The 47,805-nt window shown below is 41.3% G+C and carries 52 protein-coding genes and 2 pseudogenes; 23 read left to right on the top strand and 31 right to left on the bottom strand.

What is annotated here, in order from left to right:
- Positions 1–49 precede the first annotated feature (49 nt).
- The 4 genes from HWQ58_RS15130 to HWQ58_RS15145 all read right to left on the bottom strand — a co-directional run bounded on the left by HWQ58_RS15130 (position 50) and on the right by HWQ58_RS15145 (position 2,992).
- The gene (locus tag HWQ58_RS15130; RefSeq protein WP_292863818.1) at positions 50–331 is read right to left on the bottom strand and encodes a type II toxin-antitoxin system RelE/ParE family toxin; all 282 of its coding nucleotides are present in this window, start codon (positions 329–331) and stop codon (positions 50–52) included.
- Between the two features lie 112 nt (positions 332–443).
- The gene (locus tag HWQ58_RS15135) at positions 444–680 is read right to left on the bottom strand and encodes a 2Fe-2S iron-sulfur cluster-binding protein (RefSeq protein ID WP_292863821.1); all 237 of its coding nucleotides are present in this window, start codon (positions 678–680) and stop codon (positions 444–446) included.
- 93 nt (positions 681–773) lie between these two features.
- On the bottom strand, positions 774–2,258 hold the full coding sequence (gene cobQ / locus HWQ58_RS15140) for a cobyric acid synthase CobQ (RefSeq protein WP_292863824.1): 1,485 nt from the start codon (positions 2,256–2,258) through the stop codon (positions 774–776).
- Positions 2,259–2,587: 329 nt separating this feature from the next.
- A complete protein-coding gene (locus HWQ58_RS15145; RefSeq protein WP_292863828.1) occupies positions 2,588–2,992 on the bottom strand; it encodes an Npun_F0494 family protein in 405 nt (134 codons plus the stop codon).
- 194 nt (positions 2,993–3,186) lie between these two features.
- On the opposite strand from HWQ58_RS15145, the gene HWQ58_RS15150 reads away from it, so the two are divergent.
- Positions 3,187–3,624, top strand: a complete 438-nt coding sequence (locus HWQ58_RS15150) for a peroxiredoxin (RefSeq protein WP_292863831.1) — start codon at positions 3,187–3,189, stop codon at positions 3,622–3,624.
- Between the two features lie 76 nt (positions 3,625–3,700).
- Here the strand turns inward: HWQ58_RS15150 and HWQ58_RS15155 are convergent, their stop codons facing one another.
- The 6 genes from HWQ58_RS15155 to HWQ58_RS15180 form a co-directional block, all read right to left on the bottom strand.
- On the bottom strand, positions 3,701–4,102 hold the full coding sequence (locus HWQ58_RS15155) for a hypothetical protein (RefSeq protein ID WP_292863834.1): 402 nt from the start codon (positions 4,100–4,102) through the stop codon (positions 3,701–3,703).
- Positions 4,103–4,142: 40 nt separating this feature from the next.
- Positions 4,143–5,030, bottom strand: coding sequence for an ABC transporter permease (locus tag HWQ58_RS15160; RefSeq protein ID WP_292863837.1), 888 nt, complete (start codon positions 5,028–5,030; stop codon positions 4,143–4,145).
- A gap of 109 nt (positions 5,031–5,139) precedes the next feature.
- The gene (locus HWQ58_RS15165) at positions 5,140–6,159 is read right to left on the bottom strand and encodes an ABC transporter ATP-binding protein (RefSeq protein WP_292863841.1); all 1,020 of its coding nucleotides are present in this window, start codon (positions 6,157–6,159) and stop codon (positions 5,140–5,142) included.
- Between the two features lie 135 nt (positions 6,160–6,294).
- Complete coding sequence (locus tag HWQ58_RS15170; protein ID WP_292863844.1) at positions 6,295–7,275, bottom strand: choice-of-anchor A family protein; 981 nt, start codon at positions 7,273–7,275, stop codon at positions 6,295–6,297.
- Positions 7,276–7,820: 545 nt separating this feature from the next.
- Entirely contained in the window at positions 7,821–8,324 is a 504-nt protein-coding gene (locus tag HWQ58_RS15175) for a DUF2059 domain-containing protein (RefSeq protein WP_292863847.1), read from the bottom strand.
- Positions 8,325–8,430: 106 nt separating this feature from the next.
- The gene (locus HWQ58_RS15180; protein ID WP_292863850.1) at positions 8,431–9,903 is read right to left on the bottom strand and encodes an aminotransferase class I/II-fold pyridoxal phosphate-dependent enzyme; all 1,473 of its coding nucleotides are present in this window, start codon (positions 9,901–9,903) and stop codon (positions 8,431–8,433) included.
- Between the two features lie 193 nt (positions 9,904–10,096).
- Between HWQ58_RS15180 and HWQ58_RS15185 the strand changes: the two genes are divergently transcribed.
- Entirely contained in the window at positions 10,097–10,414 is a 318-nt protein-coding gene (locus HWQ58_RS15185; protein WP_292863852.1) for a hypothetical protein, read from the top strand.
- 60 nt (positions 10,415–10,474) lie between these two features.
- On the opposite strand, the gene HWQ58_RS15190 is transcribed toward HWQ58_RS15185, so the two are convergent.
- From HWQ58_RS15190 to HWQ58_RS15200, 3 genes are read right to left on the bottom strand one after another with little or no spacing between them, the layout of a single operon-like run.
- Positions 10,475–13,372 carry an AAA family ATPase gene (locus HWQ58_RS15190; RefSeq protein WP_292863854.1) on the bottom strand — a complete coding sequence of 966 codons (2,898 nt, stop codon included), beginning with the start codon at positions 13,370–13,372 and terminating at the stop codon, positions 10,475–10,477.
- A 37-nt stretch (positions 13,373–13,409) separates the two neighbouring features.
- Positions 13,410–14,984 (bottom strand): trypsin-like peptidase domain-containing protein, encoded by a 1,575-nt coding sequence (locus HWQ58_RS15195; protein WP_292863856.1) that lies wholly within the window; start codon positions 14,982–14,984, stop codon positions 13,410–13,412.
- A gap of 60 nt (positions 14,985–15,044) precedes the next feature.
- Positions 15,045–15,356 (bottom strand): CU044_2847 family protein, encoded by a 312-nt coding sequence (locus tag HWQ58_RS15200; RefSeq protein ID WP_292863858.1) that lies wholly within the window; start codon positions 15,354–15,356, stop codon positions 15,045–15,047.
- A 759-nt stretch (positions 15,357–16,115) separates the two neighbouring features.
- On the opposite strand from HWQ58_RS15200, the gene HWQ58_RS15205 reads away from it, so the two are divergent.
- Positions 16,116–16,823 carry a M15 family metallopeptidase gene (locus HWQ58_RS15205; RefSeq protein ID WP_292863860.1) on the top strand — a complete coding sequence of 236 codons (708 nt, stop codon included), beginning with the start codon at positions 16,116–16,118 and terminating at the stop codon, positions 16,821–16,823.
- A 5-nt stretch (positions 16,824–16,828) separates the two neighbouring features.
- On the opposite strand, the gene HWQ58_RS15210 is transcribed toward HWQ58_RS15205, so the two are convergent.
- Together HWQ58_RS15210 and HWQ58_RS15215 are read right to left on the bottom strand one after the other, a co-directional pair.
- Positions 16,829–17,302: a TspO/MBR family protein gene (locus HWQ58_RS15210; RefSeq protein ID WP_292863862.1), complete on the bottom strand. Its 474-nt coding sequence runs from the start codon at positions 17,300–17,302 to the stop codon at positions 16,829–16,831.
- Between the two features lie 90 nt (positions 17,303–17,392).
- Positions 17,393–17,866 carry a TspO/MBR family protein gene (locus tag HWQ58_RS15215; RefSeq protein ID WP_292863864.1) on the bottom strand — a complete coding sequence of 158 codons (474 nt, stop codon included), beginning with the start codon at positions 17,864–17,866 and terminating at the stop codon, positions 17,393–17,395.
- A gap of 335 nt (positions 17,867–18,201) precedes the next feature.
- Between HWQ58_RS15215 and HWQ58_RS15220 the strand changes: the two genes are divergently transcribed.
- Positions 18,202–18,783, top strand: coding sequence for a hypothetical protein (locus HWQ58_RS15220; protein ID WP_292863866.1), 582 nt, complete (start codon positions 18,202–18,204; stop codon positions 18,781–18,783).
- A 120-nt stretch (positions 18,784–18,903) separates the two neighbouring features.
- Here the strand turns inward: HWQ58_RS15220 and HWQ58_RS15225 are convergent, their stop codons facing one another.
- Positions 18,904–19,074 (bottom strand): hypothetical protein, encoded by a 171-nt coding sequence (locus HWQ58_RS15225; RefSeq protein ID WP_292863868.1) that lies wholly within the window; start codon positions 19,072–19,074, stop codon positions 18,904–18,906.
- A 192-nt stretch (positions 19,075–19,266) separates the two neighbouring features.
- Here HWQ58_RS15225 and HWQ58_RS15230 point away from each other — a divergent pair.
- The 3 genes and pseudogenes from HWQ58_RS15230 to HWQ58_RS15240 all read left to right on the top strand — a co-directional run.
- A pseudogene (locus HWQ58_RS15230) lies at positions 19,267–19,440 on the top strand (DUF433 domain-containing protein); the annotation flags it as partial.
- Positions 19,441–19,467: 27 nt separating this feature from the next.
- Positions 19,468–19,575: pseudogene (locus tag HWQ58_RS15235) on the top strand (chorismate mutase); the annotation flags it as partial.
- A gap of 410 nt (positions 19,576–19,985) precedes the next feature.
- Positions 19,986–20,402, top strand: a complete 417-nt coding sequence (locus HWQ58_RS15240) for a response regulator (RefSeq protein ID WP_292863870.1) — start codon at positions 19,986–19,988, stop codon at positions 20,400–20,402.
- A gap of 6 nt (positions 20,403–20,408) precedes the next feature.
- Here the strand turns inward: HWQ58_RS15240 and HWQ58_RS15245 are convergent, their stop codons facing one another.
- Positions 20,409–20,801: a DUF6335 family protein gene (locus HWQ58_RS15245; RefSeq protein WP_292783360.1), complete on the bottom strand. Its 393-nt coding sequence runs from the start codon at positions 20,799–20,801 to the stop codon at positions 20,409–20,411.
- 487 nt (positions 20,802–21,288) lie between these two features.
- On the opposite strand from HWQ58_RS15245, the gene HWQ58_RS15250 reads away from it, so the two are divergent.
- From HWQ58_RS15250 to HWQ58_RS15270, 5 genes are all read left to right on the top strand, one after another.
- The gene (locus HWQ58_RS15250; protein WP_292863871.1) at positions 21,289–22,386 is read left to right on the top strand and encodes a DJ-1/PfpI/YhbO family deglycase/protease; all 1,098 of its coding nucleotides are present in this window, start codon (positions 21,289–21,291) and stop codon (positions 22,384–22,386) included.
- A gap of 211 nt (positions 22,387–22,597) precedes the next feature.
- Positions 22,598–23,296, top strand: coding sequence for an SRPBCC family protein (locus HWQ58_RS15255; RefSeq protein ID WP_292863873.1), 699 nt, complete (start codon positions 22,598–22,600; stop codon positions 23,294–23,296).
- Between the two features lie 292 nt (positions 23,297–23,588).
- Positions 23,589–23,978: a hypothetical protein gene (locus HWQ58_RS15260; protein WP_292863876.1), complete on the top strand. Its 390-nt coding sequence runs from the start codon at positions 23,589–23,591 to the stop codon at positions 23,976–23,978.
- A 257-nt stretch (positions 23,979–24,235) separates the two neighbouring features.
- Entirely contained in the window at positions 24,236–24,577 is a 342-nt protein-coding gene (locus HWQ58_RS15265) for a cupin domain-containing protein (protein WP_292863879.1), read from the top strand.
- A 267-nt stretch (positions 24,578–24,844) separates the two neighbouring features.
- Positions 24,845–25,132 carry an FAD binding domain-containing protein gene (locus HWQ58_RS15270; protein WP_292863882.1) on the top strand — a complete coding sequence of 96 codons (288 nt, stop codon included), beginning with the start codon at positions 24,845–24,847 and terminating at the stop codon, positions 25,130–25,132.
- Positions 25,133–25,164: 32 nt separating this feature from the next.
- Here the strand turns inward: HWQ58_RS15270 and HWQ58_RS15275 are convergent, their stop codons facing one another.
- Entirely contained in the window at positions 25,165–25,326 is a 162-nt protein-coding gene (locus HWQ58_RS15275; protein ID WP_292863885.1) for a hypothetical protein, read from the bottom strand.
- 348 nt (positions 25,327–25,674) lie between these two features.
- Here HWQ58_RS15275 and HWQ58_RS15280 point away from each other — a divergent pair, with 348 nt between their 5' ends.
- Together HWQ58_RS15280 and HWQ58_RS15285 are read left to right on the top strand one after the other, a co-directional pair.
- Entirely contained in the window at positions 25,675–26,247 is a 573-nt protein-coding gene (locus tag HWQ58_RS15280) for a PEP-CTERM sorting domain-containing protein (RefSeq protein WP_292863888.1), read from the top strand.
- A 644-nt stretch (positions 26,248–26,891) separates the two neighbouring features.
- Complete coding sequence (locus HWQ58_RS15285) at positions 26,892–27,269, top strand: DUF6632 domain-containing protein (RefSeq protein ID WP_292863891.1); 378 nt, start codon at positions 26,892–26,894, stop codon at positions 27,267–27,269.
- A 406-nt stretch (positions 27,270–27,675) separates the two neighbouring features.
- Here HWQ58_RS15285 and HWQ58_RS15290 read toward each other — a convergent pair whose 3' ends face one another.
- On the bottom strand, positions 27,676–28,047 hold the full coding sequence (locus tag HWQ58_RS15290) for a hypothetical protein (RefSeq protein WP_292863894.1): 372 nt from the start codon (positions 28,045–28,047) through the stop codon (positions 27,676–27,678).
- A gap of 386 nt (positions 28,048–28,433) precedes the next feature.
- On the opposite strand from HWQ58_RS15290, the gene HWQ58_RS15295 reads away from it, so the two are divergent.
- From HWQ58_RS15295 to HWQ58_RS15305, 3 genes are all read left to right on the top strand, one after another.
- Positions 28,434–28,688, top strand: coding sequence for a hypothetical protein (locus HWQ58_RS15295; protein WP_292863897.1), 255 nt, complete (start codon positions 28,434–28,436; stop codon positions 28,686–28,688).
- A 101-nt stretch (positions 28,689–28,789) separates the two neighbouring features.
- Positions 28,790–28,966 carry a hypothetical protein gene (locus tag HWQ58_RS15300; RefSeq protein ID WP_292863900.1) on the top strand — a complete coding sequence of 59 codons (177 nt, stop codon included), beginning with the start codon at positions 28,790–28,792 and terminating at the stop codon, positions 28,964–28,966.
- A gap of 284 nt (positions 28,967–29,250) precedes the next feature.
- The gene (locus HWQ58_RS15305; RefSeq protein WP_292863903.1) at positions 29,251–30,567 is read left to right on the top strand and encodes a Gfo/Idh/MocA family oxidoreductase; all 1,317 of its coding nucleotides are present in this window, start codon (positions 29,251–29,253) and stop codon (positions 30,565–30,567) included.
- A gap of 81 nt (positions 30,568–30,648) precedes the next feature.
- Here HWQ58_RS15305 and HWQ58_RS15310 read toward each other — a convergent pair whose 3' ends face one another.
- From HWQ58_RS15310 to HWQ58_RS15320, 3 genes are all read right to left on the bottom strand, one after another.
- Positions 30,649–31,512 (bottom strand): alpha/beta fold hydrolase, encoded by an 864-nt coding sequence (locus HWQ58_RS15310; protein ID WP_292863906.1) that lies wholly within the window; start codon positions 31,510–31,512, stop codon positions 30,649–30,651.
- Between the two features lie 303 nt (positions 31,513–31,815).
- Complete coding sequence (locus HWQ58_RS15315) at positions 31,816–32,043, bottom strand: hypothetical protein (protein WP_292863909.1); 228 nt, start codon at positions 32,041–32,043, stop codon at positions 31,816–31,818.
- Positions 32,044–32,186: 143 nt separating this feature from the next.
- Entirely contained in the window at positions 32,187–33,809 is a 1,623-nt protein-coding gene (locus tag HWQ58_RS15320; protein ID WP_292863912.1) for an apoptosis inducing factor family protein, read from the bottom strand.
- 596 nt (positions 33,810–34,405) lie between these two features.
- On the opposite strand from HWQ58_RS15320, the gene HWQ58_RS15325 reads away from it, so the two are divergent.
- Both HWQ58_RS15325 and HWQ58_RS15330 read left to right on the top strand, forming a co-directional pair.
- Positions 34,406–34,633 carry a hypothetical protein gene (locus tag HWQ58_RS15325; RefSeq protein WP_292863915.1) on the top strand — a complete coding sequence of 76 codons (228 nt, stop codon included), beginning with the start codon at positions 34,406–34,408 and terminating at the stop codon, positions 34,631–34,633.
- Positions 34,596–34,889 carry a hypothetical protein gene (locus HWQ58_RS15330; protein ID WP_292863918.1) on the top strand — a complete coding sequence of 98 codons (294 nt, stop codon included), beginning with the start codon at positions 34,596–34,598 and terminating at the stop codon, positions 34,887–34,889. Before HWQ58_RS15325 ends, HWQ58_RS15330 begins: the two co-directional genes overlap by 38 nt.
- Before the next feature lie 210 nt (positions 34,890–35,099).
- On the opposite strand, the gene HWQ58_RS15335 is transcribed toward HWQ58_RS15330, so the two are convergent.
- From HWQ58_RS15335 to HWQ58_RS15375, 9 genes are all read right to left on the bottom strand, one after another.
- Positions 35,100–35,510 carry a peptidoglycan-binding domain-containing protein gene (locus HWQ58_RS15335; RefSeq protein WP_292863921.1) on the bottom strand — a complete coding sequence of 137 codons (411 nt, stop codon included), beginning with the start codon at positions 35,508–35,510 and terminating at the stop codon, positions 35,100–35,102.
- A 259-nt stretch (positions 35,511–35,769) separates the two neighbouring features.
- Positions 35,770–36,609, bottom strand: a complete 840-nt coding sequence (locus HWQ58_RS15340) for a VOC family protein (RefSeq protein WP_366838011.1) — start codon at positions 36,607–36,609, stop codon at positions 35,770–35,772.
- A gap of 153 nt (positions 36,610–36,762) precedes the next feature.
- Entirely contained in the window at positions 36,763–38,130 is a 1,368-nt protein-coding gene (locus HWQ58_RS15345) for an NAD(P)/FAD-dependent oxidoreductase (RefSeq protein WP_292863927.1), read from the bottom strand.
- A 158-nt stretch (positions 38,131–38,288) separates the two neighbouring features.
- Positions 38,289–38,534 (bottom strand): hypothetical protein, encoded by a 246-nt coding sequence (locus HWQ58_RS15350; RefSeq protein ID WP_104905120.1) that lies wholly within the window; start codon positions 38,532–38,534, stop codon positions 38,289–38,291.
- Positions 38,535–38,573: 39 nt separating this feature from the next.
- Entirely contained in the window at positions 38,574–39,239 is a 666-nt protein-coding gene (locus tag HWQ58_RS15355) for a heme-copper oxidase subunit III (RefSeq protein ID WP_292863957.1), read from the bottom strand.
- A gap of 183 nt (positions 39,240–39,422) precedes the next feature.
- Positions 39,423–41,078 (bottom strand): cytochrome c oxidase subunit I, encoded by a 1,656-nt coding sequence (gene ctaD / locus HWQ58_RS15360; protein ID WP_292863933.1) that lies wholly within the window; start codon positions 41,076–41,078, stop codon positions 39,423–39,425.
- A 7-nt stretch (positions 41,079–41,085) separates the two neighbouring features.
- Positions 41,086–41,991, bottom strand: a complete 906-nt coding sequence (locus HWQ58_RS15365; protein ID WP_292863936.1) for a cytochrome c oxidase subunit II — start codon at positions 41,989–41,991, stop codon at positions 41,086–41,088.
- 32 nt (positions 41,992–42,023) lie between these two features.
- Complete coding sequence (locus tag HWQ58_RS15370) at positions 42,024–42,629, bottom strand: DUF2231 domain-containing protein (RefSeq protein ID WP_292863939.1); 606 nt, start codon at positions 42,627–42,629, stop codon at positions 42,024–42,026.
- Complete coding sequence (locus tag HWQ58_RS15375) at positions 42,626–43,120, bottom strand: DUF2231 domain-containing protein (protein WP_292863942.1); 495 nt, start codon at positions 43,118–43,120, stop codon at positions 42,626–42,628. Before HWQ58_RS15375 ends, HWQ58_RS15370 begins: the two co-directional genes overlap by 4 nt.
- 791 nt (positions 43,121–43,911) lie before the next feature.
- Between HWQ58_RS15375 and HWQ58_RS15380 the strand changes: the two genes are divergently transcribed.
- The 4 genes from HWQ58_RS15380 to HWQ58_RS15395 all read left to right on the top strand — a co-directional run bounded on the left by HWQ58_RS15380 (position 43,912) and on the right by HWQ58_RS15395 (position 47,647).
- Positions 43,912–44,724 carry an SDR family oxidoreductase gene (locus tag HWQ58_RS15380; RefSeq protein ID WP_292863945.1) on the top strand — a complete coding sequence of 271 codons (813 nt, stop codon included), beginning with the start codon at positions 43,912–43,914 and terminating at the stop codon, positions 44,722–44,724.
- A 166-nt stretch (positions 44,725–44,890) separates the two neighbouring features.
- Positions 44,891–45,829 carry a cation diffusion facilitator family transporter gene (locus HWQ58_RS15385; RefSeq protein WP_292863948.1) on the top strand — a complete coding sequence of 313 codons (939 nt, stop codon included), beginning with the start codon at positions 44,891–44,893 and terminating at the stop codon, positions 45,827–45,829.
- A 73-nt stretch (positions 45,830–45,902) separates the two neighbouring features.
- Entirely contained in the window at positions 45,903–46,439 is a 537-nt protein-coding gene (locus tag HWQ58_RS15390; RefSeq protein WP_292863951.1) for a hypothetical protein, read from the top strand.
- 5 nt (positions 46,440–46,444) lie between these two features.
- Positions 46,445–47,647: a glycoside hydrolase family 15 protein gene (locus HWQ58_RS15395; protein WP_292863954.1), complete on the top strand. Its 1,203-nt coding sequence runs from the start codon at positions 46,445–46,447 to the stop codon at positions 47,645–47,647.
- The last annotated feature ends 158 nt before the right edge of the window (positions 47,648–47,805 follow it).

Below are 47,805 nucleotides of genomic sequence, written 5' to 3' on the forward strand. Positions count from 1 at the left end.
TGCTAGATGCAAGTTTTCAGCTTACCTGCTTTGTATACCAATTAGATAGCTAGGGGTTGAAAGGTTTAGATTCTTCATCTGGCCAATTAAAACAAATTCGCCATTGCTTATTTATCCGAATGCTATATTGACCTTTTCGATCACCCTCTAAAGACTCAAAATGGTTGCTCGGTAGTTTCATAAGAGATTCTTTGTTAGTAGCGGCTTCTAATATATCAAGTCGTTTATATGCTTGATCTGTAAAAGCCTGAAACTCTTTTACCCTCTCACCTAAAGCAAAGCGCTCCGTCCTTTTATCTTTAAATTTGGGATATCTGTCTGACGGAGACATAAATTACTAATGGTAAATATTATGCTTTACGTAACTCATAATTTACTCTATTTACGATAGCACAATTAATATCCGCATAGCATATCAGTCCTTCTCAATAGCAGGGGCGACATTACCAAGTTGGATCACTAAACAAATTAATCGTCAATTCCTCGCGCGGCGGTACTGCGTTGATACAAGCGCGAACGACCTCTCCATCCTCTAATTCGACGGTGCAAGCGTGACAAGATCCCATGAGACAACCGGTGGGAATAAATACCCCAGCCCGGTCTGCTACATCTAAGAGGGCTTCTCCCACTTCGGCATCTACTGTGACATCATCTGGTAAAAAGCGGACACGAACAACCATCAATGTTACGCATTTAATAGAGTTGTCATTTGTCAGTAGTCCTTTGTCATTTGCAAATGACCAATGACTAATGACATTTCAACGCATTTTAACTTAAGACAAAAACTGACTTAAGTCTAAATGGCTTTCAACTTCAATGGCTAGAGAGTCCAAAATCTGCTCTCGCTGTTCTCGGTAGTTAGCAACACCGGTGGGCAAAGATTTTAAACCCCGCTGTTGACGGAGGCGATTTAACCAAGCGCGTCGCCAAGGCCCATTGTCAAAAAGCCCGTGGAGGTAACTTCCCCACACTGATTGACAACTATCTACTAACCCTAAATTAATATCGTCAAATAGGGCATGGTAAGATTGGGGATCTATTCCTTGCTGTTCGATGCGCGATCGCCCTTGGTGGATTTCAAAGCCATTAACTGGCAAACCTTGTTGGGGATAATTTGAGCTAACTTGACGCTGGCGGGCGATTTTTTGTCCTGTAATTACAGTTCTGATTGGTAAAAGATTTAACCCTTGAAATCTGCCAGCTTGTCCCTCTATCCCTTCTGGATCGGCAATGATTTGACCGAGCATTTGATAGCCACCGCAGATACCTAAAACCGTTCCCCCAGAAGCAGCATAGTTTTGGATAGCTTCTGCCATACCGCTTTTTTGCAGCAGTAGCAAGTCAGTAATTGTGGTCTTTGTACCTGGGATAATCACAGCATCAGGATGTCCCAAATCTTGCTTAGGACTTAAGTATTTAATTGAAACTGTACTTTCTGATTCCAGTGGGTCAAAGTCGGTGAAATTGGCAATTCTTGGTAAGCGGATGACGGCAATGTTGAGGTCAGTTTGGGCTTTATTCGACGACGATTGACGTTCTAGCAGGTCAAGGGAGTCTTCTGCTGGAAACATTTCTTGCAAGTAAGGTATAACACCGATAACGGGGATCTTTGTGCGTTCTTCTAACCATTTTATCCCCGGATCTAAGAGCGATCGCTGTCCTCGAAACTTATTAATTACTATACCTTTAATTAAGGCGCGTTCATCTGGTTCCAATAACTCTAATGTGCCAACAACATGGGCAAAAGCACCACCCCGATCAATATCAACTACTAACATGGTTGGCGCATTCAAATATTTTGCCACCCGCATATTAGTTAAGTCGCGGTGCTTGAGGTTAATTTCCGCTGGACTACCAGCACCTTCACAAACCAGCATGTCAAATTCTGTTCCTAAATGCTGTAGCGATTCTTCAATTGTCCGCCACCCCAGTTCAAAATATTGCTCGTAGTAATCTGAGGCACTCACTTTGCCTACAGACCTACCTTTGATAATTACTTGGGAAGTCATATCCCCTTGGGGTTTGAGTAAAATTGGGTTCATTTCTACCCAAGGCACAACTCCCGCCGCCCAAGCTTGCACTGCTTGGGCGTAGCCAATTTCTCCACCACTGGAAGTGACATAAGCATTTAAAGCCATATTTTGACCTTTAAAGGGAGCCACTCGCCAACCACGCCGCGACAGAATGCGACAAATAGCTGTAGTTAAAAGTGATTTCCCTGCATGGGATGTTGTTCCCACTACCATAATTGATTTCATAGTTGCTATCACTTAGTTTTTCAAGATACAAAGTTAATTTTTAGGAGCGAACAACAGGGGGAGCAGGGGGAGTGGAAAAGCAGGGGAGCAGAGGGAGTGGAAAAGCAGGGAGGCAGAGGAGAAAGTTGCAGTAAGTTTTCCCCTCTGCTCCTTTACACCTCTGGCTTTTATGCCCAATGCCCAATGCCGCATCCCCTATACCTAATGCCCACTATAACCATCACAAATTTCAATTAGATGGTTATGGTAAAGACTTCATGAATAGATGTGATGTTTCCGTATATATTGTTCCCTTTGATTCCCTAATCCTAACTCTTGGATTCTTTATTCTAAAAGGGTATCCGCAACCAATGAATCACAGCATCATAAAAACGATCGCGCCATGAAGGAGTACGCCAATTTTTTCCCTGGTACTGTTCCACTAACTGGCGTCCCAAGGGAGTGAGGCGAAAACTATCTGTAATCCCCTGACCATCAACTTCTCGCCGCAATACACCCACTTGAATCAGCCAGCCTAAGGTGTTATCACAGGCTAATTCTGATAAAGGGCGTTTAGTATAGCCCTGCTTGAGTCCATTTTCTAGGGCGATCGCAGTTAATGATACACTCTGGTGTGCCATCACTTCAAATAAAGATAAATTGAAGGGCGAACACACTAGCGATCGCTCGGCTCTTTCTACTGTGCTTTGAGGATAGACAAAAATATTTGGGTTTTCGGAATCAACAGCAGCCATTGTGTGTGGGGAGAAATTTTTCTTCTAATAAAGATTAATTTCAGAATATATTTTTTCTTGTATCAAATACCCCATTAAACCAAAATTAGTTACCGAAAGTATATTTAGGCTATTTTTTAGTAATTATATTTAATCATTATAAATTAATGTAAAATTTCAAGTGCATCAACAATCTGAAACAGGAAAAGTTTATTATGCCTCTAGCAGTTGGTACGGATGCACCTGCATTTACCGCCAAAGATACAAACGGCAACACAGTCTCTTTATCTGATTTTGCCGGAAAGACGGTTGTTTTGTATTTTTACCCCAAAGATGATACGCCAGGCTGCACCAAACAAGCCTGTAGTTTCCGGGATGCCCAGTCTCAATATCAAGGTAAAGATATTGCAATCTTGGGAGTGAGTGCAGATGATGAAGTCTCCCATCAAGCATTCACCCAAAAATATAATTTGAATTTTCCCCTACTGGCTGACAGCGATAAATCCCTCATCAAAGCTTTCGATGTGGATGGCGGCGGTTATGCCAAGCGCGTCACTTATGTAATTGACCCCAGCGGCAAAATTACCCATGTTGACGCTAATGTAAATACCAGCAACCATGCTAGCGATATTTTAGCTGCGGTTGGACTGTAGTTTTTTACCTGATAATTCAGGATTTTTTAAATAGTTTCAACCCCAAGTCCTAAAGGCTTGGGGTTCTTTGTTTGATTCAGTTACCTGATGGTGGAGTCACCGATGGCGATGTCACTGATGGTAGTATAGTCGTTGGCAAATTATTGAGGGTTGGTTGCTGTTCTTGACCTTGAATTAGTCTTTGTTGCCTTGCTTTAAAGGCTGCTGCTGCTGAGTCTAGTTGTTGGTTCTGTTGGTTAGAATCCCAGTTGAGATTCCCGAAATTTGCCCGATGAATCAGATCAAACATATTGAAATTGTCTGAGTTGGAACGGGAGAAAGGATCGGTATTTTGGTCTGTTGTACTATTACTGGGGAAGGCATCCGTTGGGCTGCTGATTTGAGCGGAACTTGGTTGAGCCATGATCATGGAAGCAAAGCTAATTCCTGCCGCCGTAGCTACAAAGAGTCTAGTAATTTGTAAAAATGGTTTTTTCATGTGGTTTTGATCCTACCTAAAATTTATCTATTTTATCCTTTTAAGCAAGAGTCCGCCGCAGTTGGGGTTGAATACTCACTAAGGCGACTAGGGCAAAGCCAAACAACACCAGCAATGCTCCCCCAAAGGTAACATTACCCCAAGGAGCCTGCATCACTACACTACCTAGCCCCCAACTACTGTGGAAATAGAGATAGCGGATTGGTTCGATCGCATAGCTGAGAGGATTTAGGGTAGCCACAACCTGTAACCACTGAGGCATGAAGGATAGAGGTGCTAAAGCAGTACTAGCAAACAATAATGGTAGGTTAGTGACGAAAATCACTGCAATCAATTCAATGTGTCCGGGTAAAGCGAAAGCTAAACCGAGGGAGATAGCTGTTACACCCAAAGCTAAGAGTAAGACAATTAGAGCGATCGCACTTAAACCCGCTATATTTGGTAGTCCAGCGCCCAAAAATGCTGCTGCTGCAACGATTACCGCTGCTTGCAACAAACTTTGGCTGATGATGAAAATTGCCGAAGCAAAAACAATGGAAAACCGTGATGCTAAGGGTGCTACCAGCAAACGATTCAAAAAGCCGAACTCGCGGTCAAACATTACAGGTAAACCAGCATTCAGCGCCCCAGCAAAGGCTGTAAATACAATGATGCCAGCCGCCAAAAATTGACCGTAATTTGTTGTATTGCCAAATATCCCCTTGGGAGCATTTTGGAACAAAGCACCAAATAGCACTAACCACATCACCGGCTGAATAATTCCGGCAATCAAAGATGAGGGACGGCGTTGCAACTGAATAAACAAGCGACGAGTTAAAGCCAATGTCTCTTGTACCAATTCGCCGAAAAAATTAGGTGCAGCATTAGCATCTGCTTGCGGCGATGCTAGCGGCTGCCAATTGATATCAGATTTAGGAGTAACACTCATGATTGGGGATTGGGGATTGGGGATTAGAGATTAGGGATTAGGGATTAAGGATTGGGGATTAGGGATTGGCAAAACTCTTTCCCAGTCCCCAGTCCCCAGTCCCCAGTCCCTATCTCATATTCTGCTTTTTCTCAGCTTTGGGATCGCGGGTGGCGACGGCTGCTAGTTCTGCATCTAATAAGGTGCGTCCTGTGGCAGCGAGATAAACGTCATCGAGGCTGGGGCGAGATTGGGCGATGCCAAATATGGGCAAACCCGCAGTATTCAGCGCTTGCTGTATGTTAATAAGAACATCATTCTGAGGTGTCACTACCAAGTTGAGCGAATTACCTTGAGCGCTGTTGATGATGACTTCTTGGACAAAAGGCAAAGGTTTCAGGAGGTTTTTAGCTGTTTCAGCCTCCTCAATCGGGGAAAACTCGCGGATTCGCAAGGTGATGCGATCGCCCCCTACTTGATCTTTTAATTGTGAAGGTGTACCACTTGCAATTACAACGCCGCGATCTATAATTGCCACGCGATCGGCTAAAGCGTCAATTTCTTCTAAGTAATGGCTGGTAATTACTACCGTCGTCCCAGAGGCGCGTAATTTTCTGAGGAACTCCCATACCACAAAACGGGTTTCTATGTCAAGTCCTACAGTTGGCTCGTCCAACACCAAAACATCCGGTGCATGGAGCAATCCAGCAGCCAAGTCTAGGCGCTTGCGTAAACCGCCTGAGTAAGTTCCTGTCTTTTTGTTGGCGTATTCTTGCAAACCGAGTAAATCTAATACCGTTTCAATACGCTGTTTGGCTACTGCGCCTGGGAGGTGATAAAGTGCTGCTTGCAATTGCAGCAGTTCTTTTCCAGTCAACACCTTATCTATAGCGACTTCCTGAGCTACGTAGCCTAGTCGTTGTCTTGCCACTTTCGGATTATCTAACACAGAGATGCCAGATACTTCGATTTTGCCAGCATCCGGTGTGGTCAGCGTACACAAAGCACGCAAGGTTGTAGTTTTACCAGCACCGTTAGGGCCAAGTAAACCAAAAATTTCTCCTGGTTCTACCTGAAAGGAAACATCTTGGACGGCAACCACTGTACCGTAACGTTTTTGCAGATTTTGAATTAAAACGGCGGGAGCCATGACAGCCGATCCCCAACTATACAAATCTCAATGAAGTCTATCCTTATTGTAGAAGGTAGAGAGCAAGGAAATAGCGCATGAGCGAAAATCTGTAAACAAGTTCGCATCATGCGCTATGCTGCCAAAAATTTTTAATTATTCTAAACAAGTTGGTTGATTGCGTTTGTAGCGAAACAAACCAAATACTACAGCAACTAATCCTAAACCTGGAAGATTTGCAGGCTCTGGAACCTTAGTATGTGTGGGAGGCTTCGGTGGATTGTAGTACTTTGTTGGGACATTTGGCAGATCGCCATTAAATAGATAGTTGTGAGATTCGCCATTTCCTGTCAAAGAAGCTACGACTACATTGCCGTTAACTTGACCGTTATTGAAATTGAAATTAGCCAAAGGCGCAAGAATACTACCTTGGATGCCAATTCCACTAGCAGTTAGGTTTGTTGCTTCATAAAAGTTGTAAATTACCTTTTGTTTATCTGCGCCAATGATATTAAACCCAAAGTTTTGCAGCGACACATCCTTACCGCTGATATTGACAACGATAGTTGAATTTGCATCCCCTTTAATTTCAAAATAGTTTGTCTTGGAAACAGATGAGCCTGCAAGATTAAAAACATTGAAAGCAGTACCACTGCCACTAAGGTTAATAGCACCCCAAGGTTGAACTGTTGTGCTACCAGTAGGAGTTAAGGTTGCCAAATATTCAGATAGCCCTCGCAGTTCTTTCCCTGCTTCATTGAAGTCGATGGGATTACTCTTGCTGAGAGTTCCTTGAGGAAATCCCACATTGCTGGATACATTGGCGCTGCCTCCATAGACAGCATTACCGTGGTATACTTGACCGTTGCTCAGAGTTAAATTCTGTCCAGCGACGACTACGTTGCCGCTATTGCCAGAAAGTCTGCTTCCAAGTCCGCCGATGAAATTTATGTTACCGCCAGCAGCAACTTTCCCTTCAATATCTGTATATTTTTGAGAGATATCTCCCAAAACAAATACATTGTAATCAGAGGCAGCACCTAACTCAACTGCATTCGCTCTTGCTGATAAACCCAGTCCTAGAGTGACTACAATCGGAGCTGCTACTAACCCCCTATAATATGTTTTTGATTTCATCTTCTAGTTTATTAATCATCAACATTATCCTATGGGTATAAATTAAAGATTGCACTAGTCTACTAGCTATTTTTATTGAAGTTTCACACTGGTATAACTACTGTATATTTTTCCCTAAATCATCCGAAAAACCGCACATTTACTATTGACTTCATCAATTAAAATTTTATGAAAAAGAATTTAGTAGTTATAACGTTATTTCACAACCTTCAAAGTTTTGAGGCTAATATCATTGCAACCGCTGATAAATCCCCCCATAGCCTGGATTTGTTGTAGGTATTCAAGGACAGATTTGGTAATGACTTCTCCTGGCATTAACACAGGAATTCCAGGGAAATAGGAACCTTTATTGTAGAAGGTAGAGAACAAAGTTGATCTGGATTTAAAGTTGCTTTATCAAACAATTCAACAATAGGTACAGCTAGAGCAGAGGAGCAAAAAGAATCTTTATCCTTTGCCCCTTTGCTTTTTATTGACAAGATGGGTAATTGAGCAGAACCTAAAAATTACCCATTCATAAATTCCAGTTAACTTCATAGACCGCTTTATCGACTAGGGCGGATATATCCTTCTGCTTCTAATTTTTTTAAAGCTCTTTCGACTGCTACTTTTCCATATCTTATACCAATAGCAGTAGATTCCTGAGTAATTTGGGGAATAACAGTAATTGTTTTTTGTCCTAAAGGTGTCTGATAAAATGCAATAATTTGTTTGATTTCCTCATTAGTAAAGTATTTATTATAAATAGGAATAAACTCATCTACCATATCATCTATCTTGAGTTCAGCAGCAAAAGTATCCCAAATTTTTTGAGGAACTTCAGGATATTCGGACTTGAAATTAATTAATAATTGAGGAATGATCTGTCTAGAAATATCTTTGGCACCAGTTATCTCTAACAATTTCTTGATATTATTAGTTTTTTCTATTTCTTGAGCATTACTACTTGGTGCAATAGTATTAGTTGGACTTTGAGCAAAAGCAGCTCTATTGAAGGTCGTTACTAAGGAAAGTACAACTGCTGCTACGAACAAAAAACTTTTCTTCATTGATTTAAATTTATTTTTAAGAGAGGATTATTTAGGTAAGTTTGACAAACGAAGAACCATTGTGAGTAATGGTCTCAAATTATTATCCTTAAATTTACCATATAAGTCATTCTTTTACTACCTTTAGGGTGCGTAAACTACTATCAGCACAACCACTGATCAATCCTCCCACTGCCTCGATTTGTTGCAGATAGTCAAGGACGGGTTTGGTGATGACTTCTCCCGGCATTAACACAGGAATTCCTGGGGGATAGGGACAGACAATTTCGGCACAGATGCGTTTATTGGTCTTTGTCAAAGGTAGTATTTCACTAATAGCAAAAAAGGCTTCACGGGGAGAACAACATAAAGCATGACACTGTGTAGTGAAAAGCTCCTGCCAAAGATGGCTTTTAACAGTTAAGTTGCTTCGGCGATATTCTTTGGCGAGGGTGGTGAAACCTTGCACTAATTGTTCAATATCGGCTGGGGTGTTGCCTAAACTAATGATAAAACTGAGATGTTGTAGTGAGGCGAATTCAGCAGTAACACCTAATTTCTCATCGAGAATCTCATCTGCTTCAAATCCGGTTAAACCTAAACCAGAAACAGTCACAGTTAGTCGCGTTTTATCTAAAGTTATAAAGCCGGGAGAACCTTCCAAACGAGACATTTCCAAAACAGATAATCCAGGAATTTGACTGATTTTTGTTCTTGCTTCTTGGGCAAGTTGCAAAGTGCGAGACATCAACATTTTTCCGTGGAGTGCCATTTGCTGACGTGCTGCATCTAAAGAAGCTAAAAGTAAATAACTAGGACTGGTAGATTGTACGAGTTGCAAAGCTTTACTAATGCGATCGCCATCAATCCTGTTACCTTGAACGTGCAACATCGATGCTTGTGTCATCGCACCAAGTACCTTATGGATGGATTGTACAGTTAAATCTGCACCTGCGGCTAAAGCTGGAGTGGGTAATTCTGGATGAAAGGCAAAGTGTGCGCCGTGTGCCTCATCTATGAGTAGAGGGATATTATATTGATGTGTGATGTTGGCGATCGCCCTTAAATCTCCACAAACGCCGTAATATGTTGGGTAAACTATCAATACTGCTTTCGCATCTGGATGTTGTTGAAGTGCAGATTGTACAGCATTAGGTGTGATGCTGTGGGCAATATCTAAAACTGGATCGTATTCAGGATTGAGAAAAATTGGTATTGCACCGGAGAGAATTAAACCTGCGATCGCAGAAGAATGCACATTGCGAGGCAGAATGATTTTATCGCCCATACCACAGGTAGCGATAATTGCCGCTTCAATACCACAGGTAGAACCATTGACAAGGAACCATGTTTGCGAAGCGCCAAAAGCTGCTGCTGCTAGTTGTTGTGCTTCTTGAATAACGCCTTGGGGTGCAAAGAGATTATCTAAATCTGCTAATTCGGTTAAATCAGCGCGAAAGATTTTTGTACCAAGTAAATCAGCCAAGGGTTGAGAAATTCCTTCACCTTGTTTGTGTCCTGGGGTGTAAAAAGGTGCATGGGGTCTTGCTGCATTGGCTTTTAAGGCATCTAATAAGGGTGTTTGGTTTTGATTGAGCATTAAAAAAAACAAACCGTTAAGATAACTCCAAAAAATAAATTATCCAATATTATGGGGTGGACATCTTGCCATTAGTGTCAAGTTAAGGCAGAAGCCCAAATGTCAAAGGTAAGTAACTACGCAAAATTAATTACAATCATTGCAAGCGAAGCGTTCGCAATGACATTGTGTAATGAATTATGTTTACCTACTTATGTTCATCGAATTCGGGGTGTCGTTTCTTGAATTCGGGCAGCCGTTTCTTGAATTCGGGCAGCCGTTTCTTGAATTCGGGCAGTCGTTTCTTGAATTCGGGCAGCCGTTTCTTGAATTCGGGCAGTCGTTTCTTGAATTCGGGCAGCCGTTTCTTGAATTCGGGCAGTCGTTTCTTGAATTCGGGGTGTCGTTTATTAAATTCGGGCAGCCGTTTCTTGAATTCGGGGTGTCGTTTATCGAATTCGGGCAGCCGTTTATTATTTTTGTTCAATTAGTTTTACATTATGATTTGGCAATTGCCGAATTTTTTACTTAAAGGTTCTGCGGGTTTAATAAGTAATCAAACGGATATGATATAATTCCTTACTTTCAAGAATTAGCTTCTTACTGCACGCTCTCTCACCCATTGTTTTAACAGAGGAATTTCAAAATCATATCCTCCATTGATTTTGTGTAAAATATGATAACGCAACAAGCGGGTTAATACCTTTTCAGCAATTTCAGTACTTATAGGTAATAAAATATCTGTCTTGGCAACTTGTAATAATAATTCTTGACCAATTACCATTTCTTCTGGTGTAGTTCCTGTAAATTCTGTCCAAATATTTGTAAAATAAGGCTGGCCGGAAATAAATGCGTCATTAATAGAAGCTTGCAAGAGTTCAGCAGTAATAAAATCAGTATGGTTAAAGTTAGCTTGATTTACCATTGATGCGCCCAATAATTGTAGGCAGTAAGGGTGACAATTGGTAATATTTAATACTTCTTCTACAATCTCTGGAGCGTAACGCAGTGCAAAAGCTGGATCTGGATTAAGCAGTAATTCCTCAGCTTCATTATCTTCAAGATAAAGCATTTCTATTGGGACAACGCTGATAAAATAGCTACTCCAATTTGGGCCTAATTCCTCTAAAGTTTGCACCCCAGAAAAGAGAAAACCGAGTTGTTCATAATGTTGAATTAAGTGCCGCAGTTCGTCAAATAAACGTAAAGTTATCTGTCCATTTTGGATAGCGGTACCGATTTTTTCAAATTCATCAAGGTTGAGAAGGATGCGCCGTTCTCCGATTTGGGCAAGTGCTTCATCCAACCAATCTTCTAAAGTGGTATAGGGACTAGCTTGAAAATCGGTGCGTTTAGGAATGTTTGGTAATTGAACGCCTTGACTTTTGCAGTCTTTATGAATTGCACGGACTAAGCCAAAGCAAAAGTCAGATTCGTTGGTGGTAATGGCGGAACTTTGCATATCCACAAATACGGGAATGATATCACTGGGAAGCAGGCGGGGAAAGTTATACAAAAAGGAAGTTTTACCACAGCGACGGGGGCCATGCAGCACAAGGGTAGGTCGGTCACGGTCTAAAACTCGACGGACAATTTCATTGGCAAATCTCTGACGACCTTTAAACAAGTTCTTTTGGTCAAGTCGCACCGGATTTCCATATTGGAACGGGTTGATTAGCTCGCCTTGAGAGAGTTGGTGTTGTTCATTTTGTTCCAGTTCAATAACCCTTTGCCAATGTTCCAGTACAGGTGTCCAGCGTTTGATGGCTTCGTCTTTAAGTCCCAGAGAGGATAATTGAGATTGTAATCGAACAAGCTTGTTATTGATTTTTTCTAATCCTCGTTCTCGTAGGGGTATATTTTGATTCTCAAGTGCAGATTGAATATCTTGAATAATAGTTTGCAAACGAGGGAGAAGGATAGAAAGTTCAGGTTTAACCTTTGGTAAAGGTGTTTCTGGAGTGGGGGTATCGCTGTCAGAATCAAGGTGATAGAAGGGGGAAATCAGGAAGGGTAATATGGGATGGTCTGAGTTGATAGTAAAGATTAGTTCTGGAATACTTTGAATTTGCTGGAGTTGGTCGGCGACAATTTGTGGTAAGGCATTTTGCAGGGTTATTTGAAATCCTGGTAAAGAAAAAGTTTGGGTATATTGAAAGATTGTTAAGGCTTGTTGAGGTCTTTGACAAAATTCAGAAACAAGAAGTTGAGTATGATTAGGTAAAGGTATCCACAGGAGTTCGCTAGTGTAAGGAGGTAATTGAAAAAGTATTTTTACTGTTTGGGGACGTAACCGCCTAATTGTTGAATCTGAAAATCTGAAAAGTTTTAGTAAATAATGAGGAAATATATAATAACTACCTAAAGAGATAAAGTAATAATCAGGAAATATTCTGTAATAGCTGACTAAGGTTACAGGGATAATTAATGCAGAACGCCATCCTAAATTTTGGGCAGAAAGAGCTATTAAAATCACTGTAGTGGTGATAAAAACTCTGTTGTTTTTTGCTGATGCAAGAGTAAAAGCGATTAAACTTGCAACAACCGAAAACCAGGTAAGCGGTAAAGTAGCAACTCCCGCCACTCCCACGGCCACGACTCCCGCCACGACCACCGCCACGACTCCTGTCACGACTCCCATCACGACTCCCGCCACGACTACCGCCACCTCTGTTGGCACTCCGACCACCACGACCACCGCCAAGACTACCGCCACGACTACCGCCACGACTACCGCCACGACTACCGTCACGACTACCGCCACGACTACCGTCACGGCTACCGCTACGTCTACCGCCAAGACTACCGCCACGACTACCGCCACGAATCCCGCATCATCACTATTTTCTATAATTTCTCTTGTTATAAATAGGAAAATGCCTGTCATTCCACTTACTAACAACAGAAACAACCAGTTTTGAGTTGCTAACCACGCTCCTACTAACATCACACTGATTGTTCCTCCCACCACCATCACATTACGACCAAGGGAAAGAAGTTCTTTTTTTAACAGTTGCAATATTAACCAAACAGTTAATGATACAGATACTCCAAAAACTGCAAAACCTATCCCTATTTGAGGTAGAAGAGGTAAAACTCTAATAGCTTCTATTAAGCCCTTTAACCAGCTATCAGGCTGATTTAATACAACTATCAACCACAACAAAGGGATAACCAGTCCTAAAGGTAGAAATAAAACTCCTGTCGTATAAGCAATTAACATTACACAAGGTAACTGTAGCCAATCTAACAAGTGATTACGCTCAATCAGTCTTAAAATAAGAGGAATATTACAAATAAATAATAGTAATAAATACTGACTAATAAATCGTAAGTTTCCATACAACAAAATATCAAAAAAACTTGTGCATGGTCTGCGTCCATTTTTTTCTTTTTGAGGCGACCATTCATTCATTCGTTGCTGAAGCCTTGAAGGACAAAACATTGCCCACCAAAATAGTTCCCAAGTTTCTCGCAAAAACAGCAACATTTTTTCTATTTAATGTTTGAATCTTTGGCTACTTGCTTTATCTTTGACCTTTCACAAACTCTGCAAATACACTGCTAAATAAATCCCGATTCTTCCGTAATAACCCATGACGCTGAAGCCTATCTACAATTGCCAAATCAGGAATAGGTAAGTTACCCCCTCTCAATTCATAACGTAATGCTAAACGTTCAACTTCGGTTAAATCTTTCCAAATTTCTTCAAAACGAGGCTTTGCTTGAAAATTAAACTCATTTTTAGCTATTTCTTGATTCCTATTTTGCCACAACATAGCCCCCGCCATCTGCACATAATAGGGCAACCCTCCTGCTAACTCATCCACCCATTGTAATACCGCAGAATTAGGCAGAAATCCTTTCTGGATGATGCTTTGCCAAGCTTCCTCCTCTAATGCCCCTAAAATAGTCGTACTGAAAATATTGGCAAAGGGAGAACCCAGACTCAAAGTTTCGTAAACTTCATTAAGAGGGCGTTTGCTGGCAATTACCATTGTTAATAAACCCGCAGAAGCCTTAGAACGCCAATCTTCTCCCCAATCCTGAAACAATTCCAATCTATCTTTTTTACTAGCAATGGCTTCAAACTCATCCAATAAAATAATTAAACGATACCCTTGATCTACTAAAAACTGTAAGCCATCTTCTACTGCAAAGCCATCTTCATTATCTTCCTTTGACCAAGGAAAATTCCCTGTTAGTTTGTAAATCCCTCGCCTTAAGCCTTCAATAATCCCCTCTGGAGTATGAAAATTCCCATTCGTTAAATCTAAGAAAACAACTAAAGGCTTTTGTTCTGACGAACAAAATTCGCTGATTCTTTCTTTGATATATCGCAATAGAGAGGTTTTTCCATTGCGCCGCAAGCCTACCAAATTGACACATTGAGGACTAATTGCGCCAATGCGGTTTTTAATCTCTAAAATCTCTCTTCTCCGTCCGTAAAAACGTTGTGGAGAAACAGGAGAACCATATTCAAATGGATTATCACCTTTGGGCTTTGGCTGATGAAATTGTTGATTGAGTAGGGCAATTTCAGGAAACTGTTGCACAATAACTTGAGCCGAAACAGCCCGCCCTCCTAAATCGTTACCCTCATCACGGGAAAGATGCACAATTCCACAAACTTTACCTGTTAGTAAATTTAGCAAAGGCGATCCACTAAACCCTGAGATAACTTGCCCTTGCTTTAATTTATAGAGAATAATATCCTGTTTAAAACTTCTTCCTTCATATTTAAAACTTGCTGAATCCCCCAGCGAATAATCAACTTCGCTATTCTTCGGATAACCGAAAATATATAAATCATCGTTGGTTTTTGGTTCTGTGTCATCCAATTCAACACAGGGATGATCCAAACAATCCTTGTCCAGTCGTAAAAGAGCTAAATCAAGGGGATATTTGCATAATTGTGTGACTTTAGCTGTGTAATTCTGGTTTCCTGCTTTCCAGAATACTTCCACAGGATTATCTTTTGCAGATTCGACCACATGAGCGCAGGTGAGAATCCAATTCGGTGCAACAAAAAAACCTGTTCCCTGACTACTGGCAACATTTAAACGCACTGTACAGCGTTGTAAATCGTCTTCGTTACCCATTAATCGCTCTCACGTAGCATCTTTGTAAAGAGATTACCACAACTGTAAGACAATCAACTGTTATTTATCCCATTCCATCGTAATTTCCAGGTTAGCTGTGCCTGTTCCTTTCACAATTAAAGCGGTTAGTTGTCCTGACTCAACTCCAATTTGTAAACCTAGTTTGACACTAAATTTATCTGGTTTGACTGTCTCGCTAATATATTTTAATGTACCTGCGACATCTTCAGCAATGGATTTAATAATTTCTGTGGCTTGTTTAAAAACTCTGGTTTCATCAGAAACAGGTTGTTCCCCTATAGGCGTAACCTCTACTTTAATTATTTTGCCGTCAGAAAGTTGAAAGGAAATAATTTTGGTTTTATCTGCCATACTTAATTCTTTTCTGTTAATTTTTCGTACAAGGATCTTCCTGAAGAATGAGAGGAAGGTATATGGTACTGTTACATTTTTTGGGCGCGATTAATTTAAATCTGGTAAGAATTAATAATATGCTACACGTTACTTTGATCATTTCATTTTTTGAAAGGTTTCAGAACTTTATAAGCAGTAATTACAGCCTAAGTATTTTATATAGCGGTTCTCAGTTGAGTTAGGTACAATAACCCCACCCCCAACCCCTCTCGAAAACGAAAGCTGTTTTATTCCCTCAAAGGCTCAAAAAAGACTTGTGTTCTGAACGAAAGTACTTGTGTTCTGAACGAAAAGACTTGTGTTCTGGACGAAAGTCCTTGTGTTCTGGACGAAAGTCCTTGTGTTCTGAATGAATGGACTTGTGTTCTGGACGAAAGTCCTCGTGTTCTGGACGAAAGTCCTTGTGTTCTGGACGAAAGTCCTTGTGTTCTGAACGAAAGTCCTTGTGTTCTGGACGAAAGTACTTGTGTGTACACCGTAGGTTCTTCGAGAGGGGACTATGATGTACCTTATGTGATTAGGAAAGGCTATATAACTTTGTATACGTAGCAGATTATTAGCGTTTACCCTTTAGAAAAAAAGTTTTTGGTTTACTGTTCAGGATTGAGAAAAATTGGTATTGCACGTAGAGGCGCAAAGGACATAGAGGAAGAAGAGACTTGTTACGCAGAATGCTATGCTTGCGTTAAAATCCGTAAGTCCTGCATAGCTGACTAGATGAGACCTTATCATCAAATCCCGATTTTTGAGTGTGGTGAACCGCTAGTAGCGATTCCTTTAGAATTGTTTACGGTGGAATCTCCCCATCCTTATGAAAAATTAGGTGCGCCCTATGGCGATCGCTCCCCCTATTATCTCCGTCAAAGCGTTATTGAAAATTTGCTCCAAGCCCAAAATTATCTTAATCTCCTGCATCCTAACTGGCATATCCAAATTTTTGATGCTTATCGCCCGATCGCAGTCCAGCAGTTTATGGTAGATTACAGCTTCGCCCAAGCAGTGCAGGATAGAGGACTGACTAATGTAGAGTTATCATCAAACCAACGCCAAGAGATTTGGGAAGCGGTTTATGCAATTTGGGCTGCACCAAGTTTGGATGAAAAAACTCCGCCTCCTCACAGTACGGGTGGGGCGGTAGATGTGACGCTGGTGGATGATGCAGGGAAAATAGTAAATATGGGTTCGCCGATTGATGAAATGTCAGAGCGATCGCACCCAGATTATTATGCCAATAGCGATCGCCCAGAAACGCAAAAGTATCATGTTCACCGTCAGTTATTGCAAGATGTAATGTTAAAAGTCGGCTTTCAACGCAATCCTAGAGAGTGGTGGCATTTTTCTGTCGGCGATCAAATGTGGGCTTGGCTGAATAATCAATTTAATCCAGCTAATCCTGTTACCGCACGTTATGGGCGTCTTCCATAGATGCGTTATGCATCTTGAGGATTTAACTCTCTTAACTCGTCGGTGGTGTAAGTACCAATAGGAGTCCAAACTAGATAGGGAAGGAGTAACAGCGCCGCCATTAGAGAAATCGGTAAAACGCAGATTGCCAGGACAACGGCTAAAATTAAACCGATTAGCCCAAGAATTTCGCCGATTTTGAGACTGCGAAATCTTAACATTAGCGGTAGATAGGCGACGGTGATAATTTCTACCACGAGATACAAAGCCATTAATAGCCAAGTAATTAGGCTTCCGGGGTTTTTTTGCCAGACAATAGTAGCTGAAGCTGCACCACTGATAAAAATCACAGTCCAGATGACCGGAATCAGCGGCTCAAAAACTAGCCAGCGAGGGCGACTTAAGCGTGCAAACCATTTAACATCACGTGGCGTGATCAAGAAACTACCAAGGGCGACAAAGAAAGTTACAGCCCCAATTATTATCCAAGATGGAATCATAATGCACTCAAGTTTTGTGTATTTTGTCAAGTCATACACTGCAAGTTTGACAATTTAGACTAGATGTTTAATCATTCTCTGGTGCGATTCTTAGGCATCTTGAGGATTGAGACGGATCATCTGCCAAGTGGTATAAGTACCAATGGGACTCCAGAGCAAATAAGGAACTAGTAATAGTGCTGCCCAACTAGAAAACCCTAAGACTGCAAGTATCAATAAAGCATTAATAATCAAACCTGTGCCACCGAGAATTGTGCCCACTTTCAGACTGCGAAGCTTAAACATTACAGGCGTATAGGCAATGGTAACAATTTCTAATAGCAGATATAAACCCATGATTAACCAGGTTGAGGTGCTTCCTGGGTCTTTTTCCCAGACAATATAAGCTGACCAAGCACCGCAAATAAATATTACAGTCCAAATAATCGGAATTGCACCCTCAAAAGTTAGCCATCTTGGTCGTTGTAAACGCTTGAACCATTGGCGATCGCTTGGCGTAATCACGTTCGCTGCTAAAGCAACCAAGAAAGCCACGCCCCCAATCACCATCCAAGATTTAATCATGTCGGTTAGTCCTTTACAAGCGCTATCTATCGCTTAATATCACTCTTTATAGTGTGATTTTGTCAATTTAATTGCTAATTACTCATCATCCCTGAGTTTGAACCCTTCACATCATTTAGCAGGATTTTAAATTATCGGAATTGGGAATTGGGAATGGGGCATTGAGCATTGCTATCGCTTTGGAGGCGTTGGCGTAGCCTGCCGTAGGCATCGCTTTATACAACAACTCTATTTTTTTTGGTGGGGTGCGGCTCGTTCTAACTAAGAGCTTCTCTAGAGAGGTATGAGTTAAGTAGAGCAAGCTATATTTAATCAGTCCCAATCCAACGTTTGATATGAGCAATTTCGCCGAAACTGTAAAGCATTTTTACTCTCAAGGCTACCCAAGAGTTTACGATCAAGGTCAGTTATTAAATATTGAATCACTTCGGATATTCCAACCCACGTCTTTTCATGTTCATGGGCTAGTTCTTCCAAGAGTAGAAAATCTTAATCAAGAAGAGTTTGGTTCCGTTGATGACTATGATCAATGGGTACGTCAGGTAAGGTTTAGCTTTCATCTTGAAGGTATTGAAAGATGGCTTTACGATATGCGGAAATCTTCAGCACTAGAAATAGCACCAGATAGTTTCTGGGAAGCCTATAACTTCTATAAGAATACGATTGAGGCAGCAGATATTGGAAGCGTTTTTGGTTTAAGAATTACGATTCAAGGAGAAGATACACTAGCCGTTCGGGTAATAACAGATGGTTCAGATGGATGGCTTGAAGTCTTTGATGGATTGGGAAATAACCTTGGAGCGGCACGGACTCTTGGTTGGTGCGTTCCTCCTGGGAGTGGGATTGCTTGGCGAGCAACTAATGTCATTCGTGAGTATGTTCGCAAAAAACCTCGGTTTCCACCAGAACTTTCCTAGATCAATTAAATAGTAAGTAAACTTACTCATACCTTTCTATAATTCTTGCTGATGTGGCAGTTTAACGCTTTCTAACTGCAAGTCCTAAATCAACCAGCCACACTTCACCAGGTTTCAGGTTCAATCAATCAAATCCAATACTTTTTGTTCAACCACTCTGGAACGAAGAATATCTAGAGCATCCTGGTCTGCCAGTTCAATAATCTCTGCAAGGCATTGCCGCACTTGTTGAGCAATGTCAGGTTGCCATTGACGTAGTTTTGTTTCGATTTCTTGGAGTAAAGCATCCATTTCAAGTTTCCATAACAAGATGTCGTATTTGCTTCTATGTTAAGGTATCTGCCAGCAAGCTAGCGTTGGTCATGATGCAGTTTTGTCAGGTAGTGATCGCACTCTGCAAGGGGACAATAGCATATATGCTGAGATTTCCTAGATGACGAGAGTTAGGATCAAAAGGTAGTCTGTTGCAGACAAGCTAACTATATGACATCGACATCACGTGTTGTTCATAGCGACCCCGATATATTGGGAGGAACCCCTGTTTTTATTGGTACTCGTGTGCCGATAAAAACTTTGCTCGATTATCTGGAAGCAGGTGACTCACTAGATGAGTTTCTAGACCATTTTCCCAGTGTCAAACGTGAGCAAGCGATCGCTTTATGCAACAACTCTATTCTTTTTGTTAAGAATCAATTTCAGCCAAGGGACATGATTAGGGTGACTTTTTCAGTGACACGCGATTTGAATGCTATTTTTCCAGATGCGATCGCCAAACCGCGTTCTGATTGGGATTGTTCCAGGGATGCCAGGTATACCCCGTAAAACACGTAGCGATTTCACGCCCTGGTACAAGGCAATGGCCGTGACGACGCTTGAATTTCATTTGTGCGAAGTGGTCTTCCAATAGGAAAATAGATGAAGCAGTAGTAACCATCAAGCTATATGTTTGAAATTAATGTGTTAAATCATTTCTTGTTAAAAAAGCCTGCTTCGGTATCTCATCAACACTCCGAGCAGATCAATCTACTTTTGTAAATCTAAAATCTACTCTAAAAGAAGCTCTTATGGGTGTAAAAGTCATAATAATTCGTAATTGATAATGACGCTTGCGGACTCGCTAACGTAATTTGTAGTTGTAATCACTGCTTGCTCCGTACTCTCTTAATTACGAATTACGAATATAGCAAGTAAGGATAAATAAAATGTCATTTATTATGCAAACTTCTGGAACTCTTACTGGTTTAGATATCTTGGTAGTTGAGGATGATGATGATACTCGCTTTTTTATCACTACTGTCTTGGAAATGGATGGAGCAACAGTTATAGCAGTGATATCAGCAGCAGATGCACGTAATGTATTGTCCGAATTACAACCTGATGTTTTAATTAGTGATATTGGGTTGCCTGGGGAGGATGGCTACACTTTCATCTCCAAATTCCGTGCGCTTAAACCAAATAATTCTGGACGAGTCCCGGCTATTGCTTTAACAGCCTTTGCTGATAGTGAGGCTCGTATCCGTGCCTTGGAAGCTGGTTTTGACACTCATATATCTAAACCGGTCGCTCCAGAAGAACTAGTTGAGATAGTGGCTAATTTGGTTGCTTCTTGTCATTGGTAATTATTCTCATCGGTCTTGATAGTCTTCAGAAGACTTTGGATCTAACTCCCAGCGATCGCCATCACGATCCTCTAGAATATCGTTAGTATGTAGAAACTCAGAATCAGCCATTTCTAGCCCTACTGCTGCTTCTAAGTCCTCAGTTACATTTTGGTCGGGAGTGGAAGTACTACCACCAACAGCTTCATCCCCAACTGCATCTGCATCTTGCCAATAAGCATCGACATCTCCACCAGTCAGTTTCGGACTAGTTTCTGTATACTCGTCCCTTTCGTCCTGCATAGAGCGTCCGCCAATATTGTATCCCGGCAAGTCTTTCACACCAGTACCGTAGGATTCGGTAATCTCTTGTGGCAAATCATTACTTTTAATTTTGTCATTATGATTTTTTTCTGCCATGATACTAGCCCTTTTCTGCATTCTTACAATAACGTTTTCTTGTCACCAATTTGTCTAACTAGAGGTGTATAGCTGATAAAATAATCTATCCCCTGAGAACGACGCTAAACTAGCGATCGCGCCATAAGATTATAGCTATGAATTCATGGTCAAGGAACTTGTAGTTGAAGTTATGAGATAGAAGTTATCCAACCAAAATTATTAATTAGCGAACTTCTAACTCATAACTATTTTCTGCTAGACAAAAATAGGTAGAACAAAATAAAGTTTTAAGTTTAGCATTGTTAACTTAGTATTCATACTTTCTAATTACCTAAATGCTAAACAATGGAATACTCAAAAATTATCTTAGTAACGGAGGCAGATAATGAGGATAAGTAATTCAAAATTGTTTATTCAGTAAAAAGTATGGCTATTTAACTGTCTTCATCGATAAATATTGTTGTAACTAGTTAAAGACTAGAAAAATAAAAACGTAACACCATTTATGACTGAACATAACAATCATCCAGGTAAGAAAAAAGTTGCTATCCTTATTGAACAAGCAGTAGAGGATGCAGAATTTACAGTTCCATATAATGGATTCAAACAAGCAGGAATAGAGGTGGTAGTCCTTGGTTCCCGAGTGAATGAAAAATATAAGGGTAAACTCGGCAAACTTAGCATAGAAGCTGATGGTACCACAACGGAAGCGATCGCAGCTGAATTTGATGCAGTAGTGATTCCCGGTGGTATGGCTCCCGACAAAATGCGACGCAACCCCAACACAGTACGTTTCGTACAAGAGGCTATTCAACAAGGAAAATTAGTCGCTGCGGTTTGTCACGGGCCACAAGTTTTGATTGAAGGCGACTTGCTTAAAGGCAAACAATCCACTGGGTTTAGCGCTATTGCCAAGGATATAACTAATGCCGGCGCAAATTATTTAGATGAGCCGTTGGTAGTTGACGGGAATTTGATTACATCTCGCGAACCTGGAGACTTGGCAATTTTCACCACAGCTATTTTGAACCGTTTGGGCTATGGTGGCAAAGATGCTGCATTGCCAAATGAAAAAGACACAACTGCTGAATGGTGGAAACTAGCTGATGCTTGGGGTGGTTCAACTAAGGGTGATATTAGCAAAGGTTTAAATACTGCTCTTACTGGTGAACGTTATTCACTTGAAGCATTTGAGAAGTACTTTGAAAAAGCATCAGATAGCGAAATTAAATCACTTTTTCAAAAAATCATTGCTAATAAACAACGCCACATCGAAAAACTCGAAACCTATCTTCAGCGTTTGGGTGAGAAACCCTCTTTAGCGTCAAATATTGCCAATCAGTATGCCAAGGTAAAAACTGCCTTGACAGGAAGTGATGACATATATCAGTTACGTTCCGCTTTGGGGGATGTGCAAACGGGTATTGGCGACATTGGTAATTTGTCTGTGATGTTCACCGATCCGGTAGCAACTGCTATTTTCAAAGAAATTTACCAGGATTTATCAAAATCCGAACAGCAATTAGTAGAGTTGTATCGGGCGCGGATAACCACTCAGGTTCAGCCTCCTAAGCCGACTACAGGGGCAGTTATATCAATGTAACCAATCGCAGAGGTGCATACTCCGACGATGGAGAAGTAACCTATGCGTAGCTTATTGTGAGTATTTGCGTCTTGGTTATTTTACAAGATATCTGGTGAAAAAGAATGTGTAGAGACGTAACACTGTCACGTCTCTACAGTAATTCTGGATAACGCATATTTAAGTGGAGTTATCTGGAGTTATCTACTGTATGTAATGGAGAAATAAAAAAGTGACTTCGACATCAGGCGATAAATCTACTACCGGTCAAGGTGAAGCTGGTGAAACAGAGCGTTGGGCATCTCTCATCGGTGGCGGTGCTATGGTGTTGATGGGTTTAAAGCAAGGTTCTTTGCGGGGAGTGCTAACAGCCTTGGCTGGTGGTGGTTTGATTTATCAAGGTGCAACTAAACAAAGCACAATCCAGCAAGCACAGGAAGCAATAGGAATAAACCAACCCATCAAAATTGAAAAGACGGTAACAATTAATAAATCGGCAGAAGAATTGTATCGTTTTTGGCACAACTTTGAGAATTTGCCCACATTTATGAAGCATCTCAAATCTGTAAAGGTGTATAATGAAAAACGTTCTCATTGGATAGCGAATGCACCCTTGGGTAATAGTGTGGAATGGGATGCAGAAGTTCTCGAAGACCGGGAAAATGAATTTATCTCTTGGGCTTCTGTAGAAGGTGCAGATATTGATAATTCTGGTTTTGTCCGCTTTAAAAAAGCACCAGGCGATCGCGGCACAGAAGTAAAGATTGTCTTGGAGTATAACCCACCAGGTGGTGCATTGGGAGCTACCGTAGCCAAACTTTTCGGTGAAGAACCAGAACAGCAAGTTGGTGATGAATTGCATCGCTTCAAGATGCTAATGGAAGCAGGTGAAATTGCGACCACAGAAGGTCAAGCAAGTGGACGCAAATAGTTTCCATAATTAGCACTGAAAAAGGGATTGATAGCGATCGCTTTCCCAAGTGCCTGAAAATGACCAAAAAGTTTGCCAAAGCAGAAGTGAATAAGTTAATGCTGGCAAAGTGTTGAAACAGATGGCTGGTGTCCTTATGCCGATGCTTGTATTAATGGTATTGTTATAAATGTCCATCACATTTTTCAACAAAAAAAGGATAGCTCCATCAAAGTTATTCTTAAACCTGAATACTGAATAGTCATTCAGTATTTTGAATTGTACACGCAATATAATGCAATTGAGGTTTTTTATGAATCGAGTAATTTCATGGCTGCAAAATATTCGCATTTCCCAAATCCTTGTAGTTTTCCTTGTAGGATTTATGTTCTTACTGGGTCAGACTTTTAGCTACACTAACATAGCACTAGCTGATGTTACGACTCCAGAGGGCACTTATTACCAAGGAGTGCCAAATGGGCAAGCTGAAATTAGAAACGATACCCAAATAGGAAATACTCAAAACTCCCAAAATCCAATCAAAAGCGCTGTTGATAATATCCGCGAAAAGTTAAACTTGAATGAAAAACCTCCTGAAGCGACAAAAGAGTTTCTTAAGTCTGCAACAAATAAAGTTGAAGAAACAGTTGAGCCAGTGACTGGAGAGAAAGAAGGTTATTACCATAACTCTTCTAAAAAATAACTGAGAAATAGAATCTGAGTTTCTAACAACTTTTGAGTTTCAGTTTGGGACTAAATAGATTGTCGAAAAAGCTTTAAAAAGTTACTAAGACGCGATAATTATCGCGTCTTAAAATCAGGCTAAATCGAGTATTTATCTTGATATTAATGAGCCAGAAATCATCACTTTGTTTTCATTTCTCAACAAACTTAAGTTTTGTAGCACAAATATTATTAGTGGGATAGGTTCAAAGTTAAAACTATAAAGAGGCAAAAAATATGTCTGATACAACTGTTAACAAAGTAGACTCTAGTCATTCCCCTAAAGGGCAACTTGGTCAAAAATATCTTGCATCTGGCAAAAGCATTTCCATGCGTCTGTGGGAAAATGAACAACCGAACGAACCTAAAGAGCCAACAGCACGGGAATATGAAACTGTTGGTTATGTAATCAATGGTCGTGCAGAATTACATATTGAAGGGCAAACGATTTTACTAGAACCTGGGAGTTCTTGGATAGTACCAAAAGGAGCTAGCCACACCTATAAAATTCTAGAAACATTTACTGCTGTTGAAGCAACAAGTCCACCAGCTCAAGTTCACGGGCGAGATGAAAACTGATTTGCAGTTATTTTAAATTTGGCGATCGCTAAAAACTTATAGCCGCTTTCAATGGCATAGAATATAAAGCGTTCGTAGGGGAACAATATTCTTGTTCTCCTTTTTATTTAGGGACTTCCAAATAAAAAAATATCCCATCGCTTTTAGGGCAGGGGGCAGGGAGTAGGGGGAGAGAAAGTCGTTTTGATGGGCGTGAAATTGGATAATTTATTTCTTGGAAGTCCCTTACTGTGTTTTGCAGCTTATCAATCATTGCAATAAATTTTTTTGCAGGGTTACAATCGCATCCATGCAATTCTTGGCGGTAGCGATCGCTGTATTGCCACCCATCCTTCCGATATGGCTGTGGCAAGGGTGGCACTCGATGCAGTTGTGCAGACACGCAAGCCAAACGGAGAGCGCAGTATTTTACTTGTCGATTTTCATCTCGTACCGGGCAATACACCAGAAAGAGAGACGGTTCTACAACACGGAGAGTTAATTGTTGCCGTTGATTTGCCTGCTTCACCGTTTGCAGCGCGATCGCACTATTTACAGCTATTTTCAGGTAAATAGACCACGCGGTAGGGGCGCAAGGCCTTGCGCCCCTACGATAGGTGTGGTTCAAATACATGAAAACTGCTGTAAAAGTCCGCGATCGCATCTCTGATCAACTGCAACGTCGAATAGTGCAAATGCGTAGGCGTAGCCAGCCGTAGGCATCGCAAAAACGATGAAAGCTGAATCACACGATTGGCGATCGCACTCATTTTTCGGTCTACTGAAAGTGACTTAAGAGGGCGATCAACTACTTTAAAGTTTTTGTGAAGCCAGTAAAGAAGACAACAAAAAGCTTAGTGAATCTATTATGATACTAGTGATTTTTAAGGATGCTGTGGTGAGAGTAAATTAGTAGGAAAACCATAGATATCTAGTTATCTCTACAAAATCAATCTGGTTTTCTTAAATGATCGCTCAGTTTTCCAGCTGCCTTGAGTAGGAAATTTTGTGCTAATGACCGCCAATTAAATCCTTCCCTTCCATCCTGTGCATCTTCAAGTTCAATTGGCTAGCTTTAATGATTGTAGTTCTTTCTAATTAGGAGTTCATTCAAAATCGTGAAAACCGAAAAGTTCGTACTCTCGACTATTGTAGCACTAGCTACCTTAGCTATCACTGCAACGGCTGCACAAGCAGTCTCGCTCGTCAATCAAGCTTTAGAAGTTCTCCCAGCGCCTCCCTCCGGTGAACCAGTCTTCACTTTCACCGAGCTACGAGCTACGTCCCTGCCATTTTTTAGTCCTATTCTCAGGACAGGATCGGGACCTGCACTAAGGATTAACAATAACCTGAATAACTTGGATGTCTCTGTCGGTGATATTGTGTATCGTCTGTTAAGCCCTGATGCTCAGTTTGGCACTGTTACTTCAAACCTTTACACGGTCACGCTATCTGAAAACAACTCCGTTGCAACATTCACAGGCGCGCGCGTCAACCCTGGTGAAGTGTTCCGCATTGAGCGCACGGTCAGCGATGGATCGCCTGTCGATTTTACCTTGAAATTATCTACCGCAAATGAAACGAACACGCCTGCTGTTCCTGAACCAAACACAATTGCAGGTCTAGCGCTTGCAGGTGTCGCTTGTGCCTACATTCGTCGGCGCAAACAGCAAGCGCAACCCCGATTCTAAGGACGATCCACATCAAGCAGTCGGATATCTGGTTAATAGCAGCTACAGGCGGTCGCGATCCTACTACCGTTGTGTTGGTCGAACTTACGTTCAATCAAGTTGATTAATACCAAGTTGCAATCATCTGTGGTATTTCTCCCCTTGCTAGAAAGCTCCTCTGCTCCTCTGCTTCACGACAGTTGCTCCACTTGGGGAGCCACTCCGTTGCGGGGGTTTCCCCCGTTGTAGGAAGTGGTGTGAAACCCCAAGACCGCACTGCCTCCCCTGCTTCCCTTGCCTGCCAAAACTAATATGTTTGAACACAACTAGGTATAACTTGCGATCGCTTCCAGCGGGCGGTTACGCCATCGCATCTAGCTTTTTGCGCGAAGGACGCTTGCGAACTTATCAGTAAAATAAAGTTTTAAATCGGGCAAGCTTAAACAAAGGGTAAGCATTGTGAATACATCGACTTGCATTGTGAATGCATCGGCTTGCATTGTGAATGCATCGGCTTGCACTCACAGTTGAATCAGTTTTAAACTATGAGGAGCATTAAAATTTCTAACATTCTAAAGCTGAAGTGTCACTAGTGGGAATACAATCACAAAATTATACAGTTTTGTTTGTAAAGACTGCACTGGAAAATCGCGGAGGTTAAAACAATGGATGGGCGCGATCGGTATTTACAAATCGCTTTGGTTCTTATTGGAATCGCTTTTCTACTTATCTATCCGCTAACTCAGGTCTGGGCATCAGGCTGGTTATGGCAACCAGGTCAGTACGAATACGAACAGATGATTATTGGTGTTTATGCAACGCTTGGTGTCTTTTTGCTGTTAGCTTCAAGGCAACCAGAAGCTCACCTCAGTTTAATCTGGTTCACCGTCTGGTCAAGTTTAGTCCACGGGCTGATCATGGCGGTACATGCAGTAATTGACCCTGTTGAACAGGCACATCTGTTTGGTGATGTTCCAGCATTGTTCTTGGTAGCAATTGTCCTTGGCTTTTTAGCGCCCCGCAAAGTAGTGTCAAGTACATAAACGGGCTACGCCTACGCTCTATTTTTTACTGTACTTTGGATATGAGGGGGCATGAGAATCGAACCGCAAAGGACGCAAAGGAAGATAGAAGAGGGAGCGATCGCTGTTTGAAGTTAAAATTTGTGGGCGATCGCTATTCCCCTGCTTCTTGTTTGAGTAAATTCATTGTCCATTGGGGAAATTGCCTCTGTGATTGTGGCAATTACAGTTTTAGTTAAAACTTTAGTGCCTGTGATGGTGTGCCCGACAAGGGAAAAAACTAAGCTAGGGGCGAATAGAATTCACGGCTACACAAACAGAGCTTTCCTCCGTGGGCTAACAGACTGGAGTTTAGACTAAAAGCAGGCGATCGCTAATTTTTAATCTCAATCAAGTTGATTAACTTGCGATCGCTTCCAGCGGGCGGTTACGCCATCGCATCTGGCTTTTTGCGGGAAGGACGCTTGCGGTCTGATTTTTTCTTCAATCCCACCGCTTGAGCTTGATCGCTATCTGAACCATATTGCCCGCGCACGACTTCTTTCATCGCTAATACAGCATTATGAAATTCCCACTCTGCTAATCGCGCAGCATCAGCAGCAGCACGGTATAAAGCTAGTTTCTCGGTTTCAGTTTGTTGAGAAATCAACATCGCCTGATAAACTTCCTGTAACTTTGCAATAGAGGCATCAGTACGAGTCGTATTGTAGGTGCTGACGGTTTGCAAACCGTGGAATGAGCTAATATCTTGACTAATCAGTTGAGGGCGCAAACGGCGTGTTGTATCTTGGATACTCATAGATGTATCTACTAGTATAATGTATATCTGATGTACCCATCGCGACTAAAAATCTATCAGTAAGATAAAGTTTTAAATCGGGTAAGTTTAAACAAAGGGTAAGCATTGTGAATGCATCGACTTGCATTGTGAATACATCGACTTGCATTGTGAATACATCAACTTGCATTGTGAATACATCGGCTTGCATTGTGAATGCATCAACTTGCATTGTGAATACATCAACTTGCATTGTGAATGCATCGACTTGCATTGTGAATACATCAACTTACATTGGGAATGCATCTTGCGGAGTATATTTAAAAACACACCTTAGCTAGAGTCTCTGTGCCAGATAGCAGTGATATTATACGGCTCATTCCTGTTGTTGCTTGTAGGAGACAATTATGGAAATCAGTAGACGCAGCTTGTTAAAAACTGCTTCTGCTTCGCGATTAGTGACAGCAGGACTTGCAGTTTCGGAAGGATTTTTGCAACCGATCTTCGCTCAAACAGAACCTGTTGATGAAATTACTCAACTGCTAGCCCAAAGTTCACCTGCTTCAACTCGACGCGGCGATCAGGTTGTATCGCAACCTCGGACGCACCAAGGAACAAGTATCTGTGATTGGCTTGGGGGGGTATCACATTGGAAAAATTGAAGAGGAACAAGTAAAGTATCAAGCTGATCTGCAGTGTGATCGAGTGCCTGCACTACGCAATGAATTTGCCAACCTCAGTTGTAATTAGGGCCATCGATAGTATGAAAATTTTAGACCAGGCATTTGAGGCAGTCCGCACGTTTGCACCAATGGGGGCACGAGTTACAGCACTGTTAGCGCGTACCCGTCAAGCAGCAGCTAAAGGGCAGTACGAACGATATAAGACCACAACAACCCGAAATGATAGTACAGCGATGAATCCAGCTGGGCTGGGGTAAATATTAATACTATTTTTAACGATTTTGTTTACGGAAACAGCGATGTCTACGATGGGCTACGCCTACGCTATTTCTCAGGTGTGAGTTACACCGAGTTGATGTTACTCGATGCATTTTCACAACAAGCCAGACAATTCACTGCGATCTCAGAATTTATTGCAGCTTTGCGTAAGAGCGTAGATTTTTAATTGCAGAGGAACGCATTGGCATTGCAGGGTATTTCCAAATTTAATTCGCTACGAATTGTTGTACTAAATCCAAAATTTCATCATTAAGGAACCACGATGGCTGAAGTGTTTAAAGGAAAATTTTCTCGTCGTCAGATTCTCACTACTGCTGGGTTAGGAGCCATTTCAGCTACTGCAATTGGTAGTATGGGCGAAGAGGTTGTTGCCCAACAGCCAACTGGACAAGCCACCCCACGCGGAGGTCCCTTACCGCCTCAGATTGAGTTTCCGCCCATCTCGGAAAAGACTGAGGTTGATACAGGTGGCCCACCAACTGCATTACCTCCAGAGCGACGTTTGGGGTTTGCGATCGTTGGACTAGGGAGACTGACATTGGAAGAAATCATGCCTGCGTTTGCAGAATGTAAACTAGCAAAGCCAACTGCATTAGTTAGTGGCGATGCTGCCAAAGCAAATCTTGTTGCCCAGCAGTATGGCATCAAACCGCAGAACGTTTACAACTATCAGAATTACGATAATCTCCGCAACAATCCAGACGTTGACGTGATTTATATTGTATTGCCTAACAGTATGCACCGGGAATATACGGTGCGTGGTGCGAAAGCAGGAAAGCACATTCTGTGTGAAAAGCCAATGGCAACTACAGTGGAAGATGCTCAACAGATGATCGATGCGTGCAAACAAGCCGATCGCAAGCTGATGATTGCTTATCGCTGCCAATATGAGCCGCACCATCGCGCCATGATTCAGATGATCCGTAGCAAAGAATTGGGAGCCATCAAGGTAATTCAAGCAGATAACGGACAAAACCAAGGCGGTGACTTAAACCAGTGGCGATTGAAACGCGCCTTAGCTGGAGGTGGCTCTTTACCGGATGTGGGAGTTTATTGCTTGAATGCAACTCGCTATTTGACGGGAGAGGAACCGATCGCAATTAGCGCCCAAATCTTCAGCACTCCTGGCGATCCGCGCTTCAAAGAAGTGGAAGAAAATGTCACCTTCCAATTGCGGTTTCCCAGTGGAATACTAGGGATTTGCTCTACCAGCTACGGCTTTCATGAAGCACGCCGCTTTCGCGTCTTCGGTTCTGATGCTTGGGCGCAACTCGATCCGGGATTCTCCTACAACGGTTTGCGGATGATGATTTCGCGCAAATCGCCAACAAACAGCATGGCAGAAAACATTAGCGAAGTGCGCATAGGTGAGAAGAATCAGTTTGCTTTGGAAATCGATCACATGGCAGATTGTGTGATTCAAAATAAACAACCCCATACGCCTGGTGAAGAAGGTTTGCAAGACCAAAAACTAATTGCCTTGATTTACGAAGCCGCACAAACAGGCAAGACGATTACCCTACCTCGTGTGTCAGGATTGGATACCACTCGTGGCCCCGCTCCCAGAATGCTTAAATAAATACCTGCATACCGCAGTCATGACAACCTCTGCTTGGAGTCCGCTCCCTAAAAAACTAAGCAGATTTAAAGTCGGGAACCGCTATAGACCCTTGCTATGCAGCCAATTGATAAACAGGTCAGCAATAGCTAAGTTACCGTGTTCAAGCATTTGCATATGACCATGACCAGGGAGTCCAACTTCAGGAAGCCAAATAAAATCACTACCGAAGTATTTTGCAGTTTCTGCATCTACTTCACGAGGATGGCGCGGGTCTTGGTCGCCTGTAATCACTAAGATGGGAATATCAAATAGTATTTGAGGGTGGCAAATATAAAGCCCTTGTCCTTCAACATTTCTGCGCTGGTTGCTAATTCGCGCGCTCTCAGCAACTAAACTACAAAAGTAATTCTCAAATACCTCTTGCGGAAAATTATCTGAGTTAGTGAAGTATTTTTTAGTTTCTTCACGCGACTGAATACGTGGACGGTCTTCGGGAAAAGCCTGATGAGAGTCTTTTGCGATCACTGGTAATAGATTGGCTGGTGGCCCTGGTGCAATTCCTACAATAGCTTTGATAAGTTTGGGATGGGTTTGTGCTATCTGCCAACCAACAACACCAGACATACTGTGGGTAAGAATGACAGCCGAGCCAATTTGTTGGAGTAGCGCCACAGTAGCATTAATTACCCGTTGATATGGCATCGTGGGAAAATCTGGGACAAAGCCTGATCGACCATGCCCTGGCCAGTCAACAATGTAGGTTTCCCAGCCTTGTTCTGTCAGATATACAGCCCAACCTTGGCGATTATCGGGTGTTTTGACAAAGCAAGTGCCTGTATGAAAAGCGCCGTGTAAAAGGACAATAGGAACTGAATTTCGGTCTTTCCTTGGCCGGTAATATTGAATGAACATTTGGTATGGAATATCACCAATAAAAAATTTTGTTTCAGTGTATGAATTCATTTGAATAAAAGACTTAAATCTTTACGGTAATGTTAATCGTATTGCAGGGTTAAGTTCTCCGTTTCAATCAACGGTTCAACAATTCCAGTAGCGATATTTGCCGATTTCATGCAGAAAAAATTCTCCTGTGCAACCAATTATCTGCAATCCATGCTGCTGTACCATTGATCAGCAGCAGTGATACCAGCAAAACTAATGCTCAGGCCTAAGCATTAGCATCTCTTCCAGAGACGTTTATTGATAAATCAAAAATATGAATCGAAAGCGCACGCCCGGAATCCAGCAGTGATTGTGGGATTCTATCTACGTAACACTAGTAGAAATTAAAGCCGCAGTCTTTGCGATCGCGGCGGTTGGGTTCCAGGAAGAGTCTGTAAAAAAACGTGTTATTTCTACATGATTGAGGATTGGTAGAGACTCCAGAATCAGAAAGACGATAATTAAAAGTGCGATCATTGGTAAAAAACGCAGTATCCAAATTAACCAAAAGTCATTTGGAGACGACAAAGTTTTGCTTTTGAACAATGTCATTTACCTGTTGTGATTGCGCGAAATCAAGACTTGAAAAAGAAAGTTCACCGAATGCGATCGCTTTTACACAGGAGTGCTTTCATAAAAAACATTTGGCGATAACGATCATGTCATAGCGCTCAGTGATGTTTGTCATATATCCCCTAGCGCTTACTACTAACTTCAGGCTGTCCTCTGTTAATCAAATCAACTGTACCACGCCGTAATTCATCAACAGTTAGCATCTGGTTCAAGCGCATCAATTCTGAGATCGCTGCTGTTTCTGTATCTTGATGGCTAGTTGCAACTGCCAAGACTTGATTGTTTTTGAGATAAAAAGCAATAAATTCCTGTTTTTGCAAATCCCCATCTACAATTATTTCATCCCAACTTTGGGCGTGTCCGATGTAGCGCAACGGAAAGTCGAATTGCATTGTCCAGAATAAAGGAAGCCCTCTAAATTTGACTGCTTTCCCTGTCATGTTATGAGCGGCAATTCGCCCCTGCTGTGCTGCGACTCGCCAATGTTCAACGCGAATCGATTCGTTTGTCCGCCAATCGGGATAACGGGCAATATCACCTGCGGCGTAGATGCCATCGGCTGCACGCAAGTATTCATCAACAACAATACTGCCATCTTTAGGATGCAAATCGATACCCTGAAGAAAGTCTGTTGCAGGCTGTACGCCAATTCCGACAATTACTATATCTGCTTTTAGGCGATCGCCATTATCTAAAATTACAGCTTCAACCTTGTCACTACCCTCAAATTGCACCACTTTCCTACCAAACTTAAAGGAAACGCCGTTTTCCTCATGGACTTGCTGAAATAGTTTGCCAATTTCCTCGCCCAGGGTTTTCTTAAAAGGTACAGAATCTGGTGAAACAACAGTTACTTCTAAGCCATGCTGCCTCAGCCCAGCAGCCGTTTCCATGCCGATAAAACTGGAGCCAATGACTACCGCTTGTCCTTTTTGTTTGCTGGTTGTCAAGATGCGATCCGTATCATTAAAACTGCGTAATGTCAAAATGTTTTGCAAGTCTGCACCGGGGATATCTAGCTGGCGTGGTTTCCCTCCTGTTGCTACTAGTAAGGCATCATAGGTTAATGAATCACTAGACGCTCCAGTGTCGCTATCGGTAAAGGCGATCGTTTTTGCCGTTGTTTGTACCTGTTCAACTCGCTTATTCAACAGGACTTCAATCGCGTGTTCTTTGAAGAAATCAGGCGAGCGCAAGGGCATTTCCTCTGCGGATGTCTTACCAATGAAGTAGTCTTTAGTCAGCTTGGTGCGATCGTAGGGTAGCTTGTTATCTTGAGTAATCATCACGATTCGCCCTTGATATCCAGCTACTCGCAAAGTTTCTGCGGCATGGACACCCGCCGCCCCTGCGCCTAAGATCACAAATGTCCGCCTATCAACATTAGGGTCGAATTGCGCCATTGCCGGCGATCGCAATCCGTTAGTTTCCTCTGGTACGCTGACAATGACATTTTCACCTTCAATGCGTACTTTATAACAAGCTAAAGCATCCAAACCAGGTGGCTCTTGCTGGTCGCCAGTCGTTACGTCATAATAGGCATTGTGCCAGGGGCAAACAACATGATGTCCACTCAGTACCCCCTCAGCCAGTGGCGCTTTATAATGAGTGCAGTGTGCACCGACGGCATAAAACTTTCCATCTATACGACTTAATAAAATTTCTGTCTCGCCGACAGACACTTGTCGCATTTCGCCATCATTTAAATCGTTGATGTTACCAACAACTGCTTCTATCTGTTTCATAATCAACTCTCAAATTAAGAATAAGATTTATACCAATTCTTGAAAATTCGGTAACAGATTAATTTGAGTACAGGTGCAAGGTTTTACACCCTTTCATTAGGAATTGATATAACAACAAAGAACTGGCATACTGTGTTCGGGATTAGTGGTCTGTGCGATTAATTTTGAGAGATATTCAAATAGTTTTTATTTTCACATTTTACTTTATGTCACAAAGTCTGATTTTTTCAACTTATCGATGGTATATCTCTTAAGACGGACAATTCAGCCTTTAGACATAGATAAACTTAAAAAAATTTGTTTCAACTGAGAATTGGGAAAAAATTTGGTGATAGATGGATTGGCATAACCTAAAGTTACAGAGATATTGCCAATTTTAGATTTTAGATTCTACCCCAGGGATTAATTATTATTTATGTCTAAAGAGAGGCTAGTATTTCATTTTAATTTTATTTTTGTTTATATATTATGTAAATCGAGCATATTTAATATTTATAAAAATGCGGAAAAATTTTATAAATATTACTTTTTAAATTGGTATTAACTTGAACCTGCCATTTATCGCCAGTAACCAAGTTAAATAACAGGAGATTCTCATGCCTGAAGCCATTGAGATTTCTGACGATCGCATCTATACCTTAGTACGCCCAGATGCTTCACTGCAAAAGCTGACAAAGGGTGCAGTCCATAGCGAAGGTCCTGTTTACTTCCACGAAGATGATAGTGTTGTGTGGAGTGATGCTCACGGCAACCGCCTGTTGCACTGGAATTCTACCAATAACGTCAGTGTTATACGCAACCCATCTAATTACCAAAGTAAATAATTACCGCGACTTAGAGGGTCGTTTGGTTGCCTGTTCTTCCGGTCTGCGTGCTATTATCCGACGCGAATACGATGGTGAATGGAAGCTTTTAGTTGATCGCTACCAAAGCAAACGCCTGAATAGTCCAAATGATTTAGTAGTCAAAGGTGAACCGCCAAGTTGGGAAAAGGCGTTTATGTACTGCGTTATGCTGATTGCGATTGCGGTTTTAGGCCCTGGTGCTTATTTATTTGATGCTTTAATTTTTGGACGCTGAAACATACATTATACCAATTCTAAATTCTAAATTCTAAATTAAGAAAGCTAGACAGAACAAAGGTTTGGGAGTATGTATCTGTCGCATTCTTTTTTCAAATTGGTATTATTTATCAAGACGCTTGGCTTCGTGAAAAATTGAAGGCTAGAATTTATTTCCTAGCCTTTTGTCTTTAAGGCATTTCCGTAATGAGGATATTAGTAAACCATTTTATTTAAGAGCTGCTAAAGTTCTGCGTCCAATTATTCCGTCTGCTCTTAATCCTTTAGACTTCTGAAATTTCATTGCAGCAGCACGAGTCTTATTATCAAACACACCATTCACACTTCCTGTATAGAATCCTTGTTGCTTTAAAGAATTCTGAACAGTTTTCACTGTCTCTCCCCTGCTACCTACTGTCAGTACAGTACCAGTACTACGCCTTGCCACATTATTGGACTTGTGCTTGGCATTAACCTTTGGTACAACATTAGCTTTTTTCATGGTGTTGCCTTGCTGAGTACTTTGGGCAATGTGGGTAGCATGAGCCGGATTTTGGCTTTTATTATTAGTTAAAGAGTAAGCAGGCACAGCAGTAGCTAGAGTCAAAGCAGGGAGCAAAGCAAGTATTTTCCAATTCATTTTCTTGTTCCTTCCAACTGTATGAGATTTTGCAATTTCTATTTGAAGAGTCATCTTCATAAGGGACTATGCCTTAAGTGATTCTCTTCGGTAGATTCTGGTATGTGGGTTTAGTCTGAGACTATTTCCCAAGCCAGAGCTATAGCATCACACGTTGTATTGACAAAGCTATTGCAAAATTGTGACAAAAGCATGACTAAGTGTATTAAAATTTATGTCGCCCGAAATTGCGCTCTGATTTATGAGAATTTCCCTAATATCATTCTGCAATGAGCAAAATTGTATGTCCGTCAGGATCTTTTATTAAATAACCTTGCTTATTAGAAAAAGAGCTATCTACAATCGGTATCTGATTCAGCCGAAGCTTATCTACTAGCAGCTCAATATCATTGGCAACAAGCTCAATTTGCACACTTGCAATATCGCAACTTTTCCAATCACTTGGTATAGGACGGCCTTTTCCAGGCAAAATGTAGTCTAACAGTTCAATACCCACACCATCTTCAACTGGTTGCAGTGCTGTAATTCTCACTTTCGCTCCTAGTAAGTTATCCAAGCGAGTTTGGGTTGCACGCCATTTAAGACTGCGACTATCAATTTGCATTCCTAAAAGGTCGCAGTAAAAGTGTAAACTTTGCTCAGTGTGAGAAACTGCGATCGCACTATGATCGATTCCCAGAAACAAGCTATGACTGTTTTGACGCCATTTATCTTTACCTTTATCAGGCAAAAACCAAATTAACTCTAAATCATGACCATCAGGATCTTTAAACTTGAAAGCACGGACACCACTAGATGCTTCATTCTCAGGTGGTATTGTCTGGGGAGCAACTGAAATTGGTTCAATGGGAAATGAACGCAAGTGAGCATAAGCGCGATCCATATCACTCACTAGAATCGTCAGATGTTGAAAGCACAGGTCATTACTTTGTGAATCGCTGAGAATGGGTTTACCCTGAATATTGAGATACTCTATTAACTCGATAAATTCATCTCCAAGTCGTAAGGTAACAATGTGAACTTTTGCTTTAGTTACATCTTCTAGATCGCTGTAATTGTGCCCTTCAATAGTAATGTCGGAAACTAGTTTAAAATCCAGTGCTTATTGATAGAAATTTAAAAAGCGATGTCTACGACGGGCTACGCCTACGCAGTTTGTCACTGTTAAGCCAATAGCTCGAATTCTTTGCACCTGTTCATTGCTTATGAGTAGGCATAGTCATCAATCAAAGCCCTTTTTATCCTTCAGTCTCTAATCTGGTTTCTCTTCATTTCCCAACATTTTCAATAATTTTCTTGCAGCTAAAACGCCTATAACTCCTGCACCAACCACTTCCACTGCTTGAACAACCTTTTTGCCTACATTATTAGGGTCAAGGTGATGGTGAAAAATCTCTTCATCCAGCCAATCACTAGCAGCTTTGAAATCATGAATTGGAGTTGGTAATAGCGTTAAATAAGTGCCTTGACGGATTAAATGCCCGGATTCGCCTGTAATTTCCAAAACATTGAAAAGGTTAGCAGCAGCATCATTTAACCCCAATTTTAAGAGAGTTCCGCGTATATTTACCTTTGCTGGTTTAAGATCTTCGCCCAACGCTAATGCTTTCAAATTTCGGGCAATATTGGCTCCTTGCTGATAAGCAACTTGAGCTGTTGGCGGTAGTGATTTATCTTTAACTGCCACACAATCCCCGCCTGCAAAGACTTCTGGAAAGTCAAGTAGTTGCATTGTGGGAGTCACTAGGAGGCGATCGCGACGATCGCGATGTTCTTGGGAAATTGGTAAATCTTTAATCAGTGGATGAATAGAAGTACCAGCTGTCCAGACTGTGGTATACGTTGCCAGTGTATTAACTTGATTATTGCTTTTATATTCAATTGCATTAGAGTGAACAGCAGTAGCTTCTGCTCCCGTAAGGATTTCAACTGGTACAGTGCGCTTTTGTAATTCTTTCTCAGCAATTGGGCGTAGTGGATCGTTAATATCGGCATCAAGGATTTTTTGACCATGATTAAGCAGTACTACACGGATTTCACTAGAATTTCCTCCCATAGCGCTATACCAATGTGGGAGTAAATCTGCTAAAGTAGCTGCCATTTCTACACCAGAAGCACCACCACCAACTATGACTATTGTTAGTAGTTTCCGACGTTGTTCTATATCTTCTGTTTGGACTGCTTTTTGTAAACAGTCGCGTAAATGACGGTCAAGAGCGATCGCATCTGCTTGTGTCCAAAAAGGGAAAGCGTATTCTTTAGCACCTTCAAGATGATGATAACCAGTAACACTACCCAAAGCTAATACTAAGTTACTGTAGTTGTAGGAGTTTCCCGAAGCTAATTTGACTTGTTGTTGATGCAAGTCTATCGATTCCACTGCATCTTGAACAAAGATGACACCACTGCCTTTAAGCAATTCCACAAAACGCGGTACTACTTGAAAAGCATCCATCTCGCCACTAAAATATTCGTAGAGTAACGGCTTAAAGCAAAAGCGTTCATTTTGATCGATCAAAATTACAGAGCGAGGATAATGTTCGTGAGCTAGGTGTAAGGCTGTAAATAAGCCGGTGAAACCACCACCGACAATAACAGTTTGGTAAACTGGGCTGTTCATAAAATATCTCCAAAGTATTGTAAAATCTTGATTTTGCCAAGATGTTAAGCATTTAAATCAGATGTTTTTGTCTCATGCAGAGGTGCAAAAAAAGAGTCAAAATTAAGACTTTTGCAAAAGTACAAATGACCAATGACCAATGACAAATGACAAATCTGCTATATGAATAAAAATAACGCAATTAAAATGACGCTGAGGAATAAAGCGAAAGCAATAGCGTATTCGACTCTACGACTAAAAAATCCCACAGCAGCAATTAGAGCGATCGCTAGCCCAATAATGCCAATATATTGCTCTTTTTGTAACCCTTGGGCTATGAGTGGATCTTTACCTGGTGCGGGAGTTTCTTGAACTGCTTTTGGGGCGAGTTCTGAGGCTGGTAGTTCTTGCAATAATAAGTTCATCAAATTACTCCTGAAAATACTTGGTTAACTGAAAGATTTTTATGCCCGCCAAAGGTAGATAAGCGAGAAAAGGAAGACCCAAACTACATCAACAAAGTGCCAAAATAGAGTTGTCGCACTTGTACCGAAGTGAGTATTATTATAATTGCCTGGAATAAATGAGCGAATCAGCATAATTATCTGAAGCACAACACCAGCCAGAACGTGTAAACCGTGGAAACCTGTCAGTAAATAGAATGTAGAACCAACTAATCCTGTAGTAATCTTGAAATCAAGATTTTTCCACTCAATTAATAGACCAATTAAAAAGTAGGTTCCCATTGCGATCGTTATCAGCCATAGCCCGCGAAATTTACTAAGTTGATTACGCTTGAGGGCATTTTCTGCTGGTTGAATCACGAAGCTGCTAGAAAGTAAAACTACCGTATTAATAATCACGAGCTTAGACAATTCTGGTCCAGAAATACCGGGCGGTAGCCAGTTAGTAGTATTCAGTCGTAGAGCAACATAAGTAAAGATAAAACTCAAAAAAATGATACTTTCCGACAACAGGAACACAGTAAATCCGAACATTCCTTTGCCATGATGATCTTCATGACTTCCGCCACCACTTGGCAGAAAGCGCTGTAACCAATTCGGTAAGCGTCGCCGCCACCGCTCAAAACGGATCGGACTTTCATCTAAATGGATGCTGCGATGTTGCATAATACCAATTCGTAATTCGTAATTCGTAATTCGTAATTCGTAATTAATAAATTCAAATTTCATCTGGTTTTCAGACATAGCGAATTATCTTTAGAAAACCTCCGCGTACCTTTGCGCTAACCTCCGCGTACCTTTGCGTTGAAAAAAAGCTAGTATTTGGCCCAGCTTTACAAAGAAACGGAATTACTCACCATCATTAGAATTTTCCACGAACGAATATTTTGGATCGCCATAGTCGTAAGGAGGTCTGTTGACAACAGGAATCTCTTCAAAGTTATCTCGCGGAGGTGGTGATGAAGTTGTCCATTCCAATCCCGTAGCGTGCCAAGGATTATCAACTGCTCTGGCTCCATATAGCCAAGAACCGACAATGTTAGCAATAAAGGGCAGCGTTGATGCTCCCAGTAAGAACGATCCCAGGCTAGCGATGACATTCCACCCCTGATACTGGGGATCGTAGGAGGAAATTCGGCGTAACATCCCTTGTAAACCTAATGGGTGCATGGAGAAAAAGGTGATATTGGCAGGAATAAAGGTCAACCAAAAATGTAGTTTACCCCAACCCTCGGCGTACATCCTTCCAGTTATTTTGGGAAACCAAAAGTAAATTCCGGCAAAAATTGCCATCGTGATGGTATTAAAAACGATGTAGTGGAAGTGACCGACTACAAAATAAGTATTATTGACGTGGATATCAAATGGCGTGGCGGCAAGCATCACACCAGTGACACCGCCAAAAATAAACATCGCTGCACCTCCCATCGCAAATAGCATTGGTGTCTCTAGGTGCAACTTGCTCCTCCAGATTGTGGCAGTCCAAGCGAATGCCTTAACACCTGTGGGTATGGCAACTAACATTGAGGTGGCCATAAAGGTCATCCGCATCCAGCCGGGGGTAGCACTGGTAAACATGTGATGCACCCAGACGAAGATGCTGACTACAGCGATACCTAAAGAAGCAAGAGCAACTGACCGATAGCCAAATAGAGGATTGCGAGAAAAGGCTGGCAGAACTTCCGCAATAATACCAAAGGCTGGTAGCGCCATGATATACACTGCCGGGTGAGAATAGAACCAAAATAAATGTTGGTAGATAATGGGATCGCCACTTCCTTCAGGTTTAAAAAATTGTGTACCGAAGGAGAGGTCAAGCAATAGCAGTATTAATGCACCCGTCAAGGAAGGCAAATTAATCAGCTGCAACAACTGGGCGCTAAAAACTGACCACACAAAGACGGGCATTCTAAAAAATGTCATCCCTGGCGATCGCATCCAAAAGATTGTGGTGACAAAGTTGACAGCCCCCATAATTGAAGAGATGCCGATTAGTACTAGGCTAACTATCCAAATGAATTGACCGTTAATCAACTGATCGCCTGGAACTTGCAGACTAACTGGTGGATAAGACCACCAACCAGCTTGTGCAGTCCCGTTAGGTAGTAAAAAGCTAGACAGTAGTAGAAGACCGGCTGGTGGCAAAATCCAAAAAGAGATGGCATTGAGCAGGGGAAAAGCCATGTCCCGCGCTCCAATCATCAATGGCACTAGGTAGTTAGAAAGACCTGCATTGAAGGGAATAATCCACAGGAAAATCATGATTGTCCCGTGCATGGTGAATAAACCGTTGTAAAGGGGGCGATCGACTAAATTTGATTCCGGGGTGAGCAACTCAGCACGGATAATCATCGCCAACAGCCCGCCAAGCAGAAAGAAAATAAAGGTCATCACCATGTACTGAACACCGATTACCTTATGGTCGGTGCTGAAGCTGAAATATTGCCGCCAGCCATTCTCAGGTTCTCTATTCTTGGCTATAGCTTCACTCATATCATGTGTCATTATTTATCTACCTTTGATTCGCTATAGCAGGTTGAGCAGGTGTGACGGTGTGCCAGCCGCTTCTGAATAATGTCTTTGGTGGTTGGATATTTTCGGCAACTGCCTGATTTGGAGCATTCCCACTTTCGCTAGACACCGTTTGCGCAAGCCACTGGTTATACTTATCAAGGGATTCAACGTATACATCTGCCTCCATCAAGGCAAAGTAAGTACCACTAAATTGAGAATCTTTCAGTCGATATTTGCCTGGGCGAATGGGTGTTAGCACAATGTCAATCTTGCGCCCTGGAACAATATCCTGTTTTAAGCGAAACTCAGGAACGTAGAAACCGTGAATTACATCCTGTGCTTGCATATTTAAGCGAGTGCTGCGATCGCTCGGCAAATGTAATTCCTTACTAATAAGATTATTTGGATAGCCAAAAGACCAATCTGACTGCTTAACAAAAACATCTATTGTTTCAGATGCAGGTTTGGGGACATCGCTAACGGTTGCAGCGTAGGCGGGTGCAGATTCTAAGGGGGCGTGCAAATGCACAATTTGGTTTAGACCGAGAATATTTAATTGCTGATAAATATTGAAGCTTTGAAAGGCAATCCATACTACTAGCAGAGTCGGGGTGGCTGTCCACAATATTTCTAGCTTCCCATTACCTCTAGAAGGGTGTCCCTCGCTATAGTCTTCCGGTCGAGCGCGATGGAAGACTATGGCATACACAATAACACCAATCAGCCCCAGCAAAATAAATGCTCCAATTGAGACTAAAAAACTAAATAAATCATCTACCCGTTGTGCTTCTGCTGTCGCCTGGGGAGGCATCCAAGAAAACACCTGTTGTCCAATCCACCGACTGACAATTAGCAGCCCTGCGACATAAAACGCTATTAGTACATATTCCCAAAAACTAAACATAATAATTTCATATAAGAGTATTTCTTGCTTGATTATTTGAGTAGTAAATTTGGGTTTTTACCTTCTTGGAGTAACTTCGCAGCAGTAACATGAATTCCAAACTCTTCTCCCAATTGCGCCCCTAAAGTTCCGTGAGCGTATAAGATTGCCATGATCGCTATGCCTGCCAACAAGTAACTCCACTGCACCTGCATAGAAGCATCCTTGCGCCAGCGATAGCGTTGCAAACCTCTCCATACTGTCATGGCTGCGATCGCTCCCAACAGCAAAATGCCACCCAAACCATGCAAAAGCGTCGTCCAACCAGCAGTTAACCCCCAAACGCTCTTTTGATCGATTGGTGGATTTGCTAGCAGTAGCTCGAAAAAACCAGCTGCAACCGTGAAAAAGGTGATAAAAGCTGCTCCTATGAGGTTATACCAGCCGACATCAAAAAAACCAGAACGCAGGGTAGGCAGACCCAAAAATTTGAAGATTGGTTTTTCTAAAGCAAAAAGCGCTCCGGCAATGTCAAAAACGATCGCAAGAATGAATAAACCCAATGTTAGATGCACCAGTTGCGGATGTATCGGAATCTCATAAGGTAATCCGTTAGCATTCAGACTCAATCTCAACTGGTCAATCAGTTGCCAGTTCATGGCGAAACTCCTTGCTTCATCGCTTGCACAACTGGCTCGATGTGTAACCCGTACACCCAAACTAGCTTACTCCCTAGATAGACTTGCAAGCACACTAGGCAGACTAAAAACGTTGCAGCACCCAAGTAAGCAGGCGGTACTTTCCGTGGGGTGCGTTTGCGAATCACGAAACGCCAAGCTGTAATGCCAACGACAATAACCGCCAGTGACCAACCCATCAACGTATGAAAATTCAGTGTTGGTTGGACTGCTGGGTAGATGTTCGCCAGACCTGCTTCAAACTGACCAAGAATCACCGCTATAAAGATAGCTGCTGAGGCCACAAACATATTCCAGAAACTCACCTCAAATAAACGCACGTTGCGCGTGAAATAGCCCAGCACATCGCACACAAAAGAAAAAAGCACCATCGCGATTACGAAATGGACAACGATTGGGTGTAGAGGGTCAGGGTATGGTAAATTTTGGTTATTCAGAGACAGAGCAGGCATGCTTTCTCCTTCATGGGTCTAAATATGTAGATGCGTTGCATGGAATTTCTATCCGCCTAACGCATTATTTATATTTTCAAGAATACTGTGCTAACGCCACAGATCAACCAATTAAAAAACATTGAAAATTTACGATGCACTGAAATATTTCAAGTAACTTTTGAAATAAAAAAAATTACATACTTACTTTTTTCAGCAATTATTTTTCAATAATGTCAAAATTTACTAAGATAACTATCTTTTTGATTGATATTACATTATATGTAAATTTGCCTTTACAAAAATTAAAAGAGGGTTATTTCTGATTAGATAGGATATTTGACAACAGCCAATCAACTCAGATACTTTAGAGGCAGCTAAAAATTTTTTAACGTCTTATTTATATGGTTTTATTACTTTAGCTCATTTTAGATTTGATTAACTAAAAATTTTACTTTAACCAAACTTGCTTTGAATATACCATAAATCTTTATTGAGATTGATGTTAGCTTTCAAATTGCAATTTTACAAATCTTCAAAATAAAAATATCCTATCGTCACACAAATGACAAATAATTGAAACATCATTTATAAAAAATATGCTATTTATCATTCTCTGGATAGATTAGAAAAATACTAGATATTCTTAAAATTTTAAAAATGTTTTGCTTTATTCATGAATAGCTTACTGATTTGACAATTTAAATCGCCAAGCTAATACTACGTCTAAAAAGCAAAAATAATATCATGAAAGTCTTCCGAATGATTCAGACACTCACAACGAATCAAGCTATAAAAGTATTGAAAGCATTATGAGCTATTCCCCTTACCTGCTCAAAGGTCAAAAAGCACTTGTAACGGGTGCTAGTTCTGGTATTGGTGAAGCGATCGCTCGCTATTTAGCTTTATCAGGTGCAGCAGTAGCTATCAACTATCATTCGGAAGCTGAGTCAGCCCAAAAACTTGTTGATGATATCAAAGCGGCTAATGGTGAAGCATTTACTATTCAAGCTGATGTCAGCAAAGAAGACGAAATAAAAGCGATGTTCAGCCAGACGCTCGAGCAATTCGGTACTATTGACATTTTAGTAAACAATGCAGGTCTTCAAAAAGATTCACCGTTTGTAGATATGACCCTTGAGCAATGGAATAGAGTTATTGAGGTGAATCTGACAGGACAATTCTTATGTGCGCGGGAAGCTGCAAAGGAATTCTTACGCCGGGGTGTACAGCCCCATATTTCATCTGCCGCAGGTAAGATTATTTGTATAAGTTCAGTGCATCAGGTAATTCCTTGGGCGGGTCATGTTAATTATGCTGCTAGTAAGGGCGGTATAAATATGATGATGCAAAGTATTGCTCAAGAACTTGCACCCCATAAAATTCGCGTTAATAGTATTGCCCCTGGTGCAATCAAAACCCCAATTAATAAATCAGCTTGGGATACTCCAGAGGCAGAAGCAAAGTTATTAAAACTGATTCCAGCAAAACGTGTGGGTGATGTAGAAGATATCGCGAAAGCAGCGGTTTGGTTGGCTTCTGATGACTCTGATTATGTCTATGGTACAACTCTATTTGTAGATGGTGGTATGACCTTGTATCCAGATTTTATAGAGAATGGTTAACTGATAGATAATGCCTACAAAAGTTACTGTTAATCCTGGTTTGAGAACAATCAACGATTAAATTTGGCTGTAGGAGACGTTTTGACACAATGTCGAACCAACCCAATGGAAAGTTACCCATCTGGATAGTGAATTAGAAGTTTCTGGATAATTATTATTTACTCTCATGGCATCTGATTCATCTCATAAAACTATATTTGCAGCGATGGGCGCTAACTTAGCGATCGCGATTACTAAATTTATTGCTGCCTCGATTACTGGCAGTTCCGCTATGATATCTGAAGGGATTCATTCGGTGGTAGATACTGGCGATCAACTGGTACTTTTGCTAGGAATTCGGAGAAGCCAAAAGCCAGCAGACGATAGCCATCCCTTTGGTTATGGTCAAGAACTTTATTTCTGGACTTTCATCGTTGCTATCCTGATCTTTGCCCTTGGCGGCGGGATGTCAATTTATGAAGGAATCACTCATTTAATTAAACCTAGCCCTTTAGAAAACCCAATGTGGAATTATATTGTGTTAGGTATGGCAATATTATTGGAGGGTTTTTCTTGGACTGTAGCTTTAAAAGAGTTTTTGCCAACCAAGGGTAAACAAAATTTCTGGCAAGCAATCAAAAACAGTAAAGATCCGACAGTCTTTACAATATTATTTGAGGATACTGCTGCAATTTTAGGTTTATTCGTTGCCTTAATCGGAATCTTTTTAGGACATTTATTTAATAATGTTTATTTTGATGGCATTGCCTCGATTATTATTGGCATTATCTTGGCTATAGTAGCAGTGGTACTAGCAAGAGAAAGTAAAGGATTGTTACTTGGTGAAAGTGCTAATCCTCAAACTATAGCTAATATTCGTTCTTTGTCAAAAACAGAACCAGGAGTGCAAGAAGTTGTACGTGTACTAACAATGCAGCTTGCTCCAAAAGAAGTATTACTCAACTTAGAAATTCAATTTTCTAAAAATCTTACAGGTGAGGAAATAGCCTTAACTGTAGAAAGTTTAGAAGTAAAAATTCGCGAAAAGCATCCAGAAATAAAACAAATTTTTATTGAAGCAAAATCCTTAACTGCCGCTCGCAAATTTTTGCCAAATTCTCAATAAATTTTTAATCAGATAAATATCAAATACAGAATTTTCAAAAAATATTCAAAGCTTATCGGTACAACAAAACAGTATGGTAAAGATTATTGGTCAAGCAGAAGCTTTTGGCTCACCCGGTATTGAACCTCGATGGACTCAAGCGAATAAAGATGGAGTCGGAACAGCTTACTCTACCTCTAGTCGCGTTTGGTTTACTATCTGGAACGGTATTGTCACTGAAATCTACCATCCCACAGTAGACAGACCCCAAATTCGGGATTTGCAGTATCTAATTTCTGATGGGAAAAGCTTTTTCCACGAAGAGAAACGCCATCTCGAATCCAAAATGGAACCGATGTGGACTCATAGTTTAGGATACCGCATCACTAATTCCGACCCCCAAGGACGTTATGCTGTAATCAAAGAAGTAATTGCCGACCCGCATTTATCCTGTATCTTACAGCACACAAAATTAACAGGAGAGGACGATTTTATCTCCCAACTTCATTTATATACTTTGTGTGCGCCGCATTTGGAAGTTGGAGGTATGGGTAATAATGGTTACGCTATGGCGGTTTTGCCCAAAATTTCTGGGTTGATGGTGAACCATACTGGAAAGGCATCCAACTAGATGAGGTGGCATTTCCGATTCTTTTAGCATGGCTATTGTACCAACAGAAGACTTGTTTAAAATTCGATATTTATCCGATGGTTCTGCGGGCAGCGGGTTATTTAATTCGTAACGGCCCGGTTACTCAACAAGAACGCTGGGAAGAAAACAGTGGTTATTCACCATCCACACTAGCATCCAATATTGCCGCCTTAATCTGTGCTGCTCAATTTGTTCGTCAACATGGAGATGAAGCAACAGCAAAGTTTATAGAAGAATACGCAGATTTTTTAGAATCTCACATCGAAGCTTGGACAGTAACTACAGAAGGAACTTTAGTTCCTGGGATCAAACGGCATTATATCCGAATTACTCCCTCAGATATTAATAATCCTCAAGCCGACGACAATCCTAACCAAGGAACTGTTTTCATCACCAGTCAACCAGCTGGTGAACCAGCAGAATTTCCGGCCAAGGAAATTGTCGATGGCGGATTTCTGCAATTAGTACGCTATGGAATTCGTAAACCAGATGACCCGATTATTGTTGATTCTGTCAAAGTAATTGATGCAGTATTGAAAGTAGATACACCCGTTGGGCCTTGTTGGCATCGTTACAACCACGACGGCTACGGTCAGCAAAAAGACGGAAATCCTTATGTCGGTTCGGGTAAGGGACGCGCTTGGCCTTTGTTGGCAGGAGAACGAGGACATTATGAACTAGCTGCTGGTGGGGATGTCAAAACATATATCAAGGCGATGGAAGGATTTGCTTCAGACACTTGTTTACTACCAGAACAGGTTTGGGATGAAGCAGATATACCTGATGTCTATATGTTTTTAGGAAAACCAACAGGTTCAGCCATGCCTTTAATGTGGGCACACGCAGAGTATATCAAGCTGCTACGGTCAACTCATGACGGACAGGTGTTTGATTTTATTCCAGAGGTGGCAAATCGCTATTTAGGCGAAAGAAAGCAGTGTAAATCATTGGAAATTTGGAAGTTTAACCGTCAAGTAGACAAAGTTAAAAAAGGTCAGACGTTGCGAATTGACGCTTTAGCATCTTTTCAATTGCATTGGTCAGATGATAATTGGCAAACCGTAAAAGATACGCCTTCTACTTCCACAAAATTAGGAGTGAATTTTGTAGATATTTCTGTTTCTGATAACCAGCAACAGCCAATCAGCTTTACCTTTTTCTGGATTGAAAGCAATAAATGGGAATAATGCAATTATACGGTTGCGGTTGATTAGTAGTAATTATTGCAATTTTTCAGAGTTTGTAGTAAGCACTTTAGTGCTTAGAAAATAAGGACTAAACTTTTTACTCATATCATGTCCGGATAATCGCTTACGATAAAAGTAGTGAGTGCAAAGATGAGTAA

The organism is Nostoc sp. LPT (genome assembly GCF_017115165.1).
Lineage (GTDB): Bacteria > Cyanobacteriota > Cyanobacteriia > Cyanobacteriales > Nostocaceae > Nostoc.

What these genes read in the sequence shown, in the direction of transcription:
- HWQ58_RS15370 (WP_292863939.1), bottom strand. Translation starts at nt 42,629, where the DNA reads ATGAACTGGCAACTGATTGACCAGTTGAGATTGAGTCTGAATGCTAAC.
- HWQ58_RS15385 (WP_292863948.1), top strand. Translation starts at nt 44,891, where the DNA reads ATGGCATCTGATTCATCTCATAAAACTATATTTGCAGCGATGGGCGCT.
- HWQ58_RS15150 (WP_292863831.1), top strand. Translation starts at nt 3,187, where the DNA reads ATGCCTCTAGCAGTTGGTACGGATGCACCTGCATTTACCGCCAAAGAT.
- HWQ58_RS15390 (WP_292863951.1), top strand. Translation starts at nt 45,903, where the DNA reads ATGGTAAAGATTATTGGTCAAGCAGAAGCTTTTGGCTCACCCGGTATT.
- HWQ58_RS15205 (WP_292863860.1), top strand. Translation starts at nt 16,116, where the DNA reads ATGAGACCTTATCATCAAATCCCGATTTTTGAGTGTGGTGAACCGCTA.
- HWQ58_RS15345 (WP_292863927.1), bottom strand. Translation starts at nt 38,130, where the DNA reads ATGAACAGCCCAGTTTACCAAACTGTTATTGTCGGTGGTGGTTTCACC.
- HWQ58_RS15335 (WP_292863921.1), bottom strand. Translation starts at nt 35,510, where the DNA reads ATGAATTGGAAAATACTTGCTTTGCTCCCTGCTTTGACTCTAGCTACT.
- HWQ58_RS15295 (WP_292863897.1), top strand. Translation starts at nt 28,434, where the DNA reads ATGGAAATCAGTAGACGCAGCTTGTTAAAAACTGCTTCTGCTTCGCGA.
- ctaD (WP_292863933.1), bottom strand. Translation starts at nt 41,078, where the DNA reads ATGACACATGATATGAGTGAAGCTATAGCCAAGAATAGAGAACCTGAG.
- HWQ58_RS15220 (WP_292863866.1), top strand. Translation starts at nt 18,202, where the DNA reads ATGAGCAATTTCGCCGAAACTGTAAAGCATTTTTACTCTCAAGGCTAC.
- HWQ58_RS15225 (WP_292863868.1), bottom strand. Translation starts at nt 19,074, where the DNA reads ATGGATGCTTTACTCCAAGAAATCGAAACAAAACTACGTCAATGGCAA.
- HWQ58_RS15310 (WP_292863906.1), bottom strand. Translation starts at nt 31,512, where the DNA reads ATGAATTCATACACTGAAACAAAATTTTTTATTGGTGATATTCCATAC.
- HWQ58_RS15190 (WP_292863854.1), bottom strand. Translation starts at nt 13,372, where the DNA reads ATGTTGCTGTTTTTGCGAGAAACTTGGGAACTATTTTGGTGGGCAATG.
- HWQ58_RS15380 (WP_292863945.1), top strand. Translation starts at nt 43,912, where the DNA reads ATGAGCTATTCCCCTTACCTGCTCAAAGGTCAAAAAGCACTTGTAACG.
- HWQ58_RS15365 (WP_292863936.1), bottom strand. Translation starts at nt 41,991, where the DNA reads ATGTTTAGTTTTTGGGAATATGTACTAATAGCGTTTTATGTCGCAGGG.
- HWQ58_RS15175 (WP_292863847.1), bottom strand. Translation starts at nt 8,324, where the DNA reads ATGAAGAAAAGTTTTTTGTTCGTAGCAGCAGTTGTACTTTCCTTAGTA.
- HWQ58_RS15195 (WP_292863856.1), bottom strand. Translation starts at nt 14,984, where the DNA reads ATGGGTAACGAAGACGATTTACAACGCTGTACAGTGCGTTTAAATGTT.
- HWQ58_RS15300 (WP_292863900.1), top strand. Translation starts at nt 28,790, where the DNA reads ATGAAAATTTTAGACCAGGCATTTGAGGCAGTCCGCACGTTTGCACCA.
- HWQ58_RS15170 (WP_292863844.1), bottom strand. Translation starts at nt 7,275, where the DNA reads ATGAAATCAAAAACATATTATAGGGGGTTAGTAGCAGCTCCGATTGTA.
- cobQ (WP_292863824.1), bottom strand. Translation starts at nt 2,258, where the DNA reads ATGAAATCAATTATGGTAGTGGGAACAACATCCCATGCAGGGAAATCA.
- HWQ58_RS15245 (WP_292783360.1), bottom strand. Translation starts at nt 20,801, where the DNA reads ATGGCAGAAAAAAATCATAATGACAAAATTAAAAGTAATGATTTGCCA.
- HWQ58_RS15135 (WP_292863821.1), bottom strand. Translation starts at nt 680, where the DNA reads ATGGTTGTTCGTGTCCGCTTTTTACCAGATGATGTCACAGTAGATGCC.
- HWQ58_RS15325 (WP_292863915.1), top strand. Translation starts at nt 34,406, where the DNA reads ATGCCTGAAGCCATTGAGATTTCTGACGATCGCATCTATACCTTAGTA.
- HWQ58_RS15180 (WP_292863850.1), bottom strand. Translation starts at nt 9,903, where the DNA reads ATGCTCAATCAAAACCAAACACCCTTATTAGATGCCTTAAAAGCCAAT.
- HWQ58_RS15240 (WP_292863870.1), top strand. Translation starts at nt 19,986, where the DNA reads ATGTCATTTATTATGCAAACTTCTGGAACTCTTACTGGTTTAGATATC.
- HWQ58_RS15200 (WP_292863858.1), bottom strand. Translation starts at nt 15,356, where the DNA reads ATGGCAGATAAAACCAAAATTATTTCCTTTCAACTTTCTGACGGCAAA.
- HWQ58_RS15315 (WP_292863909.1), bottom strand. Translation starts at nt 32,043, where the DNA reads ATGACATTGTTCAAAAGCAAAACTTTGTCGTCTCCAAATGACTTTTGG.
- HWQ58_RS15210 (WP_292863862.1), bottom strand. Translation starts at nt 17,302, where the DNA reads ATGATTCCATCTTGGATAATAATTGGGGCTGTAACTTTCTTTGTCGCC.
- HWQ58_RS15320 (WP_292863912.1), bottom strand. Translation starts at nt 33,809, where the DNA reads ATGAAACAGATAGAAGCAGTTGTTGGTAACATCAACGATTTAAATGAT.
- HWQ58_RS15215 (WP_292863864.1), bottom strand. Translation starts at nt 17,866, where the DNA reads ATGATTAAATCTTGGATGGTGATTGGGGGCGTGGCTTTCTTGGTTGCT.
- HWQ58_RS15185 (WP_292863852.1), top strand. Translation starts at nt 10,097, where the DNA reads ATGTTCATCGAATTCGGGGTGTCGTTTCTTGAATTCGGGCAGCCGTTT.
- HWQ58_RS15285 (WP_292863891.1), top strand. Translation starts at nt 26,892, where the DNA reads ATGGATGGGCGCGATCGGTATTTACAAATCGCTTTGGTTCTTATTGGA.
- HWQ58_RS15290 (WP_292863894.1), bottom strand. Translation starts at nt 28,047, where the DNA reads ATGAGTATCCAAGATACAACACGCCGTTTGCGCCCTCAACTGATTAGT.
- HWQ58_RS15305 (WP_292863903.1), top strand. Translation starts at nt 29,251, where the DNA reads ATGGCTGAAGTGTTTAAAGGAAAATTTTCTCGTCGTCAGATTCTCACT.
- HWQ58_RS15160 (WP_292863837.1), bottom strand. Translation starts at nt 5,030, where the DNA reads ATGAGTGTTACTCCTAAATCTGATATCAATTGGCAGCCGCTAGCATCG.
- HWQ58_RS15375 (WP_292863942.1), bottom strand. Translation starts at nt 43,120, where the DNA reads ATGCCTGCTCTGTCTCTGAATAACCAAAATTTACCATACCCTGACCCT.
- HWQ58_RS15355 (WP_292863957.1), bottom strand. Translation starts at nt 39,239, where the DNA reads ATGCAACATCGCAGCATCCATTTAGATGAAAGTCCGATCCGTTTTGAG.
- HWQ58_RS15130 (WP_292863818.1), bottom strand. Translation starts at nt 331, where the DNA reads ATGTCTCCGTCAGACAGATATCCCAAATTTAAAGATAAAAGGACGGAG.
- HWQ58_RS15265 (WP_292863879.1), top strand. Translation starts at nt 24,236, where the DNA reads ATGTCTGATACAACTGTTAACAAAGTAGACTCTAGTCATTCCCCTAAA.
- HWQ58_RS15145 (WP_292863828.1), bottom strand. Translation starts at nt 2,992, where the DNA reads ATGGCTGCTGTTGATTCCGAAAACCCAAATATTTTTGTCTATCCTCAA.
- HWQ58_RS15260 (WP_292863876.1), top strand. Translation starts at nt 23,589, where the DNA reads ATGAATCGAGTAATTTCATGGCTGCAAAATATTCGCATTTCCCAAATC.
- HWQ58_RS15250 (WP_292863871.1), top strand. Translation starts at nt 21,289, where the DNA reads ATGACTGAACATAACAATCATCCAGGTAAGAAAAAAGTTGCTATCCTT.
- HWQ58_RS15155 (WP_292863834.1), bottom strand. Translation starts at nt 4,102, where the DNA reads ATGAAAAAACCATTTTTACAAATTACTAGACTCTTTGTAGCTACGGCG.
- HWQ58_RS15165 (WP_292863841.1), bottom strand. Translation starts at nt 6,159, where the DNA reads ATGGCTCCCGCCGTTTTAATTCAAAATCTGCAAAAACGTTACGGTACA.
- HWQ58_RS15350 (WP_104905120.1), bottom strand. Translation starts at nt 38,534, where the DNA reads ATGAACTTATTATTGCAAGAACTACCAGCCTCAGAACTCGCCCCAAAA.
- HWQ58_RS15275 (WP_292863885.1), bottom strand. Translation starts at nt 25,326, where the DNA reads ATGAGTGCGATCGCCAATCGTGTGATTCAGCTTTCATCGTTTTTGCGA.